Origin of the sequence: Acinetobacter sp. AOR12_HL (genome assembly GCF_027855275.1) — a bacterium.
Lineage (GTDB): Bacteria > Pseudomonadota > Gammaproteobacteria > Pseudomonadales > Moraxellaceae > Acinetobacter > Acinetobacter baumannii.
The window spans coordinates 1-57,671 of sequence record NZ_JAKTIJ010000035.1 but is presented as its reverse complement, the minus strand read 5'-3'; the positions used below and the strand labels follow the sequence as shown (position 1 = coordinate 57,671).

The following is a 57,671-nucleotide window of genomic DNA, read 5'->3' as shown; positions in this document are numbered from 1 at the left end:
AGGTGTGCTTGGTAAAGACGTGGACTGGACTAATGCTCGTCAAAAAATTGGCATGGTTTTTCAGAACTATGAGCTATTTGGGCATATGAACGTCATCGACAATATTTTGCTCGGGCCACTTAAAGTACAAAAACGTCACCGCGATGAAGCAGAACAAGTAGCAGATGAGTTGTTAAAGCGAGTCGGGCTTTTTGAGCGAAAACTCGATTATCCACGACAACTTTCTGGTGGACAAAAACAGCGTATTGCCATTGTTCGTTCACTGGTCATGCAACCTCAAGTGATTTTACTTGATGAAATTACCGCTGCGCTTGATCCGGAAATGGTTAGGGAAGTGCTCGATGTAGTACTTAAGTTAGCGAACGAAGGAATGACCATGTTGATTGTGACACATGAGATGTCTTTTGCACGCAAGGTTGCCGACCGCATTATTTTTATGGATAAGGGCAAGATTATTGAACAGGCTTCACCAGAAGAATTTTTTGAACAGCCGAAAACAGAACGAGCGAAAGCTTTCTTAAATATTTTGTCGTACTAAATTTTTATTATTTGAATCATGAGGAAGTGAATGTTTAAACGTAATTCAATAAAAATATTAAGCAGTCTTGCCGTTGCTGGGGTGTTATTAACTGCATGTAGTAAAACACCATCAACTGAACAGGCAAGTAATGCTCAAGAAGACCATTCTTTAGAACAAGTCAAAAAAAATGGGGTTCTACGCGTTGCTGTTTTTGCCGATGATCCGCCGTTTGGTTATGTAGATAGTGCGGGGAATAATCAGGGCTTTGATGTGGCTCTAGCAAAACGGGTGACTAAAGATTTGCTTGGTGATGAAAAGAAAGTTGAGTTTATTGTGACTGAAGCTTCAAATCGGGTGGAGTTTTTAAAATCAAATCGTGCCGATGTGGTGTTCGCGACATTTACAGTAACCCCTGAACGAAAAGAGGTTGTCGATTTTGCCGAGCCTTATTTAAAAGGGGCTTTTGGGATTGTCTCGCCTAAAGCCAAGCCGATTACTAACATTGCTCAATTAGAAGGTAAAACCTTAATCGTAAATAAAGGCACAAGTTCGGATACTTACTTTACCAAGCATTATCCGAAAGTGAATTTACTCAAGTTTGAAAGAAACTCGGATGCCTTTAAAGCCTTAACTGATGGTCGTGGTGACGCGATTTCCCAAGATAGTACCTATGCTTTGGCATGGGCCGCGAAAAACCCAAGTTATGTTGCAGGTATTCAGTCTATTGGTGATCAAGAGTTTATTGCACCAGCGGTTAAAAAGGGCAATACCCAATTATTGAATTGGCTCAATACTGAAATCAAGCAGCTCAGAACAAGCGGTGAAATTAAGAAAATTTATGATGAAACCTTGAAACCAATTTACGGTGACTCGGTTAATCCGAATGTGTTTTTAGACGTAGGCCAATAATTTTCGATATCGCTAGAGCAGTGCCTAAAAGTAGGCGCTGTGATTCTAAATAAGACTTTTACAAGAACGATAGGGTGAAATAATGACAACATTAACATTTCAAAACGTGAAGCATATTTTGGCTGCATCTTTACTGAGTTTGGGTTTGGTTGCATGTGATAAAGGAACTCAGTCTACTGAAAAATCGGCCGATACCACACAAACTACGTCAAGTATTGAACAGATCAAAAAGAATGGTGTGGTACGAATTGGCGTATTTAGTGATAAACCGCCGTTTGGATATTTAGATGCTCAAGGTAAAAACCAAGGCTTTGATGTAGAGATTGCCAAGCATGTCGCTAAAGATCTACTCGGTGATGAAAACAAAGTTGAGTTCGTTTTAACTGAAGCAGCTAACCGTGTCGAATATTTAAAAGCCAATAAAGTAGATATTATTTTTGCAAACTTTACTGTTACCCCAGAACGTAAAGAGGTGGTCGATTTTGCTAAGCCTTACCTAAAAGTGGCGCTCGGTGTGGTTTCTCCTAAAAGCCATCCAATTACCGATGTGGCTCAACTTAAAGATAAAACCTTGCTGGTAAACAAAGGTACAACGGCTGATTCATTCTTCACCAAGACTCATCCTGAGATTAAACTACAAAAGTATGAGCAAAACACTGAAACTTTTGATGCTTTAAAAGATGGTCGTGGTGCTGCGCTTGCACATGATAACTTGCTGGTTTTAGCTTGGGCCAAAGAAAATCCAAATTACACTGTTGGCATTACTAATTTAGGTGAGCAGGACTTAATTGCACCAGCAGTGAAAAAAGGCGATAAAGAGTTACTGGACTGGTTGAACCAAGACTTAGAGAAACTGGCAAAAGAAGGTGTGATTCATCAGGCTTATGAAAAAACGTTAAAACCAGTTTATGGCGATACGATTAATCCAAAAGATCTATTGGTTGAGTAATTCTAACAAAGAGGACTCTAGATAGGATTTGCTCGAGCTAGGAGTCGACTAGATTTTTAAAGTCGGCTCTGCTGCTAATTTATCTGCCAAATATTGAATCAATACACTCAATTTAGGTGGGACATGCCGTGTCGGTGGGTAAAGTAACCACAGCCCACCACTGTAATAGGTTTTAAAATCCCAGTCTGGTAAAACCTGAACTAAGGTGCCTTGTTGTAGAGCATGGCGTGCAACGAAGTACGGCAAGCTCGCAATACCTAAATGCTGTAATGCAGCACTCAAACGCACACCCGTATGATTTGCAGCATAACGACCACGCACGGCAACACTTATCGATTTATTTCCTTGTTGAAATTTCCACTTTGAGTCACTGGCTTGTTCACCCAAGTAAATGCATTCATGCTGCTTTAAATCATGAGGATGGTTCGGTGTGCCATGCTTGGACAAATACTCAGGTGTGGCACAAACCAAGTGATCAATATCAATCAGCTTTCGACCCATAAGGCCACCCGGTGGTTGCTCTGTAATTCGAAGCGCTAAATCGACGCCATCATCAATGAGATCTACATAGCGATCTTCTAAAAGCATTTGAATATCAATTTTTGGATAACGTCCTAAAAATTCGGGTAAATGCGGATGAATCATAAAATGTCCCACAGCTTTCGGAACACTCATACGAATAATACCTTCGGGTTCGACATGAAATTGGCCCGAACTTTCCATGACTGCTTGTGCAGCATTCACCATATCTAAGCAACGTTGATAGACCTGTTGTCCGCTTTCACTTAAGCGAAGTTTCCGCGTAGTTCGATAGAGTAAGCGGGTGCCTAAAGCACGTTCTAATCGAGCAATCGCGCGGCTCACAGCAGAAGGTGTTGTACCAAGCTGGCGTGCAGTTTCAGAAAAGCTTTCCGACTCGACAACCTTAACGAAAGTCGCCATTTCATTTAACAGAACCAGACTTTGATTTGTGCTCATGAGGCAAAAGTTATTTGGATTTTGATTGGATTATCGCGTCTAAAAAATCGCAATACAATCTTTTAAGTGATTTTCAGGAAACTAAATTGTTATGTGGCACTTGTATGGACATGAGTTTTTAACGCTAGCTCTTATTCACTTTATGGCGGTGATTTTACCGGGACCAGATTTTGTGATTACGGTAAGGCAAAGTGTACGTTATGGCTATTTAATTGGATGTCTGACTGCCATTGGTATTGGTATCGGGATTTCAGTACATGTGTTTTATACACTCGTTGGTATTGGCTTTTTGATTCAGCAAAGTGAATGGCTTATGTCACTGATCAGAACAGCGGGATCAGCTTACTTAGTGTATTTAGGATGGCAGTGTTTACGTAGCCAGCCGAATACTAATATTGAAATTAATGGCCAAGCAGGTAGTGACACGCCAAGTTTATTTAAAGCTTTTACGATGGGTTTTCTTACCAATGCGTTAAACCCCAAAGCCACCATCTTTTTTCTGGCAATTTTCACTACGATTGTAAGTACGACCACACCAATGAAAGTTCAGGTTTTTTATGGAGTGTGGATGTGTATGGTCAATGCTATTTGGTTTATGGTGGTGAGTGTACTGTTTGCACAGCCTATCGTACGTAAAAGATTTTTGGAGTTTGGGGTTTATTTTGAGAGGGTGATGGGATTGTTGTTGATTGGAATTGCATTGAGATTGATTTGGGGATTGTTTAATTAAGTTGGATATCTATTGATATTTCCTCAGGTTAAATTCATCTGCAAGTTTTTAGACTAGCACAACGGAGTCCATACTTGCGTTTGCTAGTGCTAAATTTCATCCACAGCCTGCCCATAATTTATAAAGATAATGTATTTGCAATATTTTTTGAAAAATGAAAACAGAGAACAGGTTCTGTGGATGAGAAAGTTTTTGGTTACTTTTTTAAAAAAGTAATGGAATTAGCTACTTTCTTTGGAGATAAAACGGTAAGACTTCGCCGTGATAACCACTAATAATTTTTAGCTCAACCTAAAGTCATCTGCGAACTATTGCATAGCACGACAGAGTATTATCGCTTAAAGTTTTAATTTCTTCAGTCGCCTTCGGCTGGACTTACTTTGGTTTCGCTCAAAGTAAGCAAAAGCATTGTCATCTGCAAAACCTGTCGACTTATTTCATTTAACTAGTGTTTCACAGAAACAGAATCTTTTTGATGCTACGCAGGTTGCAGACGACTTTTGCTCGAGTAAATGTGGTGCTAGGACTATTTGAGTTTTAATAGTTTCCTCATTGAAAAATTGAATTTTAATGATGGCAAATTAATTATAAAAAAAGACCGCTCAAAAGCAGTCTTTTCTACAAATAGATTTAATTGCTACGCCTATTACGCGTCAGTTGATGTAACACTGACACCAATAAATCAATTTCTTCAGTCGTATTATAAAAAGCCAAAGACGGACGCACGGTTTGTTCTACACCAAAACGACGTAAAATTGGCTGTGCACAGTGGTGTCCAGAACGTACGGCAATGCCATGTTGATTTAAAGCTTTACCGACTTGTTCGGTTGAATAGCCTTGTAAAGTAAAGGACATAACACTGGCTTTATGATGTGCCGTTCCGATCAGACGTAAACCAGACACACTACTCAGCGCATTTTGACCATATTCGAGTAGATCATGTTCATAGCGAGCAATGTTATGAATGCCTAGACTTTCGACATATTCAAGTGCAGCACCTAAACCAACAGCATCGGCAATGTTGCCAGTTCCGGCTTCAAACTTGTTTGGTGCAGGTTGGTAAACTACTTGTTCGAAGGTCACATCCTGAATCATGTTACCGCCGCCTTCCCAAACAGGCATGCTTTCTAGCAACTCTGGTTTTGCATAGACCGCACCAATACCCGTCGGCCCAAACACTTTATGTCCAGAAAACACAAAAAAGTCTGCATCGAGAGCTTGTACATCAGTAGGGATGTGCGAAACAGATTGAGCACCATCAACTAAAACACGAACACCTTTAGCATGGGCAATTTTAATGACTTCAGCAACAGGTGTGACTGTGCCTAAAGCATTCGAAACTTGAGTAATCGACAGCAGTTTAGTACGTTCATTAATCAGTTTTGGTAACTCTTCTAAAATAATCTGGCCCGTGTCATCCACAGGAATGACTCGTAATTTCGCTCCAGTTTTTTTAGTGAGTTGATACCAAGGCACAATATTGGCATGGTGTTCTAAGTGAGAAACAATAATTTCATCACCTTCACCAATATTTTGCTCACCCCATGTTTTTGCAATCAGGTTAATGCCTTCGGTTGTTCCTCGAACAAAGATAATTTCTTTAGAAGAGGGGGCACCAATAAATCGGGCAACTACATTTCTTGCATGTTCATAGGCATCAGTTGCACGAGCCGCTAACTCATGGGCAGCACGGTGAATATTTGAGTTTTCATGCTGATAAAAATAAGCAATTCTGTCAATCACTCGCTGCGGTTTTTGTGTGGTGGCAGCATTATCCAACCAGACTAAAGGTCGACCATTGACGCGTTCTTGCAAAATTGGAAAATCGCGACGGATGGCATGCACATCGAGTGGTTGCGCACTGCTTGCCACAAAGGTTGGTTGTGATGGTTGATAATGGCTATAACTTTGTCCACTTTGAGGCAAGTCTAAAAAATAAAATGAAGAAGAACTTGCAGATGTTTGTGTAGGTGCATCAGCTGCAAATCGGTCTTCAATCAATAAAGATTTGAGCTGATCACCATGTGGTAATTGAAATGACTGTGCAACCGAATAATTATCTTCAACACCTTTAACAGATGGTTCTGCTGCATTGGGGGCAGAAAAATCATTTAAAAAATAATAAGGTGATTCACCTGCACCAGTGGGTAAGCTGGGTTCAATGCGTGGCACGTTGGGTTCACTATGAGCAGCTTGTGGTAAATGTGGTTCAAATGGTGGGCGTGGCAAATTAGCTCCACCAACCACAGGCGCAGACGCTACAATTCGGCGTTCAGGGTAGTCTGGCAAATTTGGAATATGTTCAGGATATTCCGGATTGAGACTTTTCTGAAAGGCGATATTGGGCGCACGACCACTGAGTGCAGAAAATGGTTCACCTGGTTGTGGTGGGTGTGGTGGCGCTCCGACAGGTAAGTCCAAGTTAAGGCCCGATGGAGAAGTCGAACTGCTTGAGCTTGGCACTGCTGAAAAAAACTCATTAGCAAGTCGAGCAATGGTGGACTCATCGGGGAAGTTGGCTGGTGGGTTAGCACCAGTCACTTCAGGCCCCGTTGAACTACCTTGTAGATTACTTGTAGTTAACTGGGTAGTCATGATATTTGTCCACCTCCACATCATCTAACACTGCTAAAGCATCGTCTGTTAATACTGCAAGTGAGCAGTATAACGAGATCAGATATGACGCAATTGCGTTACGGTTAATGCCCATAAAGCGTACTGAAAGCCCCGGTGACTGTTCACCCGCAAGACCCGGTTGGAACAAACCAACAATCCCTTGACGCTTTTCACCAACACGAAGCAGCAAGATTTTAGTTTTGCCATCTTCTACAGGAATTTTATTTGATGGAATAAGTGGAATTCCGCGCCATGTAATGAACTGCGAACCAAACAGACTAACTGTTGGAGGCGGTACACCACGGCGTGTACATTCACGGCCAAATGCTGCAATCGCATCAGGGTGTGCTAGGAAAAATCCCGGTTCTTTCCAGACTTTACGTAGCAAATCATCAAGATCATCAGGAGTGGGTGGGCCATTTAAAGTCGAAATACGTTGGTCATCTGTCACACTTGCTAGTAAACCGTATTCAGGGTTATTGATAAGCTCGCTTTCTTGACGTTCTTTAATGGTTTCAATGGTTAAGCGAAGCTGTTCTTTAATTTGGTCGTGTGGGCTGCTGTAAAGGTCGGCAACACGTGTATGCACATCTAAAACAGTAGATACACCATTTAAAAAGTATTCGCGTGGCTCTGGGTCATAATCAACAAAAGTTTGAGGTAAAGTTGCTTCATCACGTTGTGTGCAAGCCACCTGAATATCATCGGTATTATTGACACGGTTTAGGCGATAAATACCTGCTTCAACAGGAATCCATTGAAGTAAGTGAGTCAGCCAGCGGGGAGTAATTGTAGAAAGCTGGGGAGCTGTTTTAGTTGCATTGGCCAGTTGACGGGCCGCATGGTCCCCAAGTGCAAGTTGGGCTTTGTCTGTATTTTTCGCCATGAATCATTTTTCCTTATTACATTGGCTTTTTGAAAATAAAAATTCTAGGATGCATATAAACTAGAATTAGTTCTGGTTTTAAAATTAAAATCGCGTTATAAATTTTTTAAATACTGAGCTTATTAATGAGTTATCTATTTTCTAAATAAAAATATATTTAAACTAGAAATAAGCATTTTATTAATCTGCACGTTCTTTGTTTATTTATCTCCTTATCTATTTATTTCACATCTATAGTTTTTAACCAGCAATATGATTTTTTTGATAAGACTCATTCGGTGACTGTAAAATCTGGCTACCTGCAGCAACACTATGGGTTAGCCAAACATTCCCCCCAATAATTGACCCTCGGCCAATGGTAATACGGCCTAAAATAGTGGCACCTGCATAAATCACGACATCATCTTCAACAATCGGATGGCGTATATAATCTTTTTTCAAAGCACCATCATCATTGGTTTCAAAGCGTTTTGCTCCAAGGGTCACGGCCTGATAAATACGAACGCGTTCCCCAATGACACTAGTTTCACCAATCACCACACCCGTACCGTGATCAATGAAAAATCCTTTGCCGATTTGCGCACCCGGATGAATATCAATACCCGTAGCAGAGTGGGCCAATTCCGAAATAATGCGTGACAATAAAGGCACTTGAGCATAGAGCTGATGGGCAATTCTGTGATAAATAATCGCAAATATGCCCGGATAGCAGAGTAATACTTCGTCTACACTATGTGCTGCTGGATCACCTTCATAAGCCGCCCGCACATCGCCGTCTAAAAGGCGCCGTATAGAGGGCAAAGTGTTGGCAAAATCCTGCACAATAGTTTGAGCAAGTTCTTGTGGCTGCTGCACTGGGCTTGAATGACTCAAATGTCGTTTCGCTTCATAATTCAAAGCCAGTTGTACTTGAGCATGTAAAGCTGTTAGCACCCGATTTAAGGTATAGGCAATATAAGAATCTTCAGTTTCTTGGCGTAAGTCGGCAGGGCCTAAACGCATTGGAAATAAAATCCCGCACAGGTCATCTAAAATGGCCTTTAAAGCTTCTTTAGATGGAAGTTCACGGCCTCCAAATTCTTTTGTTCTGTGCTGTTGCTGACGCCAGTCATGCCTTGCTTGTTGTAAACCTTGTACAACCGCATTAATGTTCCATTGAGTCACAAGCTTTCCTTGATTCACTGAAAATTGATTGAAGTATTAGTCTTGTTGCCAAGGAAGTTGGTGGATGCGCCAGCCATTTTTCTGATTACGCTGTTGCTGTTCATTTAGATCACCTTCAAAGCCTTCAAGAACGTTATAAATGTGTTCAAAACCTGCATTAAATGCGGCTTCGGCAGCTTGTGCTGAACGGTTGCCACTACGGCATAACAAAAGAATGGTTTTGTCTTTACCAACTTTTGATTCAAGTTCTTTTAAAAAGCGTGGATTACGATTAAATGACGTGCCTGTTGCCCATGCAATATGGATACTTTCAGGGACATAACCCACAAATTTGCGTTCTTCATTGGTACGCACATCAACTAAAACAGCTTCTCCTTGTTGTACGAGTTGCCATGCGTCAACAGGTGATAAACTGCCACTAAAATTTAGTTCGTGTTCTTGTGCATATTGCTGTGCTTTAGCAAGAATATCTTCGGCCGAAAAGGATGTATTTGAACCATTTGAGATAAAACTTTGTGGAGTTTCAGTATTTAATTTAGCGTTCATTGAATATATCCTTATCTTTGATTCAGATTGTTAAGGTTCAATTTACGCGGTTTTAAATATAAGCAAAAATAAGGAATATCTATTTATATATATTATTTTGATAAATAAGAGCGGTGAATATTTTATATAAATTAGTATTAGTTAATTTTATAAAGTTATTAAAATAAAATAGATTTAAGAAATTTTATTATTTAGTAAAAACCGTACAGATTAAAATAATCCGCACGGTTTTTAAAATTAAGCAAATCCACCATTTACACGAATGACTTGAGAGTTTACCCAGCGCCCATCTGGACCAGCCAGCATGGCTACTACGCCAGCAATTTCGTCAGGTGTCCCGATTCGTTCCAATGGAGCAAGTTTTGCAATAGCCGCTACTTGCTCGTCAGTTTTTCCATTGTAAAAAAGGTCAGTGCCTGTCGGGCCGGGTGCAACGGCGTTTACAGTGATATTGCGTCCACGTAACTCATTTGCTAACACATGTACCAAACCTTCGACACCTGCTTTTGAAGCAATATAAGGACCATATGCCGGAAAAGATTTGGCAATTACACTGGTTGAAAGCGCAATAATCCGACCGCCATCTGGTACTGTTTCGGCCGCATGCGCCAATATTAAAAACGCGCCACGTAAATTGGTATGAATCACTTTATCGAAATCTGGCAGGCTTTCAGGTGTAATTTTTGCCATAGGCATAATACCGGCACTATGAACTACCACATCTAACTGACCGTTAATCGCTTTAGCTTCTTGAAATAAACGGCTCACCTCATGTTCATTTGCAACGTCCGCTTGAATAGCTGAGGCTTGACCACCTTGCTCAATAATATGTTCTACAGTGGCTTGGGCATGCGCTTTATTGCTAGCATAATTAATAATCACATAAAACCTATCTTGAGCTAAGCGTTCTGCAATAGCACGGCCAATACCACGTGATGCGCCAGTAACCAGAGCTGTTTTTCTTGAAATATTCATTTTTAGATCGCCTGTTTGAGTAAGTATGGCTTATTTTAATAATATATAAATATGGGATAAATCATCAGAATTGGATAAGATAATTCCATATAAATTAATAATAGGTAGGGTTAAAAGCGAGCACCATGGACAAATTTGATACCTTGCAACTTTTTACCCGCATCGTAGAGCTGGGTAGTTTTAGTCAGGCAGCCGATCAGCTAAATATCCCACGCGCTACAGCAAGTAATGCCATTAAGGAGTTAGAGAATAATTTACAGTGTCGTTTGTTAGAGCGGACGACTCGGCATGTAAGACCATCACTAGATGGACAAGCATTTTATGAGCGCTGCACACAAATATTATCGGAACTTGATGATGCCGAATCATCTTTACGCAATGTAATTGCTCAGCCCCGTGGTTTATTACGTGTCGATTTATCAGGCGCACATGCAACTAAAATTGTTTTACCCAATATCGACCAATTTCACGAGTTGTATCCCGACATTGAACTGGTAATCAGTACAGGTGATCGCTTGGTTGATCTGATCAGGGAAGGCATAGACTGCGTGGTGAGGGCGGGGCGTTTAGATGATTCCACTTTAATTGCCAGACATTTGGTCGATATGCCACAAGTCATTTGTGCAAGTCCTGACTATTTAAATAAACATGGAACGCCAGAGCAACCAGAAGATTTGTTATCACATTATTGTGTCAATTTCTTTTCGACATCAGGCGGGCGGAATTATCCATTTGAATTGATGGTGAATGGCAAAAAACAAGATTATTTTTTGAAAAGCTGGATCGCGGTAAATGATGCTGAAAACTATGTATTATCTGCCTTACAAGGGGCTGGCTTAATTCAAGTACCGCACTACCATGTGGCAAATGAATTAAAAAATGGGCGTCTGGTTCAGGTTTTATCTGAGTGGGAAATCCCGAAGATGTCAGTTTCTGCATTATATCCGCAGCATCGGCAGCTCTCGCCACGCGTACGAGTTTTTGTCGCTTGGCTGAGTGAGTTATATACGAGTTATTTTGCCAACTTTGAATACCCGCAAAAATGAAATATCTTGCGGGTAAGTCAAAAACTGAATGATATTTTTAAGACTGATTCTGTAATTTATCTTGAGTCTTGGTCTCAAAATCACTCGCATCATGGCGTTCATGCAACTGGGTAGCTAAATCACCAAAGGTACGATTTACCATACGGCCACGTTGTACCGCAGGGCGCGCTAAAATCGCATCTGCCCAACGTTGAACATTTTTATATTGATCGACACCTAAAAACTCCGCGCCGTTATACACCCAGTTTTTAACAAGACCGCCATACCAAGGGAACGCTGCAATATCAGCAATGCTATATTCAGAACCAGCCAAATATTCGTTTTTTGCCAGATGCTGATCTAATACATCAAGTAAGCGTTTTGTTTCCATTGCAAAGCGGTTAATCGCATATTCAATTTTAACAGGGGCATAAGCATAAAAATGTCCAAAACCACCACCTAAGTAAGGTGCACTGCCCATTTGCCAGAATAACCAATTGAGGCATTCAGTACGTGCAGCAATATCATTCGGAATAAACGCTTTAAACTTTTCAGCCAAGTAAAGCAAAATTGAGCCAGATTCAAATACTCTTAATGGCGGGTTTTGGCTATGGTCAACCAATGCTGGAATTTTAGAGTTGGGATTAATTTCTACAAAGCCACTGCCAAATTGCTGTCCTTCTCCGATTTTAATCAGCCAAGCATCATATTCAGCATCTTTATGTCCTAACGCTAAAAGCTCTTCAAGCAAAATAGTAACTTTTTGACCATTAGGCGTTGCTAAAGAGTAGAGTTGGAGCGGATGTTTTCCTACTGGAAGTGTATGCTCGTAACGCGCACCTGAGGTAGGTTGGTTTAAATCGGTTTTTTCTCCAGTCCATTGCCAAACTTGTGGAGGAATATAGTTTGAATTACTCATTTTTTATCTCATGTTTGGTGTAAATATAAGGATTTATTTATGTCGCAAGGCAAGCCATTTTTGTACGGTCGGACGTTGCCATTGCTGTAATGCATAATTTTTTAGGCGCTCTGGTACAGCATCACCATTTTGAATAAGACGTTGCAACATTAATGCAAGTTCAGCATCCACAATGCTCCATGAACCAAAAAGAAATTCGGCATCAGAAGCAAGAAGTTTTTCTGCAACAAAGAAAAGTTTTTCTGCTGCTCTTTGGCCTTGTTCGGAAAGTGGAGTGGACTTGGGCTGAATAAAAATAACATCGGTTGGACGCTCAGTTCTTAGTGCCACTAAGTCCGATCTGAGCCATGCCTGAATTTGTCGTGCTCTTGCCCGTGCTTGAATATCTTTTGGAAAAATAGCTGTGTCTGGATAAAGTTCTTCTAAATATTCCAAAATGGCAGAAGATTCTGATAAGGCAAAATCGTTATGCTCAAGTACAGGCACTTTAGCTGTTAATGACTTTTCTACAAAAGATGTTTCAAACTGGCCTTGCTGACCTAAGTCGATGGTTGCTATTTCAAATGGAATTTGTTTTTCGTGTAGTCCTACAAAAACTGTAAATGCATAGGGACTTAGAAATTGTGAATCTGTATACAGCTTAAAATGCTCGTTATTCATTGTTATTGTCCGTGTGATAAACAGATGGGTCTAGTCTAAGTGAGCTAAGCCAAGATTGGGTAGCTTTTTTGTGGAAAAGCTTTATCGGTTTTTGAACTAAGCTATTTCGGTGGTCAACGTTAGGGTTTAATGTGCTGAAAATGTTGACGAACAATGCTAAGCCAAGCTTGTACTGCTGGTGAAACAGGAAGATTCTTTTTCCAAGCCATGACTAAGTGCCACTGAATATTTGGTTTTTCGAGTGGCACTGCTGCAAATAAAGTCGGGTCAAGCATGTCGGTATAATATTGAGGGAGAAGCGCAATTCCCATACGTTGTAAAACCATGTCTGCCAAGAGGTGCCATTGGCTGGTACGGCAAGCAATGGTTGGGTAAAAACCATGCTGCTTACAAGCATCGAGAATAATACTGTTTAAAGAGAAATTTTCAGGAAACATTAAAAATGATTGGTGTTGTAGCTCTTCTAGATTTATTTTTTTGCGGGTTGCCCAAGTTGCATCACGACGTAAAAGTACCATTAAAGGGTAGTTACATAATTCGATGCTATTAAAAGTTTGTTCATCAAAAGGCTGCAATAAAACACCAACGTCTAGCTCATTATTGAGTAAAGCCTGTTCAATACCGCGTGAACCCACTTCCATAAAAGCTAATTCAATATCTGGCCATTGACGATGAAAGTCAAACAGTGCTGTTGTTAGGAGCTGTGAACCTAAAGGTGGAACGCCAAGTTTTAAAGTACCTGTTTTTAATTGTTGATAGTTTTCTATCTCAAGAAAGATGTTTTGCTCTGCCTGAAGAAGTTCGACCGCATGTTGATAAATACGCTCTCCAATTTCGGTTAACTCAATTTGTCTTTTTCGTCCATGATCGGGTTTAACCAAAAGCTGTACCTGAAGCTGCTCTTCGAGTTGTTGTAATATTTTACTAATGGTGGGCTGAGTCAGATATAACTCTTCAGCAGTACGGGTAAAACTTTTAGTTTTAACCAGAGTAACAAAGCACTGTAATGATTTTAGAGAAAGCATAATAAAGAATAGATTATTCCATTTTGGAATAATATTAACATGAATAATTCATATTTAGCAGGTTTAACCAAGCTAGCATAATAGTGTAGTTAACCATTTAATTTCGAAAAATGAGTACTGAATCTGCTTCTGGAACACCCTCACAACCATCACTGTTCGCGTTAGTTAAACAAATTCTCATTTTGGCTGGATTTTGGTGGATCGGATATCTCTTACACCAAAAACTGGGTGTGCCTGTCTCGGCAGGTATTTTAGGTATGTTTTTATTGCTTTTATGCCTGTTCTTTAAAATTATCAAAATGGATCAGGTGGCAATGGGAGCAACTGTGGTTTTAGGTGAGCTATTACTGTTTTTTGTGCCTGTAGTCGTTGCCGTTGTCCAGTATAAAAACCTGTTTATGACCGAAGGATGGCAAATCGTCTTAAGCATTGCGGTTGGAACCATTTTAGTCATGTTAAGCACTTCACTGACTATTCATTATTACAATCGTTTGAAGGCTTACTTACAGGCTAGAAAACGTCTTCAACATAAGCATATCTAAAGAGCATAATGACATGAATATCTGGTCAATTCTTTGTCTCATCTGGACTTTGGTCGCTTATGTTGTGGCAAAGCGAATCTATCAAAAACATCCAAAACTTTGGTTATCACCCGCAATTAGTGTGCCTGTACTTACCATCATTTTGATGACGATTTTTGGAATTTCATACCAAACTTATTCAGAAGATACCCAGTGGATTGTTAATTTATTAGGTCCTGCAACGGTAGCTTTCGCTATACCGATTTATCGTTATCGGGAAACGATTCGTAAAAACCTCGGAGTTCTTACGATTGCGATTATTGTGGGCATGAGTGTAGGCGTGATGACTGCCTATAAAATGGCGCAGTGGTTCCACTTTAGCCCTGAAGTCACCAACAGTTTGATGGCACGTTCTATTTCAACACCTTTTGCCATGATTTTAGCTGAAGATATTCATGGTTCGGCGGCATTGGTTTCCCTATTTACTGTTATTACCGGTTTGGTCGGTATGATTTGTGGCGATGCAATTTTGGCAATTACTAAAATCCGTTCTAATGTGGCAAATGGTGCCGCCTTGGGTAACGCAGCGCATGGTTTTGGTACAGTTAGAGCACAGCAGCGCAATAGTGAAGAAGGGGTGATTGCCAGTTTAACCATGGTTATTGCTGGTATTTTAATGGTACTCATTGGACCATTTGCGATTCATCTATGGTTGCTGTTGTAAGGTTTACCTACATTGACTTGGCGTGCTGTTGAATAATCTTTGATAATTTTTTGATAGCTTGTTGCATTAGTTCGGGTTCAAAATCGCCTAAGCCGACAATTAAACCCGAACGTCGCCGCTCTTTTGAAAATGTCGGTGAAATTGCTTTGATGGCAATACCTGCATCGACTGCCGAGCTTGCAACGTCAATATCATTAATATGTTGAGCAAGCCATAACACCATATGCATGCCTTGATCGCCCGGTTGTAACCAAGCAAGTTCTTGAGGTATGTATTTTTCAATCAAGCCAATAATGTATTCTCGAACTTCTGCATAGACATTTCGAGTACGTCGAATATGCCGTTCTAAATAACCCTCTTGAATAAAAGCAGCCAAAACGTGTTGGTCGGCAGCAGGCGGGTGTCGATCAATTAAGACTCTAAGCCCACAAAAAGGAGCTACCAGTTCTTTAGGCAACACTGCATAGCCAAGCCTAAGCGATGGAAATAAGACTTTGCTGAAAGTGCCAAGATAAATGACTTGGTCAGGTGCCATGCCTTGTAAAGATGGGAAGGGCTGCCCGTTATAGCGAAGTTCACTGTCGTAGTCATCTTCAATGATCCATGCTTTTTGCTGTTTTGCCCAAGCTAATAAAGCTGTACGTCTTGCTAGACTCATTGGCATACCAAGTGGATATTGGTGAGACGGTGTCACAAAAGCAGCACGTGCATGTTTAGAAAGCTTAATTCCGGTTTCAACTTGAATACCTTCTTCATCGACAGGAACACGCACCATCCGAATGTTTTGTACAGCATGTTCAAAAATGGCTGTTGTACCGCGATAAGCCGGATCTTCTATCCAGACTTCATCTTTTGCTTCAAATAAAATTTGGCTGCAAATATAAAGTGATTGTTGAATGCCGGGCGTAATCACAATTTGTTCAGGTTCGCAGTGGACAGAACGTGACCGTCGTATATAGTCTGCTATAGCAATTCTTAGTGATAATACACCTTGAGGTTCACCATATCCTGAAGGAACACCTGCTCCCCGTGATCTATATTTATTACCAAATTTACGCCAGATATCACTTGGTTGAGTACGACCGACGGGGACAGATACTGCAAAAGGAACATGGGGAAGTGGCTTAAATTCATCAAGCACTTTGGCATAAGAACGTGCCGATTTGGTCAAAGAGATCGAGTTAGGTTTATTTTCTTTTGATGAGTGTTGTATTACAGATGTTTTAACCAAAGCATGAGACACATAAGTGCCAGTTCGTGGTTGAGAGTCAAACACACCTTCAGCTAAAAGCTGATCATAAGCTTCGATAATCGTTCCGCGAGCGACCCCAAGTGTTTGAGCCAGTTCACGAGAAGAAGGCAACGGATCACCGGGTTGTAAATCACCACTTTGTACAGCTTCACGTAAAGCTTGAGTCAGTTGAGCACTAATCTTTCCTTGGCTTTTGTCAATCTTTGCAATAGACGGAAGTTCCACAACTTTTGCCATTCTTGCCATAATTCTGGTCTACTTAAAAAAATACAAAGTGGTTCTTTTTAATAAACCACATAAACCAGAAAATTTACAACACAAAATATAAATAACCCTGATATTTACAGCGAGGTTTTTAGCCATGTATATCCCTGATGATTTTGCAGAAAACCGTTTGGATGTATTGCATTCTCTTATTGCAGACTATCCATTTGGAGTGCTTTTTACGCATGGAAGTAAGGGCTTAGATGCAAATCATCTTCCATTCGAGTTGCAGGCAAATGAAGGGGAATTTGGCATGCTACATGCCCATGTGTCACGAAATAATTCTGTTTGGCAGGACATTAAAAATGGAGATGAGGTGTTGGTCATTTTTCAAGCAGGCGATGCGTATATTTCACCAAACTGGTATCCATCTAAACATGAACAGCACAGACAAGTACCCACATGGAACTATAGGGTTGTGCATGCTTATGGCAAAGTGACGATTCGAGATGATGAGCGTTATGTTCGTGGTGTAGTGGCTCGTTTAACCCGTACTCATGAAGCATCTCAACCTGAACCATGGAAAATGTCCGATGCACCAAAGGATTATCTTGAACTGATGTTAAAAGCCATTGTAGGTATTGAGATTGAAATTACCAAGCTGCAAGGAAAATCAAAACTTGGGCAAAACAAAGAACGCCGAGACATTTTAGGCGCGGCAGATGGCCTATCGAAATCTGGTCATCAAACTATAGCGAATGCCATGTACAGTGTGGCTGATTTAAATAAATAATTTTGAATATATAAAAGCTTAATATCAATTGAGGAGATAAAGATGTCTTTGACTACACCTGTTGAATTAGTGGGTGAGCACGTTATTTTAAAGCCGCTAGATGTAACTCAAGCTGAAGCGCTCAAAGAGGCCGTTTGCGATGGGGAGCTCTATAATCTTTGGTATACCCGTGTGCCAAGACCTGAACAGATGACTGCTGAAATTGAAAGACGTCTTGATTTGCAAAAATCCGGCTCTATGTTGCCTTTTTATATTGAAGACCGAAAAACGGGACGAGCGCTGGGCATGACAACACTCATGCATATTGAAGAAGCGCATCGCCGTGTAGAAATTGGTTCGACATGGTACCGAAAGTCTGCACAGCGTACGCCTGTAAATACTGAATGTAAAAAACTATTGCTAGCTCATGCATTTGAGACTTTAAACTGTATTGCGGTTGAGTTACGCACATCTTCATTAAATGTTCAAAGCCAAGCCGCGATTGTACGCTTGGGTGCAAAGCTCGATGGTGTGCTAAGAAGTCATCAAATTGTGAAAGATGATATTTTGCGGGACACTCATGTTTACAGTATTTTAAAACATGAGTGGCCTGCGGTTCGCCAAAATTTGGAATGGTTATTGAATAAACCGCGTTAAAAGGAATTTTAAGCAAGCTGTTTTTCTCTTTTTTGGCTTAGCCAAAAGAGAGAAGCTGCGGCAATCACCAACCATGGTATTAAAGCCATATTCATTGCTTTCCAGCCAAATAAATCCAGTAAAGCACCTGCACTAAACGAACAAATCAAACCGACAACAAAAACAGTCATATCGTTAATAGCTTGGGCCTTGGCTTTTTCAGCCACAGAATAAGTTCCTGTGAGTAAAGAAGTACTGCCAATAAATAAAAAGTTCCATCCCACACCTAATAAAATTAAAGAAATAGCAAAAGATGTGAACTGAATACCTGAGAGAGCAAATCCGATATAGCAGACAAATAATAAAAGACCTGCAAACATGATTTTAAGCACACCAAAGCGAGTAATTAAGTTTCCAGTAAAGAATGAAGGCAGAAACATACCAAGCACATGTAGCTGAATGACTGTCGTAATTGACCCAAGTTCATGGTGTGAATGTCGCATGGCAATGGGTGTGGCAGTCATACCTAAAATCATGATGCCATAACCTGTTATTGCGCCAAATAAAGCAACTAAATAGGTGGGTTGAAAGACAATCTGTTGCCATGGACGACCAGCAGTAAAGTCAGACTTTTGCTCAACTGTATCAGCTATATGTAAGCTAGATAAAATGCCCATTGCCACAAGTGAGATGATACTAATAATTAAAAATGAACCGATATATTCTAAATGCTGGAATAAGGGTCCACCAAAACGGGCTAAAGTCGGACCAATCAGTGCTGCAACAATTCCACCTGCCATCACCCAAGAAATAGCGCGTGAGCGGAACGCATCATTTGCCACTTCACTGGCAGCAAAACGGTAAAACTGAGCAAAGGATTGATAGGCCCCGACACATAGCGTACCCAGAGCCAGAAGCATGAGTGAACTATAAAAAATACCAATTGATGCGATAATGCCGCCGAGCACACCTAAAAAAGCACCGAATAGAAAACCGTTACGCCGTCCAATATGTGCCATTAATATTGAGGCAGGGAACATCATTAAAGCCGTACCCAAAAACATAGATGCGATGGGCAGCGTTGCAAGTGTTGGGGTATTTGCAATATTTGCCCCAGCCAAGCCACCAATGGTCATGACCATGACAGAAACGGTTTGGAAAAGGGATTGGGAACTCGCCAAAATTAATACTTGGCGGTGCATAGTATTTTGAAGCATAAAGAGCCTTTAATTATATTCCGCAATGGCTGAGGCTAGGTGTCCAGTTTTTACATAAAGAGAAGCGCCAGACAAACCAGCTTGAAAATAGGCAAGTGTTTTTGGAGGTAGGCGTATCCATGTTCCAGCGTCAAAAACCATTTCTTTATCAACCAACTGACCTTGGGTAATCAAAATTTCGATTCCACCCTCAGCTTCTTCAATAAAAAGTTGCTGCGGCTTGAGTTTTTCTAAATAAGTGTGTTCATAACTTGCATCAATTAATGTGCAAATTAAACGCGAATCTATTTTTTGCCATTGTGCTGGGTCGTTGGTATTGATTCGTAAAGCTTGAGTTTCTGACATAGGAATTTGCATAAGTTTGACAAAAATCAATGTACCTTCTTCACTCGATGGTTGGTGTACTGACTGATGGGGACTCCGTAAATACCATCCAGCGGAGTAGTGCAGATTTTGATTTTCAGTAAATACGCCTGAAAGTACGAGGATTTCTTCACCATGATGATGCCGATGTTCAGGGAAGGTTGTATGGGGCGCATATTTCACCAAACTAGTTGCACGAGCTATTTCATCGCCAATACGATCGAGCATGACACGATCAACTTCCCCACGGGGAGATTTCACCCAGTGATAGTCTTCAGGTTTGACAATCACAGCCTGTGAAAAATCAGCATGGATCAACATGAATACTCTCCTCCTAAAGGCAATTCTCTTTATTCAATAACAAAATAAATAAAGTGAGTGAGCAAGCCTACTCAAGATGTAAAAATTTAATCATTATGAATAGATTACAGAGCATTTTAGAAATAAAGATTTATATGTACAAATGAGATAATCTACTTAGCCAATAAAGAAAATCTTTAGCGTTATGAATTCACCAGTTTATCTCAATGCACTTCGTGCTTTTGAAGCCAGTGCACGACACAAAAGTTTTTCTGCTGCGGCAAAAGAGTTGAATGTGACTCCCGCCGCAGTGGGGCAATTGGTACGTACACTTGAAGATTGGTTAGGTTTTCCTTTATTTCATCGGCAAACGAATGGCAAAAATCGGCTGGTTGCTACCGAACTGGCTGAGTCGGTTTTACCGGATATTCGGGCGGGTTTTGATAAGCTCACTTTGGCTTTGGAGAAATTAAAACAAGATTCTCTATCAGGTGTGCTTAATATTGCGGTCAGTCCAGCATTTGCCGAAAAATGGCTATTACCAAGAATTGATCATTTTCAAAAACAATATCCAGATATTGATATTCGTTTAGACATTAACTTGAAAACCGTAGATTTTTTAGAACAAAAAGTCGATGTGGGTGTCAGATATGGTCAAGGACAATGGCAAGGTTTAGAAGCCGTTAAACTTATGGATGAAGAGGTTTATCCGGTATGCTCGCCCGCATTTTTAAATGAACACTCATCGCTCTTAACGCCGAACGATCTAAAAAATATCACTTTAATTCATGACCTTTCGATGGAAAAACATCAACAGTTTCCAGGGTGGCAATCTTGGCTAAAAAGTGTGGGTGTGGATAACATCAATATTCGTCGTGGTATGCAAATTAACAGTTCATCAGCCGTTTTACAGGCTGCAATGGAAGGACATGGTGTTGCGTTAGCGCGTAGTGTTATGGTGCAAAAAGATATACAAACTGGGCGTTTGATACGATTATTTCCTCAAATTAACTTCTCATCGCCCTTTTCTTATTATTTGGTGTACCGACCACAATACGCAAATTTACCTAAAGTCAAAATCTGCCTAGATTGGTTTTTTGAAGAAATTCATCGAATATAAAATTAATCATTAACCTGAAGTTAATAACTAACGATATAGGTTGATTGATCGAAATTCCATAAAGCGTTTTTATAGATTCAGAATAAAACTGCGATCTATAGGTAAGTACATGGAAGGATCAGTTCAGAATAAAGAACGGTTATGGACAAAGCGGCGTCATGCCAAACAACTAAAACTAGAGATGGCAAACCAATATACCGATGGTGTGGTAATCCCAACTCAGGACATTATTAAAGTTTTAGAAACCCTGATTACACCGGGTGACAAAGTTGTACTCGAAGGGAATAACCAAAAGCAGGCAGATTTCCTTTCGCGCTCTTTAGCACAAACCAATCCAGATATTTTGCATGATTTGCATATGATCATGCCGAGCGTTGGGCGCTCGGAACATCTTGATCTGTTTGAAAAAGGCATTGCGCGTAAACTCGATTTTTCTTTTGCTGGCCCACAAAGTTTGCGTATTAGTCAGTTAATTGAAGATGGTTTACTAGAGATTGGTGCGATTCATACCTATATCGAACTATATTCACGTTTGGTAGTCGACCTCATTCCAAATGTGGTGCTCTCAGCGGGCTTTATGGCAGACCGCCAAGGCAATATCTATACAGGTCCAAGTACCGAAGATTCTCCAGCACTTATTGAACCTGCTGCTTTTAGTGACGGTATCGTGATTGTTCAGGTCAATGAACTGGTCGATGACGTCTCAGAGTTACCCCGTGTCGATATTCCTGCTTCTTGGGTTGATTATGTGGTGGTGGCGGATCAGCCATTTTATATCGAACCGTTATTTACTCGTGACCCGAAACACATTAAGCCAGTGCATGTGCTTATGGCGATGATGGCAATTCGCGGAATTTATGAAAAGCATAATGTGCAATCATTAAACCATGGTATTGGTTTTAACACTGCGGCAATTGAACTGATTTTACCGACCTATGGTGAATCTTTAGGTTTAAAAGGAAAAATCTGCCGAAACTGGACACTAAATCCGCATCCGACCTTAATTCCAGCGATTGAAACAGGTTGGGTTGAAAGCGTGCATTGTTTTGGTACCGAACTCGGTATGGAAAAATATGTTGCTGCTCGTCCCGATGTTTTCTTTACAGGTCGTGATGGCGCTTTACGTTCCAACCGCATGATGTGTCAGCTCGCAGGTCAGTACGCCGTTGATCTATTTATTGGCGCAACTTTGCAAGTTGATGGTATGGGCCATTCTTCAACTGTCACCAAAGGTCGTTTGGCTGGTTTCGGTGGTGCACCAAACATGGGGCATGATCCACGCGGACGTCGTCATGATACACCTGCATGGTTAGATATGCGTTTGCAAGGTGCCAATGAAACCGAAACTTATTTGGCACGTGGTAAAAAGTTAGTTGTACAAATGGTGGAAACCTTCCAAGAGGGTGGCAAGCCAACTTTTGTAGATCGTCTCGATGCGATTGATGTTGCTAAAACCGCAGGTTTGCCTTTAGCCCCGATCATGATTTATGGCGATGATGTGACCCATTTACTGACTGAAGAAGGCATTGCTTATCTATATAAAGCAAGCAGCCAAGAAGAGCGCCAAGCCATGATTGCTGCGGTGGCAGGTGTGACCAGTATTGGTTTAACTCAAGACCCAAAAACAACAGCACGTTTAAGAAGTGAAGGCTTGGTGGTATTCCCTGAAGATTTAGGTATTCGTCGCACCGATGCAACACGTGAACTTTTAGCTGCAAAAAATATTGCCGACTTGGTGACATGGTCAGATGGCTTATATCAACCACCTGCAAAATTCAGGAGTTGGTAATGATGGCACAAGTTCAATATCAAACGCTCAGCGATAATCAGCTTTTGGCAGATATGGCAGTCGAAGCGTTAATTGATGAAGTTAATCTGACACCGAAACCAGCTTTGGTAGATCGCCGTGGCAGTGGTGCACATGATGATCTGACTTTGGAGTTAATGGAGCGCTCTGCGAAAAGTTTAGGGCCTATGTTTGAGGAAATGGCTCAAGTTGCAAAACATCATGGAAAAGTCTGTTTAGCTTTGCGTGAAGACATTGGAGAAATCGGTCGCCAAGGTGAAAAGACCATGATGTTGGCAACAGATGGTGTAAATACACACCGCGGTGCAATTTGGGCCTTGGGTTTAATGGTTACCGCATCAGCATTAGCGCACACGAATCAACAGTACTTTTCTGCTGTTGAGCTATGCCAGTTAGCAGGCCAGATTGCTCAGCTTGAAGATCGCTTTATTCCAAAGCAGGCTTTGAGTCATGGTCAGCAAGTACAAAAGAAATTAGGCATCTTAGGTGCTAAAGAACAGGCTCAACAAGGTTTTCCAACCATCGTAAATTTTGGCTTAAAACAGCTTTACCAAAGTCGTAGTAAACCCATGAAAGAAGAGTTCGCTCGTTTAGATGCTTTACTTGCCATGATGACCGATCTGACCGATACCTGTGTGCTTTATCGCTCGGGAACATCTGGCTTAAAGCGTATGCAACAAGGTGCACAGCAAGTACTTGATTTGGGCGGCAGCTCAAGCTTGGAAGGCCGACGTGCTTTGCATCTTTTAGAGATTGATCTGCTTCGGATGAAAGCTTCTGCAGGTGGTGCCGCAGATTTGTTGGCAGCAACACTATTTGTAGATCGTGCTGAGCAGTTATCCGGAAAAAATAAAAAGGGATTTTGATTATGGAAACACTTCATTTTGAATTTGTGGCCACAGAGCCACCTGTAAAAAAAGCACTAGTAGGATGTGTAGGCTCTGGCGATTTAGAAATTTTGATGGAACCCGGTGAAAAGGGAAAGACCTCTATTCAGGTAGTGACTTCGGTAGATGGCAGTGCAGCACGTTGGCACAATCTTTTTGAACGGATTTTTACTGCGCAAATACCGCCAGCGGTCAATATTGATATTCATGATTTTGGTGCAACTCCCGGTGTTGTTCGCTTACGTCTGGAACAAGCATTGGAGGAGATTGCTCATGACTGATATTCAAAGCTTGTTAAATAAACAAGATTTTATTGAGCTGAGTGCGAGAGAGCGTGCTAAAGCATTATTAGATGAAGGGACTTTTCGAGAGTTACTCGACCCATTTGCCCGTGTTATGTCGCCTTGGCTCGTTAAACAGAATATTGTGCCGCAAGCCGATGATGGCGTGGTGATTGCAAAAGGATCTATTCAAGAACGCCCAGTGGTTTTAATTTCTATTGAAGGCTTATTTCAAGGTGGCAGTTTAGGTGAGGTGGGCGGTGCCAAAATTGCGGGTGCCTTAGAACTTGCGGTTGAAGACAATCTAAAAGGCATTCCAACAGCTGCAATTTTATTGTTGGAAACGGGTGGCGTTCGTTTACAAGAAGCAAATCTGGGCTTGGCTGCAATTGCTGAGATTCAAGCTGCAATTGTGAATTTACGTCAGTATCAACCCGTGATTGCCGTGGTTGCTGGTAGTGTAGGGTGTTTTGGCGGTATGTCAATTGCAGCTGGACTATGTAGCTATATTGTAATGACACAAGAAGGACGTTTAGGTCTAAATGGCCCACAAGTGATAGAACAAGAAGCTGGTGTACAAGAATATAACGCCAAAGATCGTCCATTTATATGGAGTATTACTGGCGGGAACCAACGGTTTGCTAGTGGTTTGGCAGATGCTTATGTAGACGATGATCGCCAGAAAATTCGTCAGCGAGTCATCGATTATTTAACTCAAGGCGTACCTCATCAGCATCGTAGTTCAAATTACTCATTCTATTTAGAAAAGCTACAACAAGTTGATACTGCTGAGCAGATTACCCCAGCACAAGTTCAAGCTTTGTATCAAGGAGAGCAAGCATGAATATCGCCGTTGATACATTAAAAGCATCTACTCGTGGTGCACATTGGTTTAAAGCACTTACGCAGGGTTTTAAGACAGTTGAAGGTTTTCCAGCTTCGATTTGGGTGGCTGATGGTCAGATTGATCAGCAAGTGGTGCGCGTGATTACCGTTGTGCAAGATACCAATAATCTGTTCCCACGGGCAAAACAAGGAGAAGTTGGACTCTTGGAAGGCTGGGGCTTGGCAAAAGCAGTCGATGAGGTGATTCAAGCCGATGCACAGGCTGAAACTAAACGCGGGATTTTATGTCTGGTTGATGTTCCAAGTCAGGCCTATGGGCGCCGCGAAGAATTATTAGGTATTCATCAAGCTTTAGCGGGTGCAGTAGATAGCTATGCTAGAGCTAGATTGGCAGGTCATCCAATTGTGAGTTTATTGGTTGGTAAGTCGATGTCTGGTGCTTTCTTGGCGCATGGATACCAAGCCAATCGTATTATTGCCTTAAAAGATTCAGGTGTTATGGTGCATGCGATGGGTAAGGAATCTGCTGCACGCGTTACCTTGCGGTCGGTTGATGAGTTAGAGCAATTGGCATCAAGCATTCCGCCAATGGCTTATGACATTGAAAGTTATGCCACGCTTGGTTTGTTATCTGAACTGTTATCTGTTGAAAACCCTGAACAACCGACAAACGATGATCTTTCGTTAGCGAAGCAGGTAGTTGCTCGAGCATTTAAAGAAATTAATGCTGATCAATCTAGCGGATTGGAACAAAGACTTCACGGCCAAAACCGTCAAATGTCTAAAAAAGTCCGTGAATTATTGCGTGAGCAATGGTCATGAAACTTAGGCTCGAAGCCCATGATTTACTGTGGGGCATGACGGTTGATTGCTTAGCCGATGATGCTCCGCTTTGGGTGAGAGAGGCGTTACTACGAGGCGATCCTGTTGTGGTTCGACGGGAAATTACTCCTGAAGATCAGGTGGCTGTGGGTATAAGAGGACAATTTCGCTATCAACGATATGCAGCGCAAATGCCAAGATCTGTAATTAGCAGACAGCTTAAACCCGAAGCACTAGCTGAAGTAAATCCAAGGCACTTTAAACACTTGGCAGAACGTTTACAGAGCATTTCTAGCATTATGAAAAACTTTTCAGGATGTTGGGGATATACAGGAAGTTTCGGGTTTGAGCTAGCAACGGGCATTAAAACAGTAACCCAGCAAAGTGACATAGATTTGTTGATTCGAGCTGAACAACCTTTTGCTAAAAAGCAGGCGATTGAGCTACTCGAAAATTTTCACCAAGCCGGGCTCAATGTGGATATACAGCTTCAACTTCCACAAGGTGGTTTGGCGTTAAAAGAATGGACTAGGGATAGCGGAAAAGTTCTATTGAAACGTCCTGAGGGTGCTGTTTTAGTAGAAAACCCATGGAATTAGGGAATAGATATCATGGCTTCAATTTGGGTATATCCGGGACAAGGTGTGCAAAGAAGCAATATGTTGCACGATTTACCTCAAACCGCACTGGTTAAAGAATACCTTGAGCGTGCATCGGATGCACTCAAAGAAGATGTCTTGATGCTAGATAGTCCGGCTGCATTGCAGTCGACACGTGCAGTACAGCTTTGTTTACTGATTTCAGGTGTGGTGAGTTCAGCTTTATTAACAGCGGAAAACTTAACACCTGATTATGTAGCGGGTCTATCAATTGGCGCATGGTCGGCTGCGGTTATAGCAGGAGTTTTAGCCTTTGAGGATGCCGTTCGTTTGGTTGCCTATCGAGGTGAACTCATGCAAAACGCCTATCCAACTGGCTATGGTATGACGGCCCTGATTGGTACAGACCGTGCAGCTGTTGAAACATGGGTCAAACAAATTTATGAAATAACGCCAGAGGTGTTTGTCGCAAATATTAATGCACATAATCAGATTGTTATTTCAGGAAGCTTTGAAGCCATGACTCAAGTTGCTGTTTTGGCAAAGCAACAAGGCGTGGTGGCAAAAAAATTAGATGTATCGGTGCCATCGCACTGTGAATTATTAAGTCAGCAAGCAAAGCAACTTGCAGCGTCTATGGAGGGAGTGACTTTAAAGCAGCCTAAAATACGTTATTTAAGTGGTACAACGGCTCGTACGCTTAGCAGGCCAGAACAGATTGGTGATGACTTGGCTTTTAATATGAGTCGAACTGTAGATTGGGAAAGTACCATCCAAGCTGCATGGGAGCGAGGTGTGAGGTTACAGATCGAAGCTTTGCCGGGAACGGTGCTTACTACACTTGCACGTCGAACATTTAAAGAAGGAACTGTATTGTCATTTCAGGGAACACGTTTAGACAGCATTCAGATGGCAATGCAAAAAGAACAGGCAAATAGTTTTTCTTTTTGAGTCAGATTTTACAAAAGCATAAATGATCCAAGGATATGAGGGATTGTCATGATTATATATGGAGTTGGTTTACTCGCACTTTGCACCTTGGTTGGTGTAATTGCTGGTGATCTATTAGGCGTTTTATTGGGTGTAAAGTCCAATGTTGGTGGCGTGGGTATCGCCATGATTTTACTCATTTGTATACGGTTATGGATGGAAAAACGTGGAATGATGACAGTTGAAACTGAAAAAGGAGTTTCATTCTGGGGCACCATGTATATCCCGGTTGTTGTTGCTATGGCAGCCCAACAAAATGTAGTGGCAGCATTATCGAGTGGCCATATGGCACTCTTTGCGGCTGTAGTCTCAGTTGCAGTTTGTACGCTCACTATTGCTGGTCTAAGTCGATATAACAAAGCCAGCCCTTTACCTAAAGAAGAAGAGGACACAGCCTTAAACCGAATCGGAGGTAAAGTTCATGGTTGAATTATTATTAAAAGACTTAACACATTTAGGTTTAATTACAGCTTTTGCTTTAATTGCCTTAATTATGTGGCTGTCGACCAAGCTCTCTAAATATTTAACCAATGGACGTGTGCATGCTTCAGCAATTGCGATTGTAATTGGTTTGATTTTGGCATGGTTTGGCGGAAAAATGACAGGTGGTGAAAAAGGCTTGACCGACCTTGCACTTTTTACAGGTGTAGGACTCATGGGCGGTGCAATGCTTCGTGACTTTACTATTGTAGCCACAGCATTTGAAGTACAAGCGACTGAGGCCAAAAAAGCTGGATTTATTGGTGCCTTCTCTTTATTTCTCGGGACCATTTTGCCATTTATTGTCGGTTGTATGTTTGCGTGGATTTTTGGCTATCGCGATGCGGTAAGTATTACCACAATTGGCGCAGGTGCAGTGACTTACATTGTTGGGCCAGTGACTGGAGCTGCAATTGGCGCAAGTTCTGAGGTCATGGCGTTATCAATTGCAACGGGCTTAGTGAAAGCAATCTGTGTAATGGTTTCAACACCACTCACTGCGAAATTTATGGGATTAGACAATCCACGTTCTGCGATGATTTTTGGCGGTTTGGCAGGAACGGTAAGTGGCGTGTCAGCTGGTTTAGCTGCTACAGACCGCCGTTTAGTGCCTTACGGTGCACTTACAGCAACTTTTCATACGGGCCTTGGTTGCTTAATGGGTCCAACTATTCTGTTCTTTGCGGTTAAAGCTTTGGTGGGTTAATACGTATTTTATAATCAGGCAAAAGAGCTGTTGTTATTCGCAGCAGCTTCTATCTTTTAAAGTTAGATGCAAACATACGACATTCAGCAATCAGAGCAAGTAAGTTTGGGTCGCGTTCTTTACTTTTTAAGAAGACCAGACCGATTTCTTGTTGCATGTGGTATTGCTGTTTTAGCGGAATAAGTTTTACCGAACTTTCATAAACCGCAGAAATACGACCAGGTAATAGTGCGAAACCTACACCTGAGCTAACCATACTAATTAAGGTAAAAATATCATTGACCTGCAAAGCAACTTTAGGTGAAAAACCGGCTTTTTTAAAAATGATGTCGCTGTCGTTATGAGTTGCAAAACCCTTGGTTAAAGTTAAAAAAGTTTCTTCTTTTAAAAGGCTTAAATCAATATCTTTAAACTCAGCATATTTTGAATCTTTATTGACTGCCAGAAAGATATCGTCTGAAAACATCGGCAAAATTTCAAAGTCATCATCTTGAGTGGTTTCATTTAAAGCTACAATCATTGCATCCAGCTCAGTTGCTTTGAGCTTTTTCACCAAATCCTGATTTGAACTCAGCAACAGTTGAATATCAAGCTCACTACGTCTGAGTTTGAGACCGCTAATCACATTTGGAATCGTATTTACCGTCAAAGAATAAAGAGACCCTAAATGTAAAACCTTGGCTGCAAAGCCAGCGGCTTCTCTGGTTTTATTTACGGTGATAAAAATGTCTTGTACGATTTTTTGCGCCCGTTCTTCAAATACATAAGCACTTTTTAAAGGAATGAGGTTACGGCCTTCATTTTTAAAAAGAGGACAACGTAAAGCGCTTTCTAAAGAGTGTAGTGCTTTATGAACACTGACATTACTCAGTTGCATTTCTGCCGCGGTTTTAGACAAATTGCCACAGCGCATAAAGGCCAAAAAAATCTGTATTTTTTTAAGAGTCAGTTCTTCATCTATTTCCATATTAACATCCAGATATTCTTACCCTTAAAATCGCGCTTTAAGATGAAACTATCATAAATTAAATACTTTAAAATTGTGCTTAGGTCGAAGCATCACTTTACAGGCTTGCTTCGACCCTTTGTTGAATGGTTTTGATGACTTGATCTAAAGCAGTTTGAATTTTTTCGTTCCACTCAAAAGAACAATTGATTCTTAAATAATGCTGCTGTGCGGGTAAAACACTAAAGAGTGGGCTTGGCGCAACACCAATATCTTGTTGGATGAGTTCTTCATAAATTTGCATGCTATCGAGTTTATGAGGCAATTTAACCCATAGAAAATAACCGCTTGGGTAATAATAAATCTCACAGATCGCGGGCAGATGTTGCTTCAAATAGTGGTAAAACTGCTTTTTATAACGTTCAAGTGAAAGTCTAAGTGTGCGCAAATGCTTTTCATAATGATGATGAGACAAGAACTCAACCAAGGCATTTTGGATGAGTGCATTCACTGAAATAGTACTCATGAGCTGCAAGTGTTGGATATGATCTGAAAACTTACCCGCATAGACCCAACCTACCCGAAAACCTGCCCCTAAAGTTTTAGAAAATGAAGAGCAGTGCAGTACCAGATTTTGTTGGTCAAAGTACTTCATCGAAAGTGGTTTTTGCCCGCCATAATAAAGCTCTTCATAGACATCATCTTCAATTAAGTAAATTTGGTGTTCATGAAGCAGTTTGGCAATTTTATATTTAATCTCATCACTGACCGTAAACCCGATCGGGTTGTGGCTATTTAACATGAGCCAACATACTTTAATTGGATATGTATGAATAACCTGTTCAAAAGCCTCTAGGTCAAAACCATGTTGTGGATGTTCGGGAATGGTAATGACCTTAAGTCCTAAACGTTCAGCAGCCTGCCAAGCACCGTAAAACACGGTTTGTTGCAATAGAATATAGTCACCCGGTTTGGCTACTGCTTGTAAAGAAAGATTGAGTGCATCTAATCCTCCGGATGTAATGACAATGTCATCTGGATCGGTCTGTATGCCTTGCATACAGTAGCGCTGAGCAATCAGTTTTCTTAACGCTAAATTACCGGGAGGTAGGCTTGCTGTTTGGTCATAGCTTTGCTTTTGCCGTGCAAGTTGCCCCATAATTTGAATAAGTTTGGGAGCAGCTAAAAGTTGACTATCAGGAAAAGCTGAACCAAAAGGTATAACAGACTCATGTTGAATCGATTTAAGATATTTAAAAACTAAAGAATTAATTTCAATTTTAGAATTGAGTGAAACGACCGAATATTGTTCCAGTGGTTTAAGTGCAATTTGCTCGGCAACAAAATAGCCAGACTTTTCCTTTGAATAGATCAGACCTTGTGATTCAAGCTCCTGATAAGCATTCATCACAGTCATTAAACTAAAACCAGAACGATGGACCTGATCTCTTAATGACGGTAATTTCTCATGTGCATTTAAAGTGCCGCTTTCAATAAGTTGGCGAATGCTATGGGCGAGTTGTTCTGATTTATACATGTATGGGCTGCACGAAATAACAAAATAAAAGATGCAATGAACCAATAATAAATGCCGCTTGCAGAATCTACAAACGGCATTTGTTTATAAGGATGGGTTTACTTTAAGTAAGGGGCAGCATAAATCAATATCACTTTAAACAAACCTGCAATCACAGCTAAGGCTAAAAAACCACCAAGCCATAACAGAATAAACCATTGGGTTTGACTGAGTTTAACTGACGACTTTTTCATAACACCCCCGTACCTTAATGATAACCTTCATCACCTACACGAACTTTGTCACGGAATACCCAGTAAGACACAATGGTGTAAGTAATAATGATTGGAATCAAAATAAGCGCACCCACTAAAGCAAACATTTGGCTGGAATGAGGCGCTGCCGCTTGCCAAATCGTAACTGATGGTGGAATGATATTTGGCCACAAACTAATCACAAAACCAGTAAAGGCAAGGAAGACCAATGCCAAGGTATATATAAATGGTTTGTGGTCTTGCTGTTTTTTACATGCCGATAAAATCAGGCCAACAAATAGTAAGACCAAAATAGGCACTGGACTAAAATAAAACAGATTTGGTAAAGAGAACCAGCGATCTGCAATTTCGGGGTGTGTTAACGGCGTATATAAACTGACGGCACCAAAGATAATGAGCAGCGCAATAATTAACTTTGGCATCAGCTCATACATACGTTGCTGCAAGCCTTTTTCAGTTTTTAAAATGAGCCAACCACAGCCTAAAGTGGCATACATGGCAACTACACCAATACCTGTGAAAATGGAGAATGCAGTAAGCCAGTCAAAAGGGCCACCGGCAAAAATACCGTTTTCGGTTTTAATCCCTTGAATATAGGCCCCTAAAATAATCCCTTGGAGGAAGCTCGTTAAAACCGAACCCCAAATAAAAGCTAAGTCCCAAAGGTGTTTGGTCCGATGAGCTTTAAAACGGAATTCAAAAGCAACCCCACGGAAAATCAAGGCAATGACCATGAAAATAATAGGCAGGTAGAGCGCAGATAAAACCGTTGAATAGACCAGCGGGAAGGCTGCATACAGGCCAGCACCCCCAAGTACCATCCAGGTTTCATTACCATCCCAGACAGGAGCGACGGTATTCATCATCACGTCACGTTCTTGGCTATTCTTAATGAAGGGGAACATAATCCCGATTCCTAAGTCAAAGCCATCCATGACCACGTAAATTAAAACACCTAAACCGATAATACCGACCCATATTAAAGAAAGATCAATCATGACGGTTCTCCCCAGAGTTTTGTTTGCTGTCAATATTTTCATCAACTGCACTAAGTGGACGCATCGGTGTTTTAAAGTGTCCTACGCCGCCTGCTTCCATATTTGGCGTGTCGATAAATACAGGGCCTTTATTAATGAGTTTTAAGGTGTAGTAAATTCCACTACCAAAAACGATGGTATACACCACCACAAAAATAAAGAGACTTAGACCCACCTGATCTGCCGAAACAGTATGCGATAAACCATCTTTGGTTCGCATAATGCCATATACTACCCAAGGTTGACGGCCTACTTCGGTAGTGATCCAACCAGCCAGCATTGCCACATAACCTGCAGGCCCCATCACTACAGCAAATTTATGAAACCATGATGTTTCATAGAGTTTTCCTCTTTTACGTAACCAAAGAGCAATGAGTGATAAGGTGACCATAAGGACGCCAAGACCCACCATGACACGGAAACTCCAGAAAATAATGGTCGAGTTCGGACGGTCTTCAGGTGCGAATTCTTTTAAGCCAGTCACTTGTCCATCTAAACTGTGAGTCAAAATTAAGCTACCCAAATATGGAACGCCCACTTCAAAGTGATTTCGTTCTTCTTTCATATCCGGAATGGCAAATAACAGTAGTGGCATAGGCTCGTTATGATTAGTTTCCCAGTGGCCTTCCATAGCAGCAAGTTTGGCAGGCTGATGCTCACGAGTATTTAAACCGTGGTTATCGCCGATCACCACTTGTAAACAAGAAGTCACAAGTACCATCCATAAACCCATCGAGAATGATTTTTTCACCAATTCATCACGACGGCCTTTTACCAAGTGCCAAGCAGATGTTCCCACTACCAATAAAGATGAAACCAAGAAGGCAGCAGCACCCATATGTGCAAAGCGGTAAGGGAAGGACGGGTTGAAGACAATAGCTAGCCAGTCTTTTGGCACAATAATGCCATTTTCGATGGCAAAACCTTGCGGTGTTTGCATCCAGCTATTGGACGATAAAATCCAGAACATCGAAATACATGTTCCGATGGCAACCATAAGCGTTGCAAAGAAATGGGCTCTAGGACCAACACGGCCCCAACCAAACAGCATGATTCCTAAGAAACCTGCTTCTAAGAAGAAGGCACTCAAGACTTCATAGGTAAGTAAAGGACCAGTAATGCTTCCTGCTACTCGTGAAAATTCACTCCAGTTGGTACCAAACTGATAGCTCATCACGACACCGGAAACAACTCCCATACCAAACGCAACGGCAAAGATCTTAATCCAGTATTTAAATAGATCTTTATAGATAGGGTTTTGCGTTCTTAACCATTTCCATTCCAAAACTGCCAAAAAACAGGCAAGTCCAATAGAAGTGGCCGGAAAAATAATATGGAAGGATACTGTAAAAGCAAATTGTATTCGTGCTAATTCTAAAGCGGTTAGACCGAGGCTCATAAACTTTCCCCCTGTGAACTAGCTGATGATGATTAAATGATTTAACTACTTAATTTCAGGCAAAAAAGTACTTTGGCAATTAGGCTTACTTCTGTGATAAATGTTCTTAGCAAGTAAAGTGCCAACAGGGTAAAGCAACATAATTGCTTGATATTTCAAGAGAATAGAACGATTGATTGTTCTCAATCTGTTAACAAAGTTTAGGCTTGATGTTGCATTTGTAAAAATACATGTTGCATTGAAACATTGATGAAATATCTGGCGATATGCAATAGATCGTCTCATGAAAACTACCTACCTTAAGAAGTTTTCTTAATCATGCACTCACTGTATTTGTATATGTAGATACAGAAATTTTTTATAAAACTATAACAGTTAAACCGTGTTTTGATAGCGTGCTATAGTTTTTTTTCAATCATCTGTAGCTATATATCCAGTCCTCTAAAGTTCAAAATAAAAATGAACAGGATTTACCGCCAACCTAAATCAACTTTCAAGACATAATGTGAACGCTGTTTTAGATTTTATATAAGTACATGATAGTGTTCTTCTTTTCTATTCCATTGTTGTTTTGTGTAGGGTCTGGTTGTTGCGTGTTTCTTAAAGACCTAAGTGTAAGTGTAACGCTTCTAAAATAGCTTGGATGTTAAAAAATGTTTATCACTTCTCAACTGAACATTATTCATAAAATTATTAAAAATCAGACTATTTCCACCTTGGTAATAGATCAGTTGGAACAGACTTATGTGAACCTTGAAGCAACCTTACTTAGAGCGAAAGTACTCAGGGATTTTTCTAAAACTCAAACCGTGTATTTAATTCAGTCTCACATTGAGCCACAGCAAAGCAGTTTGGCTTATCTATTCTCGCCATTTATTTTTGCGAACTTAAACAAAGCAGCCATTTATACAACACCGGCGACTCCACCTGTGCTAACTATCCTTAATAAATACTATCAAGCTGACAAGAAGGTCGTATTTAAGGTAGACGAAGTTTTAGAAAGCCTAAAAATATATCTAGATTTAGAATTAATAGAGATGGGAGAAGCTGAATTTATTTATTTAAATTTAATTAAAGCATTATGTCGAAGTGATATCTCTACAGTTTTTTTAATTACCCATTTAGAGCTTGATTTAGAAGCGTTAAAGCAACTTGAACAGTTCTTAAAAATAAAAATTCATTGGGTAAAAGTCGTAAAAGATGAGGGTCTAAAAGACTTAGATCAGTTGGATATGCGTAAATTATTATTTAAAAATAAAGATGAAGTGTATGTTCAATTATGCGCTCTGTTTGCTCAAATGAATGCAGCACTGGTCGGCCTATGCGATACCTTTACTGTCAATCAAATGACACACTTAATTGATGACATGTTTTACTCAGAGCATATTTTCGAAAAACTTTCTGTCTATTCAGAATATATGCAAACCTTATTGCAAAGTCAGCATAGTCTTCACAAAAAACAAATTGCTTAGCAATGCCATGCTTTTGATTGGTGTTATATCAAGATTGAATACTGTTATAAAAAAATAATCGTTTTCATGTGAAATAAATATTTTATGGTAAAAGCAAAGCAATATTGGTTTTACTTACATGACAAATTTAAATTTTGAGCATCATCTCGGTTCATTAACTCACGCTGCACTAAGTCAGGCTTCAATCATTTCGCGGGTATGGGGTGAAGGACCTTCTGAACGGTATGATGAATTGGCAAGTAACTTCAGACCGACTTTTGCCCGTATTAAAGAAGGGGCTTTAATCCGTGAGCAGCAGCATATTTTGCCCTATGAACAACTTCAATGGCTTAAGGATATTGGTTTTACACGGTTAAGACTTCCAAAAACTCATGGGGGCTTTGATGCAACCATTCCTGAACTATTTGCATTGCTCATTGAACTTGCAGAGGCCGACTCAAACTTACCGCAAGCTTTGCGTGTGCATTTTGGTTTTACAGAAGATGTCTTGGTAAGTAAAGATAAGGCGTTTCAACAGCGTTGGCTTAACCGAATTGCCAATGGCGAAACAGTGGGTAGTGCATGGTCTGAAGGCGGGAAAGAGTCAATCGATCAGTTTGAAACTCACTTATATCGAGATAGTGATGGAAAAATTCGCGTTAAAGGCAAAAAATACTACACCACAGGGAGCCTATATGCAGACTGGGTGGATGTTGGGGTAACAGATTTAAAAGGAGAGTCTGGCTCAGTTGTTGTTCGCCGTGAAGATGAAGGTGTAGAAATTGTTGATGACTGGAATGGTTTTGGACAGCAGCTTACTGCAAGTGGTACGGCATATTTCCACGATGTATTGGTCGATGAAGCTGAAATTTTACCTGACGATGACCGTTTTAAATATTCGGCTGCTTACTATCAACTGGTCCAACTGGCAATCATTACAGGTCTAGGGCGTGCTGCAACCTATGATGTTTCTCAAGCTGTTGCTAAACGTACCCGAAACTACACGCATGCGAATTCCCAGTTTGTAAAACAGGATCCGCAAATTTTACAAGTAGTAGGACAAATTCGTGGCGCGGCTTATAGTGCAGGAGCGATTGTTGAAAAAGTGGCACAAAGCTTACAGCGTGCTTACTTGGCTGCATTTCAAAATAATGAGCAGCTTGAAGAAGAGCAAAATGCGCTTGCCGAACTTGAAAGTGCGCAGTCTCAAACGGTCATTACCGATCTAATTTTAAATGCTTCCACGATTTTATTTGATGCTTTAGGTGCTTCTGCAACAGACAAAGATTTAAGCCTAGATCGATACTGGCGTAATGTAAGAACTTTATCTTCACATAATCCGAGAGTATTTAAAAATCGAATTGTCGGTGATTTTAGTGTAAACGGCACATTACCACCTTATCAATGGCGTATTGGTGAAGTTGCTAAACAATAAATTATAGTTTTAGATATTAAGCTGCTATTTTGAGTGGCTTAACATTATTTTTATTTCTTAAAATAAATTATAAAAAACTATTAGAATAAAATCATATTTTGTTTGGGGTATATATTATAAAGAAAATATAAAAATTGCTTTAGTATAAAATTAAATAGAATGCTGGTTGATATTTTATGACTAAGAGAATTAGTTTTAACGCTTTTGAAATGAATTGTATAGCCCATCAATCTCCTGGATTATGGCGACATCCTCAAGACCGATCTGTTGAATATAAAGATTTAGAATATTGGACAGATTTAGCACAAATTCTTGAGCGTGGTTTTTTTGATGGTATTTTTATTGCGGATGTGCTTGGTATTTATGATGTTTATCATCAAAGTGCTGAACATGCCTTAACAGGTGCAGTACAAGTTCCAGTCAATGATCCGCTACAGATTGTGCCAGCGATGGCAGCCGTCACCAAGCACTTGGGTTTTGGCGTCACGACCTCTATTTCCTTTGAACATCCGTATCCTTTTGCTAGACGTATTAGCACGCTAGACCATTTAACCAAAGGGCGAATTGGATGGAATATCGTGACGTCTTATTTAGAAAGTGGTTCGAAAAACTTGGGCCTAAAAACTCAGGTTAATCACGACAATCGTTATGATATTGCTGATGAATACTTAGAAGTTCTTTACAAACTTTGGGAAGGTTCTTGGGAAGAAGGTTCGGTACTCCGTGACCGTGAAAGCGGTATCTTTGCTGACCATAAAAAAGTGCATCCAATTCAGCACGAAGGTAAATACTTTACTGTACCGGGCATCCATATTTGTGAACCATCACCGCAAAGAACACCAGTACTTTACCAAGCAGGTGCATCTTCACGCGGGCAGAAGTTTGCCAGTCAAAATGCCGAGTGCGTATTCATAGCGGCGCCGTCTAAAATTGCCACTAAAAAAGTGGTACAGGGCATTCGCCAAAAATTGGCTCAAGAAGGCCGCGACCCGTACTCAGTTAAAATTTATGCACTTTTGTCGATTGTCACTGATGAAACCGATGCAAAAGCACAGGCTAAGTTTAAGGAATATCAAACCTATGGAAGCTACGATGGCGCTTTAACATTGCTATCTGGCTGGTCGGGTGTTGATTTTTCACAATATCAACCCACTGACAAAGTTGAATATATTCAAACCAATGCCATTCAATCTTTATTAGATTCTTATGTAAATGCAGATCCAGAACGTGTTTGGACCATTGAAGAAATTGCAAACTGGAACAGCTTAGGTGGGAATGGACCTGTGTTAGTGGGTTCGGCAGAAACAGTTTCAGATGCTCTACAGCAATGGGTTGAAGATACAGATGTCGATGGCTTTAACCTTGCCTATATTTTGGCGCATCAAACCTTTGCCGATGTGGTTGAATTTATTGTGCCAGAGTTGCAAAAACGAGGGGTATATCAAACCTCATATGCACAAGGAACATTAAGAGAAAAATTATTTGGTGCTGGGCCATATTTACCTGAAAATCACCGCGGTGCAAAATATCGTAATCTAAAAGAGTTAAAACTTGCTGAGGCGAGTTAATATTTTAGAAAACCTTTAAATAAATAGCTAGTTAAATACCAGCTTTTATTTTGTCTTTTTATATCGGTTTTACTGCTGAGTAAATAATGAAAAGATAATTCTATAATTAAGATTAAAACATCAGATTAATTTGTTTTTATATGATGTGAATAATCATTATTTTGTTCCTGTGATTAAAATTCAGGAATTATTAAGTGAGCACACAAGAACTCGATCATAACCATCGTTATGAAATTAAATCTCCCGATGATGTTTCACAATTAATTTCAAAATTTGCAGGGAAGGGTAAATCGAATAAAGTTATTTGGTTAGCACTAATTGGGGTGTTTATTGATGCTTATGATTTAACAACGCTGTCCTTTGGTATTGAGCAAGTTATCTCAGAGTTTTCTTTAAGCCCTGTGATGACTGGTGTGGTGGCTTCAGCAATTGTCTGCGGAACCATTGTGGGTAACCTGATTGGTGGTTGGCTGACAGATAAAATCGGCCGTTATCGGGTCTTTATGGCGGACATGGTGCTCTTTGTGATTGCTGCAATTGTTGCTGGTTTTGCACCGAATGTCTGGGTTTTGATTTTAGCCAGATTTATTATGGGAATTAGTGTTGGTATTGATTTGCCGGTGGCAATGTCATACTTATCTGAGTTTTCCAAATTTAACGGGAGTAGCAACAAGGCAGCGCGTTTAGCTGCATGGTGCCCAATGTGGTATGCCGCTTCTTCGGTCTGTTTTGGTCTAGTTCTGGCGCTTTATTTTCTTTTACCCCCTGAGCATAGCAACTGGCTATGGCGAGCATCTTTAATTTTTGGAGCAGTGCCAGCGTTACTCATTATTTTTATTCGTGGTAAATATTTAACTGAATCACCAATCTGGCTTGCAAACCAAGGCGATTTAAAAGGGGCGGCTCAAGTTCTACAAGAATCCTATGCAATTAATGCAGTCGCTACAGTTGAAAAAGTAGAAAGAACTGCTGAAAAGAAAAAGCGCGAGGGGTTTGCGGTTTTATTTAATAAAACCTATTTGCCAAGAACTATTGTGGCAATTGTGATTCACATTTCGGTGGCATTTCAGTACACGACCATTGCCTTCTTTTTACCTTCTATTTTAACGCGTTTTTTTCATACCGATGTCTTGACGACCATTACCACCACACTTGGACTCAACTTACTGTTTGCATTTACGGGCGGGCTGTTAGGCGTATTTGTTGCTAGCAGATTTAAATCTCGTCATGTGTTGCTCACAGGCTTTTTACTCCAGTTTATAGCCCTCATTGCTTTGGCATTCATTGGTGAACCCGGTAATAGCTTTTTACTCTACACCGCAATTGGCATGCTAGGTTTGTGGCTTTTTGCCGAAGGCTTTGGACCTGGGGCACAAATGATGGTGTATCCGACTATGGCTTATCCAGCTTCGATTCGTGGCGTTGGTGTTGGCTTTAACCGTGCGGTAACGGGTGTTGCTCAAGCAATTGCTTTGTTTGTTTTACCGATCTGGATGGCGGGATATAAAACTGATGTTTACCTGATTATTTCTATTTTTGCGTTTATTCCTTTAATTGTGATTGGACTACTGATTAAGTTTGAGCCTACCGCCCAAGATGTCGATGTTATCGATGAAGATAAAACAGAACTTCCTCTCAATAATTCACCAGTAATCGATTAGAGTAAAAATAAATATCTAGATAAAAACAAAGGCCAACATCTGTTGGCCTTTGTTTTTCGAGTTAGAAGTAATAAGCAAAAATTACAAATGCTTTTTTATTCCATTTATCATTAGTTCCACCAGCCGCAAGGCCTTCACTGTCTCCTAGATATGGATCATGTTTACCCATTAGTAACTCAGCTTGTACTGTCAATTTTTGATAGTTAAAGGCAATGCCGGGAATAAAACGGGTTGAATCTTTAAAGCCATCTTGCTCTTTTCGATAAGAACTATAGTTTAAATACGGGCGAACAGAAGTAATTGGTCCAAACTGCTGAGGAAATAGATAGCTCAGTTCGGCTGAATAAATCTGACCTTTGGTTGCCGAATTAAATGAATAATCGAAACCGCCCAAAGTCAGATGATCTTTAAATTCATTGTCGGCATTATCAATGTCTTGATAACCAGCCAAAAGCTGTAAATTCCATTGGTTATAATTGGTATTGCTAAAAACTGAATAGACTTGGCGATCGCCATCTTGCCCTGAACGTTTATTTTCAATGGTGGAATACCATGCAGAGGCGCCCAGTTGGGTAGAGAAATTTTCTCGGCCTAAGATATTCTTAAAGGTATGAGCACCGCGAACAACAATTGAGTTCTTTTCTTTGGTATTGGTGCCTTCTGGTACTGAGTCATCTGCATTGACAGGGTTGATACTAAATCGACTCGAGTCTTTGCTTTTACCTCTATAGGTGCCACCATCGGTAGGATAAAAGGCGAGTTGTGCTTCATTGATTCCATCATTGAAATCATATTTCACCCCAAGGTTGTGTACATCTTCCCAACCAGCACTATTGGCAATGCCTAAATAATAAGTATTTCCCCAAAAGCGTCCCAAGCCAAAAGGAACGGGGTTTAAGCCAGCAATAATTTTACTGTTGTCATTAATTTTATAACCCATCCATGCATCGGTGAGCCAATTGGCATCGCCTAAATGCCCGTAATATTCATAAATCCGATAATCTAAGCGGCCAATCCATTTCGAAGAGTTGTAATCTAGCCATAATACGGCGTCATTAAAAGAAAATTTACTGGTAGAGGGTTCAGAGTCAAAATCATAAACATATTTAGCCCGAACAGTACCACTTACTTTAAGTTCACCTTCTTCAGAATTGCCAAAGGTAAGCGCTGCATGACTTGAGAGGCTGAATGTAATTAAAGACGTTGTAATTAATGTTTTTTTCAAAATTTGAGAATGTTTAAACAAAAGAATTTTTCTCCTCTTAAAAATAAAAATTAAATTTGCGTCATGTATAAACCAGAAAAAGATTTGCCCAAATCTCAATATTTGCAGAAGATTTAAGATAAAAAGATAATAAAATCTGAACTTTATATAAAAGAATAAAAATTAATTAGATGCAAAACTCTGGATGCAATATGCAAAAATAAAAATGATCAAATATGAGAGGATAAAATACTTAGAGGGCATCTGTCAGGTTTTCCTAATCATATGATTTGTGAATATCGTTTTTAGTTATTGATATATAAGTATTTTAATTTTTATTTTAATCTGTAAGTTTAATTAGAATTTGCTTTTTACCAAAAGATAAAAACTTATAAGGAAAAGTTATTTATAAAAATTAGATAAGCAACTCATATTTTTTTATTTTTCATTATAAAGCCGGCTGCATACCATGGGCTTATATTATTGAAAGATCATGAAATTATGAGCACAAAGACCAAACCGTTGATTATCACGGCAATTGTGGTTGTAGCAATTGTTGCATTTATCGTATGGCAAAATAAGAAAGATAATAATACGGGTGCTTCAGTTCGTGACAACAAACCTGTCGTGATTGCTTATCAAACTGGGGTTGACCCAAGCAAAGTTGCACAGGCCAACGGAGATTATGAAAAACATAGTCAACGGACCATTCAATGGAAAAAATTTGATGCGGGTTCAGATGTAGTTAATGCACTTGCTTCAGGTGATGTTGTACTTGGCAATATTGGTTCAAGCCCACTTGCTGCTGCGGCAAGCCGTGATTTACCGATTGAAGTATTCTTAATTACTTCAAAACTTGGTGGGTCTGAAGCATTAGTGGTGAGTAATAAATCAGGCATTAAAACCCCTCAAGATTTAATTGGCAAAACCATTGCTGTACCTTTTGTTTCAACAACCCATTACAGCCTTTTGTCTGCACTTAAACATTGGAACATTCCAGAAGACAAAGTAAAAATTATTAACTTGCGTCCACCTGAAATTTCAGCGGCGTGGGAACGTGGTGATATTGATGCTGCCTATGTTTGGGAACCTGCATTAAGTAAAGCTAAAGCATCTGGTACGGTTTTAACTGACTCGAAACAAGTCGGTGAATGGGGTGCTCCAACTTATGACTTATGGGTTGTACGTAAAGATTTTGCAGAGAAAAATCCTGATTTCTTAAAAGCTTTTGTCCAAACCACGCTTGAGCAGCTTGAAAAATATAATCAAGACCCAGCTGCTTACGTTAAAGATGCCGATAACGTGCAAAAAATTGCGCAGCTTACAGGTTCTAATCCAAAAGATATCCCACTTTTATTAAGTGGAAACATCTACCTTGACCACGCTCAGCAAAAACAAACGTTAGATGGTGAATTTGCACAAAATATTTTTGATACAGCGAAGTTCTTAAAAGGTCAGGGTAAGGTCGATCAACTGAAAGCCGATTATAAAGGCAATGTGAATTCTTCATTTTTGCAGCCTTAAGGAGTTGTCATGAGTGTACTTGAAGCCAAACATATTCATCTGACTTTTCCTAAACAGCAAAAGCCAGTTTTACAAGACATTAACCTAACCATTGAAGAAGGTTCTTTAACCGTGATTTTAGGCGAGTCAGGTTGCGGCAAAACAACTTTGCTTAATATCTTGGCAGGGTTTCAAAAGCCGAGTTCTGGTGATGTGCTTGTAAATCATGAGGTCGTAACTGGTCCAGATGTAACCCGCGCTGTGGTGTTTCAGGATCATGCCTTACTTCCTTGGTTGAATGTTGCAGATAATGTTGGCTTCGCTTTGCAGTTAAAAGGTTTAAAGCGTGCAGAGATTGAGAAACAAGTGAGTGCAATTTTAAAAATTGTGGGTTTAAGTCACGTTGAAAAAGCCAATATCTGGGAACTTTCCGGTGGTATGAAACAACGTGTTGGTATTGCCAGAGCTTTGATCAGTCACGCGCCGTTTATTTTATTAGATGAACCTTTTGCCGCATTAGATGCTTTTACGCGTGAAAACATGCAGCAGTTAGTGCTCGATTTATGGATTCAACAAAATAAAAGCTTCTTTTTGATTACTCATGACATTGAAGAAGCATTATTACTCAGCAATCAGCTGGTACTAATGACAGCGCATCCAGGCAAGATTGTAGAAACTCTACACCTCGATTTTGCCCAACGGTACCGTCAGGGTGAGTCTATTCGCTCAATTAAATCGGATTCTCAATTTATTCAGCTCAGAGAACAGCTATTTGAAAGTTTAAGGGCACAAAAACAAAGCGGTCAGGAGGCGTTACCTACATGAACACTAAAGATAACGTCTATGAATATGACAAAGCAGAGCTTAAACCTGAGTTAAATGTGCAAACAGAAAATGCTTCATTTCTATCGTTATTTTTTGAGAAGCATCGTACTTTGGCGGTCAGCATAATCAGTGTGGGAAGTGTAGTTGCACTCTGGTTCCTCATTACTGCTTTGCATGTTGTACCTGAACTGTTTTTACCGAGTCCACAGGCCGTCTGGCAAAAATTTATATCGGTCAGCCAAGAAGGCTTTATGAAGGCTACTTTATGGCAACACTTGGCAGCCAGTATCTCACGTGTATTTTTGGCTTTGATTGCTGCCGTGGTGATTGGTGTTCCGCTGGGTTTGTGGATGGGGCTGAACAAATGGGTTCGTGCTGTTCTAGATCCTTTGGTTGAATTATTACGTCCAATTCCACCGTTAGCTTATTTGCCGTTACTTGTTATTTGGTTCGGTATTGGTGAAACCACAAAAGTACTTTTGATTTTCTTCTCGATTTTGGCGCCTGTCATTATTAGTAGTGCGCATGGTGTGTTAAGCCATCAGCTTAATCGTGAACGTGCGGCATTGTCATTAGGGGCAAGCCAGTCACAAGTCTTTTGGCATGTCATTTTACCAACGGCTTTGCCTCATATTATTACCGGTATTCGTATTGGTCTTGGGGTGGGCTGGTCAACATTAGTTGCAGCTGAGTTGGTTGCAGCGGACCGTGGTATTGGTTTTATGGTGCAATCGGCAGCACAGTTCTTAATTACCGATACGGTGATTCTGGGCATTATTGTGATTGCGATTGTCGCAGTTAGTTTTGAGCTGTTTTTACGTTGGTTACAAAAACAGTTTTCTCCTTGGTATGGTCAGCAGTTGTAGTAAAGAAGATGAATACAGTAGTAGCAAACTTAAATATAGAAGTGATCAAGCCTACCATTGGCGCAATTATTCACGATATTGATTTGAATGCGTTAAATGAACAGACAACGCAACAAATCCAGCAGGCTTTGCTTGATCATCAGGTCATTTTTTTTCGAAAGCAACAATTAGCACCACAAGTACAAGCAGACTTGGCACGTAGTTTTGGCACGTTGCATGTGCACCCGATTTATCCTTCAATTGAAGATGTACCTGAGGTGATGGTGCTCGATAGCTGGAAACAAGACTTACGTGACAATGAACTTTGGCACACAGATGTGACTTTTAGTAAAACTCCACCTTTAGGTTGTGTGTTGCAAGCCATTAAAATTCCACCTGTAGGCGGCGATACATTATGGTCGAGTAATACAGCAGCTTTTAAAGGGCTTCCGCTTGAGTTGCAGCAAAAATTGCGTGGCTTAACTGCAACGCACGATATTCGTAAGTCTTTTCCGCTTGAACGATTTGCTCATAACGAAGAAGAGCGTGAAAAGCTTTTGCAAACCTTTAAGCGTAACCCGCCAGTGGTTCATCCAGTGGTGCGTACTCATCCGGTTACAGGTGAGCCTCTGTTGTTCGTAAGTGAAGGCTTTACCACACACATTAATGAGTTACCCGAACAAGAAAGTGAGCAGTTGCTTAATTTCCTATTTGGACATGCGACCCAAGAGCAGTTTCATTTGCGTTGGAAGTGGCAAGATGGTGATGTCGCGATTTGGGATAACCGTTGCACACAACATAAAGCATTATTTGATTACGGAGATGCTCATCGCATCATGCACCGTGCAACTATTAACGGTGATGTGCCATTTTATAAAGAAGAACAACAGCCAGAGTTAGCAGAGGCTTAATTCCTTTAATTATTCTTTGTTTCAATTCCAACTCTGAGTTTTGAGCTGGAATTGAAACAGTAACTCTTTAGCGCATTCCAAAACCTGACAATATGCCTGTGTAGTTCTTTAGAGGAGGTGAAGCCCAATCACCAACTTTGCTGGTTTTTAAATTTAACTGAACTAACATTTCAGCCTGTTTAACTGCTGCTGTAACGCCGTCAATAACAATCACTCCCAATTCATTTTGTAGTTTTAGGCATAAATCACTCATACCTGCACAGCCCAAAACAATTGCATCGCTTTTATCTTCTGCGAGTGCTTTTTTGCACTCATCTCGTATTGTTCGATAAGCATCTGAGTCAGGAAGCTCCAAATCTTCAACTGCAATATCACAAGCTCGAACATTTTTGCAAAATGGCGTAGCCCCATAGCGATGAGCCAGATGCCAACTCATATTCACTGTGCGTTGTAAGGTCGTGACCACACTAAAACCAGTACTTACATAACTTGCAGTTCGCATAGCTGCTTCGGCAATCCCAATCACAGGTGCCGAACTGATTTCACGGGCGGCATAAAGCGCAGGATCACCAAAACAGGCAATAACATAAGCATCTACATCTAGAAGTTCACCTTGGCGAATTTCCTCTAGCACACCTACGGCACTTAGGGCTTCATCATAATAACTTTCAATTGTTGCAGGGCCCATTTGAGGACTCACAGTAATAATTTGAGTATCAGAATTTGCGACTATCTTTGCTGATGCAGCAATTTTGTCAGTCATGCTTTGAGTAGTATTAGGATTAATAATTTTAATTTTCATTGTATTTTTACCTTAGTCATTGCCGATTTAGCATGGGCAAGTGGTTGGTTAAGAAATCGGTAAATGACAAAACCGAATCCCATCCCAATAAACCATGTGAAATTAGCCAGCCCAGACAGTTGTGGTAAAAGTACGCAGAGAATAGGAATTAATGAAGCTGGAATTAACGCATAAAAGGCAGAGTGGTTATAACCATTTTTGTACCAATACAAACCCTTGGTATCTAAGATATATAAATCATCTACCACAATTTTTTGTTTTTTAACAAGATAAAAATCTGCTAGCAGTACACCAAAAAGTGGACCGATAAATGCACCTAAAATATCAATGGTGTAATGGATCACTTGAGGGTTATTAAACAAATTCCATGGGGTAATGAAAATTGAACCTACTGCTGCAATCATTCCACCCATACGCCAGCTAATTTTGCTCGGTGAAACGTTGGAAAAATCAAATGCAGGTGAAACAAAGTTAGCAACAATATTAATTCCGATAGTGGCAATCATTAAGGTCAAACTACCTAAAATGACTACAGATGTGTTATCCAGTTTTCCAACCATCTCGATAGGGTCTGTTATAAGTTTTCCATATACTGGAAGCGTTGCCGCAATACACACTACAGTAAGTAAAGAAAAGCCTAAGAAGTTAATTGGTAAGCCAAGAAAATTCCCCATTTTAATCGCGTTAAAGCTTTTACCATAACGAGAGAAGTCGCCAAAATTCAGCATCGGCCCTGAGAAATATGAGACAACGAGCGCAATAGCACCAATCATGACTGGTACAACTGCAAAACCGTCGTATTGAACCCCACTTAAATTTAAATCAATATTCTGCCAGCCAGCTTTCCAGATCAGCCAGACTGCCATGGCAAACATTACAACGTAGACAGCCGGACCCGCCCAGTCAATGAACTTACGAATGCTGTCCATGCCAGACCAGAAAACAATCGCTTGTAGTAACCACAGCAGCATGAAGCCAACCCATCCTAAATAGGAAAGCCCAAGAAAGCCGTAAGTTGAAACATCAGCATAGGCTGACCAGTCTGGAAAGAACTTTAAAATGACCAATAAGAATGCACTTGAGGCCAAATATGTTTGAATGCCATACCATGCGACAGCAATAAGACCACGGATAACGGCAGGAATATTTGCACCAAGCACACCGAAGGTTGCGCGGCAAATCACAGGATAGGGCGTGCCTGTTTGTTGGCTAGACTTGGCAATGAGATTTGTAAAAAACTGAACAATTGCAATGCCGATCAGTAAAGATAAAAGTACCTGCCAGCTGTTGAGCCCTAGTGCAAAAAGGCTTCCAGCCATGACATAACCACCGACGCTATGAACATCCGACATCCAGAAAGCAAAAATATTATAAGCACCCCAAGTTTGCTTTTTTAAAGGAGCTAAGTCTTGATTTGTTAGTTTTGCATCATAAGAAGGTTTAATTATTGCTTCACTATTATTCATCTTGAACACTCACTTCCCTATGTTGGGCGGGCACGTTCTTCAGCAGCTTGAAATACTGACTAAAAGAATGAAATTAAAATTGTGCACAATGTGATATTTAAATTGTGCACAATTTTATTGAGCAAAAGTTATGCCAAAATTGAGATGGAGTATTGATGAGTGATTTCGCTTGATACAATTTTGGAATATGAAGAGAGATATTTATAAACGGAGACGTGCTTAATTTTTTATAAAAAGCAAATAAATTTAGGTATATAAGTGGATATTTAGAGATTTAATATTGAATTATTCAGCTCAGCATAGATAGTGTAAAAATGAGAGAAATATTTCCAAACGCTTAAGTTAAACTTACACTATTCAAAATAGATGAAGTTCTAAAAAGAGGAGACATTAATAAAAATGGAGAAATCAATGTCATCGAATGCACCAAAAAAAACCGTAGAAATGAGCAATGATGAGATTGATGACCATATATATAACGCTATTGTAGATGCTATTTTAAATCGACAACTCGCTCCGGACGCACGTTTAGTTGAAGCACCTTTATGTGAAGCATTTGGTGTAACGCGAGGAGTGTTAAGACGTGTTTTCGTCAAACTTGCACATGATAAGGTCATCGAAATTCAGCCCAATCGTGGGGCACTCATCGCAAAACATAGCACAAATGAAACAAAAGAAGTCTTTGAAGCACGCAGCATGCTGGAAATCGCCACTGTAAAAAAACTAGCACAAAAATCTCATCGCCTAGATTTTAGTGAGCTTCGGACTTTAGTAGAACAAGAGTCGGATGAGCGTTTAGCTGGAAATTGGGCCGAATGGATTAAGCTATCAGGTCAATTTCACCTAAAACTTGTCGAAGCTAATCAAAATTCGATCATGACCAGTTATTTGCAGACACTTATTGCGAGGACTTCGTTATTAATTGGATTGTATGAAATTCCAAAACATAATAATTGTTCGGCAGATGAACACCGTGCAATTTTAGATGCCATTGAACAAGGTGATGAAAAACGAGCAACTCAATTGATGGAAGATCATTTAGAACACTACGCAACCACATTTATTGAAGAAAACAGTACAGTATCTGCCGAGCAAAATTTATTAAATTTATTTAAAAATAAGAAAATTGAAACAACTCAAACGAATTAAAAATCTGGGCCAATTCCTGTGGAAAAGGCCCAGATTGGTTATTTTATGGGAATGATTTGATGTGTTAAAAAATCAATAAATAGTTTTACTTTTTTCGATAAAATCTTACGGTTTGGCCATGTGACATATAAGTGAAGTGGCTGACTGGTATAATCTTCCAAACATTTCTGTAACTTACCTTCTTTGTAATAAGGCTCTGCAATAAACTCTGGAAGAAAAACAATACCGTGATCTTTTAAACACATATCCAATAATAGTTCACCATTATTACACGTCATCACAGGGAAACAATTAAAAGACACTTCTTTCTGATCTTTTTGAAAAATCAATTTTTTATGTCGGCTATCTTGATAGTAAATTAGAAACTTATGTTCTTTAAGTTCTTCTAAAGAAGTAGGTAATCCATGTTGATTGAAATATTCAGGTGTTGCATATAAATAACGTTGATAGGTATTTAAAATTTTACTATTTGCCAAACTTGGCGCAGATCCATCTAAGCGTATGGTCAGATCAAATTTATGTTGATTCACATCTAATAGCTGATCTGTCATAAACAAATCAATTTTAATACTGGGATATTTCTCAATAAAGTCTGAAATGATATGTTGAAGGAAAATGTTGCTAAAAGACATGGGCGTATTGAGCTTGAGTTCGCCTTCAGGATATTGCTGGTTATAGCTAATCTCGTAAGTTGCCCATTCAAATTCACTCAATATAACCTTGCAATGTTGGTAAAATTTTTCCCCACAACTGGTCAGATTCATTTGTCTGGTTGTTCGATTTAATAGCGTTGTTTTTAAATCATTTTCGAGGTAGCAAACACGTTTGGCTACCAAATCACGAGAAATATCGAGTGCTCTAGCTGCGCTACTAAAATTCCCATGTTCTACGACACTTACAAAAGTGGAAATACAGTCTAATCGATCCATGGATAACTAAAAATTAAAAAATATATATCCATGATTAAACTATAAAAATTAAAAAGCAATCATTGATTTGATTGTATCCATACAGGATACAGATTCGAGCTGTTTTGCTGTCTATGTTTTTACATTTTTATCTGTTTTGATAATAACCAGTAGGCAATTTTAAAAGTCTTATATAATGAATAATGGAGTTTAGACGTGAATAAATCTCTTTTAGAACAACTATCACCAACCAATTGTCAGGTTATTTTTATTGATCATCAGCCGCAAATGGCTTTTGGGGTACAGTCAATAGATCGCCAAGTATTAAAGAATAATACTGTAGGGTTAGCAAAAGCAGCTAAAACATTCAATATTCCTGTCACGATTACGACAGTTGAAACTGAAAGCTTCTCTGGTCATACCTACCCAGAACTTTTAAATGTATTTCCAGATGCTCCTTTACTAGAACGTACTTCAATGAACTCATGGGATGATCAAAAAGTACGGGATTCGCTTGCAAGAAATAATCGTAAAAAAGTGATTGTTTCAGGTTTGTGGACTGAAGTGTGCAATAACACCTTTGCTTTTGGCGCCATGCTTGAAGGCGATTATGAGATTTATATGGTCGCAGATGCTTCAGGCGGTACATCGAAAGAAGCACATGACTACGCCATGCAGCGCATGATTCAGGCAGGTGTGGTTCCAGTAACTTGGCAACAAGTATTACTCGAATGGCAGCGTGATTGGGCACACCGTGATACATACGATGCAGTTATGGCGATTGTACGTGAGCATTCTGGTGCTTACGGTATGGGTGTGGACTATACCTATACAATGGTACATAAAGCACCTGAGCGTACAACATCAAAACATGAAGTACTTGCACCAGTTCCCGCAAAATAAGAAATAGTTGAGTTAAGGGTATTCCGTATTTAAGTTGATTGATTCGATTTTTGACTCTATTTGATAAGTGGAAAAGCCATCTGCAACTGTTCGAGGCAGGACAAAATCTGAAAAGATTGTAAGTGAACGAGTTTTGCAGATGGCAATGGTTTTGGTTACTTTTCCCGAAAGAAAAGTAACAGAATTAACCACTCTTATTGGATGTAAAACGGTCAGACTCCGTCGTGTAAAATCAAAAAGAATAATGAAATATATATGTTGCTATACCTTTATTTTTTAGAACGATAATTCACAAGAATGGAGTTCAAAATGACCGAAATAAACCTCATACTCAAAAACGGTAAAATCACAACTTTAGATCCAAAAAGTCCAGAAGTACAAGCAATTGCCATAGCAGACGGTAAAGTCGTATGCACAGGCACGAATGATGATGTCATGAAGCTCGCAACAGCGACCAGCAAAGTTGTAGACTTAAATGGCCGTCGCGTTATACCGGGTCTAAATGACAGTCATCTGCATATTATTCGTGGTGGCCTCAATTATAATATGGAGCTGCGCTGGGAAGGTGTGCCATCCGTTGCAGATGCATTACGCTTACTCAAAGAACAAGCAGATAATACGCCAGCTCCGCAATGGGTTCGTGTAGTAGGCGGTTGGACTGAATTCCAGTTTGCTGAAAAGCGTTTACCGACTTTAGAAGAAATTAATAAAGCTGCGCCAGATACTCCAGTATTCATTTTACATCTATATGCCAGTGCCATGCTCAACCGAGCTGCCCTTGATGTATTAGGTTTTAATAAAGACACACCGGACCCGCCAGGTGGCAAGATTGTAAGAGATGAAAAAGGTGAGCCAACAGGACTGTTGCTCGCAACGCCATCCGCTATGATTTTATATTCGACCTTAGGTAAAGCACCGAAATTGCCAGTTGAAGACCAAGTTAATTCAACTCGTCATTTCATGCGTGAATTAAACCGATTAGGTATTACTTCAGCAATTGATGCAGGTGGTGGCGGTCAAAACTATCCTGAAGATTATGATGTGATTAAGCAATTGCACGATCAAAATCAAATGACAGTGCGAATTGCTTACAACTTATTTGCTCAAAAGGCAGGTCAAGAGCTTGATGATTATCGCCGTTGGACAGAAATGACATTTCCGGGCGATGGTGATGAGCTATTTAGAATGAATGGAGCAGGTGAGAACCTGACGTGGTCAGCGGGTGACTTTGAAGATTTCTATGAGCCACGTCCAGATTTACCAGAAAAAATGGAAGGCGAACTCGAAGCCATTGTAGAACACTTGGCTGAAAAGAAATGGCCATTCCGTATTCATGCAACTTATGATGAAAGTATTAGTCGGTTACTCAATGTATTTGAGCGCGTCAATTCAAAACAGCCATTCGCAACTCGATTTATTATTGACCATGCCGAAACTGTATCTGAGCGTAATATCGAACGTATTGGTGCATTGGGTGGCGGTATAGCCATTCAACACCGTATGGCATATCAAGGTGAGATTTTCGTAAAACGCTATGGTGCCGAAGCTGCCCAAGCAACGCCACCAGTCAAGAAAATGTTAGAACTCGGTGTACCTGTGGGTGCGGGAACGGATGCGACTCGTGTTGCATCTTATAACCCTTGGGCGTGTTTGTATTGGCTGACTACAGGTAAAACAGTCGGCGGTTTGCCGCTGTATGATGAAAAAAATTTATTAGATCGTCAAACCGCCCTCAAACTCTGGACTAAAGGTTCGGCTTGGTTCTCAGGTGAAAAAGATATTAAAGGATCACTCACAGCAGGTGAGCTTGCTGATCTGGTCGTATTGTCAGATGACTACTTCAAAGTGGAAGCAGAAGATATCCAGTGGATTGAGTCTGTACTCACTGTTTTAGGCGGAAAAGTGGTATATGCAGGTGCAGAGTTTAAGCAAGATGATCCGCCGCTACCACCAGCATCTCCAACATGGTCGCCAGTAAAACGCTTTGGCGGTCAGTGGCGTTTATCCGAAAATCGTAATGCACCCTCGAATCAGTCATTACAGTCACAAAGTGCATTGTGTGAATGTGCTAGCAGCTGTGGCATGCATGGGCATAGTCACTCTTGGATGCTTGATGTTCCTGTAAATGATAAGGATAAAAAATCTTTCTGGGGTGCACTCGGGTGTTCTTGTTTTGCATTTTAAATAAAACAGTTTAGGAACCTGCCTGGTTAAATGGCTTGCTTCCCTAAGGTATGTACGATGAAAATGTACTTGTTATCTTTGGCTGTAGGGTTGCTTGTTGGTGTCTTATATTATGTTTTAAATGTTAAGTCACCAGCTCCACCTCTTGTTGCGTTAGTCGGATTATTAGGGATGGTAATAGGAGAGCAACTTCTTCCTTTTATTAAGTCCTATTTTTAAGCTGTTTCATTCAAAAAAAAGCTAAATGGTGTCATGCCATTTAGCTTTTTATATTAATAAGTATCTTCAATTACTTTAAACGGCGGCCTTGTTCATCAATGATCACTTCACCATCTTCTTTTGCAAAATAGCCTAAGTTTTGTGAATCTAAAATGTCCAGTACCATCTCAGAAGGGCGGCAAAGTCGCATGCCTTTTGGTGTAACCACAAATGGGCGATTAATTAAAATTGGATATTGCACCATAAAATCAATTAACTGTTCATCGGTCCAATGGTCTTGTTCTAACTCTAAATCTTTATAGGGATCAACATTTTTACGGATTGCTTCACGTACAGTTAGGTTTGAATCCTTAATGAGTTGAATCAATTCATCTTTACTTGGCGGTGTTTGCAAATATTCAATAACGATAGGTTCAATTCCTGCATGACGAATAAGCGCCAATGTATTGCGCGAGGTCCCGCAAGCAGGGTTATGGTAAATCTTCACTAGCTCAGTCATGACAAATTTATCGATGAATTAAGATATTGCATTTATATATGGATATCCGTATATTTGCAATAACGAATATATTTTGTTGAAGATATGATCAACCAAATCGATTTCTTTAAATGTCTATCTGACCAAACTCGGTTAAATATTCTTAAATTAGTTCTAAATAAACAAAATATTTGTGTCTGTGAGCTAACCGAACAGCTTGAGTTGAGCCAACCCAAAATTTCTAGACACTTAGCTTTGTTACGAACTCATGGCGTATTACTGGATGAAAGAAAAGGACAGTGGGTTTATTACAGCTTAAATCCTGATTTACCTGTTTGGGCTTTAGATATTTTAAAGGTGATAGAAAATGACGAGAGTGGGACAAAAGTAAAACAACAAGATCAGTCTTTCATCACGACAACGTGTTGTGATTAATCTTCCTAGATTTCCGTCTTTAAAATTTAGATTTTCTTAGCATAAGTGCATAAGTCATTTGTGTGTATTGAGCAAAATTAATCAATTCTTTCTTCGAGTAGAACATGACTAAACAAGGGCTTTCCTTTTTAGATCGAAACCTGACGCTATGGATTTTTATAGCAATGGCTTTAGGTTTAGCGATTGGAGTTTTCTTTCCTCAGGCATCTGTGTCTTTAAATGAATTAAGTGTAGATAACGTTAATATTCCAATCGCAATCGGTTTGGTTTTAATGATGTATCCGCCATTGGCAAAAGTGGAATATGCGGCTTTACCAGAAGTATTTAAGGATAAGAAAACCTTAACTTTATCTTTGATACAAAACTGGATTATTGCTCCAGTTTTAATGTTTATCCTTGCGATTGTTTTTTTGCATAACTATCCGGAGTATATGACGGGCCTTATTTTGATAGGCTTGGCACGTTGTATTGCAATGGTATTGGTCTGGAATGGCTTAGCTTGTGGTGATAACCAATATGTTGCAGCTTTAGTCGCCTTTAACAGTATTTTTCAGATTTTATTTTTTAGTACCTATGCATGGTTGTTCTTAACTTTCTTGCCGCCATATTTTGGTGTGGCAGGACAAGTGATTGATGTCAATTTCTGGACCATCACACATGCTGTTTTGGTGTACTTAGGTATTCCATTCTTAATGGGGTTCTTGACGCGTTTGATTTTAGTCAAGTCGAAAGAGTTGGAATGGTATCAAACTAAATTTTTACCAAAGATCAGCCCGATTAGTTTAATTGCTTTACTTTTTACCATTGTGGCGATGTTTAGTTTAAAAGGTGGCGATGTGGTGAGCTTACCTTTAGATGTATTACGTATTGCGATTCCACTCACGATTTACTTTGTAGTGATGTTCTTTATTAGTTTCTTTATGAGTAAACGGATGGGGAATAACTACCCACGTACCACTGCTATTTCATTTACCGCGGCAGGTAATAACTTTGAGTTGGCTTTAGCTGTAGCTATTGCAACTTTTGGTTTAGCATCACCTGTAGCATTTACCACAGTGATTGGACCATTGGTTGAAGTACCAGTGTTGATCTCACTGGTTTCGGTTTCGCTTTGGTTAAAGAAAAAGTATTACTCTTAAAATCGTAAAATTTATTTGAACTATTTTTTGCTAAAAATAACTTTAAAAAGTGCCTTTATATAGGCATTTTTTATTGCGTAGCTTTTATACTTAGGTCATTGTAGGTAATAGTTTTTGCATGAGTTCAATGAAGTTTGACACTTTAGCTGAGTTTTCATTTTCTCGTGTAATTAAGTAAATAGGCGCATTTAGTTTTATTGAATCATCAAACTCGCGATAGACGATTTCATGGTCCCAAAAGTTATGCATTGAAGCGGGCACAATACTAATTCCAATACCGGCAGCCACTAAATTGAGGGTCGCAGTAGGGCGTGGTGCTTCTTGAATAATACGCGGACTAAAACCTGCCTGATAGCAGCTATATAAAATATTGTCATATAAGCCTTGCCCTGAAGAGCGACGGTATAAAACAAAATTTTCCTCTGACAAGTTACTTAAACTAATTTTTTTCTTCTGTGTAAGCGGATGGCCGATAGGTAAGGCCACCACCATTGGCTCGTTTAATATATGAAGATGCTTCAAACCAATATCTCGGCTAATCGGCGCTCTTAAAAAGGCAATATCAAGTTTTTCTGAAATTAACCAGTCCAGTTGCTTTTGACTGCCTGCTTCTTCAAGTTTGGTTTGCACAGCAGGGTACATTTCCCGATATGAACGTAATACGAGTGAAATGAGCGGATGCAAACCTGCGGAACTTGTAAAGCCAATATTGAGTTGTCCAGTTTTACCTTGGCTAACATCTTGGACCAATTGGGGAATATGGCGGGCATGTTCTAATAAAAGTTGTGCTTCTTTAAATAATGCTAAACCCGCTTCCGTCGGTTCAATCCCGCGCGGTTGACGAATAAGTAACTGTGTACCGAGTTCTTGTTCAAGTTTTTTAAGTAAACGCGTTAAAGGTGGCTGTTGAATAAACAAACGGTTTGCTGCATGAGTAATATTTCTTTCTTCAACCACCACTACAAAGGCATGAAGCTTATATAAATCGAGCATAGGAATACCTTTAGGGTATGGTTAATGAAAATAAAAGCATTTGTAGATATATCATAAAAGTATCATTCTATCTTGGTCGGATAAAGTGAAAAGTAACGAAAATGAACCATGTTGAGATTGCCGTGCAGAAGGATACCGTTCCTACTTGCACAGAGTTATTTTTAGGTTTTTTAACATTAGGTTTAATTGGATTTGGTGGTGTGCTGCCTTTAGCCCGTAAAGTTATTGTAGAGCAAAGGCATTGGTTAAGCCCTGAAAAATTCACTGAGTTACTTGGTCTGTGTCAATTTTTACCGGGCGGCAATATTATTAATTTATCGGTTGCGATTGGCATGGAGTTTCGCGGTGTCCGTGGAGCAGTGAGCTCACTCATTGGTTTAATCTTCGCACCTACCGTAATTGTTGTACTTTTACATTATGTCTATGAGCAGTTCCAAGACAACTTAATGGTTAAGCACCTTTTTGAAGGTTTAGGAGCAGCAGCAGCAGGGCTTCTGGTTGCAACAGGTTTGAAAATGTTTAAGCCCTTATTACGTAATCCATTAGCAATCTGTGTTGTGGTAGCGGCAATTGTCAGCATTGCTTTTCTAAAAATTCCTTTACTTTTGACTATGCTGATTTTACTTGCGTTTTATTCAGCCATCATTTGGAGACGTGTGTAATGGGTGCCGTACTACTTACTTTAGCAATCATTTTTACTCAGTTGTCTCTTATTGCATTTGGTGGTGGGAATACAATTTTGCCCGAAATGCAACGCCAAGTAGTCGATATCCATCACTGGATGACGGCGCAAGAATTTAGTGCTCTGTTTGCCATGGCACAAGCTGCACCTGGTCCAAATATGATGATTGTACCTTTGGTAGGGTGGCATGTAGCAGGGTTGTCTGGTTTATTGGTGACGTCTACTGCTAAATTTTTACCGTCATCTCTTATTACTGTATTTGTGATGAGAGGCTGGTCAAAATTCAAAGATAAGAAATGGCGCCGTGTTTTACAGCTTGCTTTACAACCTGTCACTGTGGGAACGGTACTTGCCAGTGCTTGGATTATCTCTGAGGCAGCGGCAATAAATACTTTACTTATCATTATGGTAGTCATTGCAACTTTATTATCTTTAATTAAAAAAGTTCATCCTTTGCATGTTTTGATTGCTGGGGCTGTATTTGGTGTGGTCTTACTCTAGTTTAACCAGTTTGCCGACCTGCGCTGGGATGAGTTCAGGTTGGCTTTTTTTGATTGAAGAAATGATAAAATCTAAAAAACCGATCAAATATATAAAAACATACTGTTTTACCTATTCACTGTTTTAACGTACTATGCATCTATTGAAAGAATTTGGATGCATTGGAGTAAAAACAGATGTTAGATCAAAACATTAAAACTCAATTAAAAGCTTACCTAGAACGTTTAGAAAGTCCAATCGAATTAGTTGCTGCTTTAGATGAATCAGATAAAGCTGCTCAAATTAAAGAATTAGTAACTGAAATCGCTGAGCTTTCTGACAAGGTAACAGCCCGTTTTGATGGTAACAATACACGTCGTCCAAGCTTTGGTGTGGCTAAAGCAGGTGAACAGCCTCGTGTATTCTTTGCAGGCTTACCAATGGGCCATGAGTTTACCTCTTTGATCTTGGCTTTGTTACAAGTGTCTGGCTATGCACCTAAAGTGTCGGATGAAGTTTTAAATCAGATTAAAGGCTTAAACCTCAAAGCCAACTTTGATGTATTCGTATCATTAAGCTGTCATAACTGTCCGGATGTGGTACAGGCGCTTAACCTGATTGCCATTTATAACCCGAACACCACGGCAACCATGATTGATGGTGCATTCTTCCAAGACGAAGTGGAACAACGCAAAATCATGGCTGTACCGATGGTATTCCAGGACAATGAGCACATTGGTCAAGGTCGTATGACCCTTGAAGAGATTGTGGCAAAACTTGATACCAACTCGGCTGAAAAAGACGCAGCAGCACTCAATGCCAAAGATG

Annotated in this window: 59 protein-coding genes (1 of these 59 running past the window's edge); 36 read left to right on the top strand and 23 right to left on the bottom strand. The window is 40.0% G+C overall.

Annotated features, from left to right (window positions below; all coding sequences use genetic code 11):
* The 3 genes from MKL36_RS16280 to MKL36_RS16270 form a co-directional block, all read left to right on the top strand.
* A protein-coding gene (locus tag MKL36_RS16280; protein ID WP_001130356.1) for an amino acid ABC transporter ATP-binding protein crosses the window boundary here: on the top strand, positions 1–538 show its 3' portion. Its footprint begins 194 nt before the window's first position; the window shows 538 of its 732 coding nt (coding positions 195–732); its start codon lies off the left edge, out of view; it ends in the stop codon at positions 536–538.
* Positions 539–568: 30 nt separating this feature from the next.
* The gene (locus tag MKL36_RS16275) at positions 569–1,429 is read left to right on the top strand and encodes a transporter substrate-binding domain-containing protein (RefSeq protein WP_021510695.1); all 861 of its coding nucleotides are present in this window, start codon (positions 569–571) and stop codon (positions 1,427–1,429) included.
* Between the two features lie 82 nt (positions 1,430–1,511).
* Positions 1,512–2,378 carry a cysteine ABC transporter substrate-binding protein gene (locus MKL36_RS16270; protein ID WP_000209980.1) on the top strand — a complete coding sequence of 289 codons (867 nt, stop codon included), beginning with the start codon at positions 1,512–1,514 and terminating at the stop codon, positions 2,376–2,378.
* Between the two features lie 48 nt (positions 2,379–2,426).
* Here MKL36_RS16270 and MKL36_RS16265 read toward each other — a convergent pair whose 3' ends face one another.
* Positions 2,427–3,356, bottom strand: coding sequence for a LysR family transcriptional regulator (locus MKL36_RS16265; protein WP_021510696.1), 930 nt, complete (start codon positions 3,354–3,356; stop codon positions 2,427–2,429).
* A gap of 91 nt (positions 3,357–3,447) precedes the next feature.
* Here MKL36_RS16265 and MKL36_RS16260 point away from each other — a divergent pair, with 91 nt between their 5' ends.
* Positions 3,448–4,086 carry a LysE family translocator gene (locus tag MKL36_RS16260; RefSeq protein ID WP_021510697.1) on the top strand — a complete coding sequence of 213 codons (639 nt, stop codon included), beginning with the start codon at positions 3,448–3,450 and terminating at the stop codon, positions 4,084–4,086.
* A gap of 630 nt (positions 4,087–4,716) precedes the next feature.
* Here MKL36_RS16260 and MKL36_RS16255 read toward each other — a convergent pair.
* From MKL36_RS16255 to MKL36_RS16235, 5 genes are all read right to left on the bottom strand, one after another.
* Positions 4,717–6,681: a family 2A encapsulin nanocompartment cargo protein cysteine desulfurase gene (locus MKL36_RS16255; protein WP_021510698.1), complete on the bottom strand. Its 1,965-nt coding sequence runs from the start codon at positions 6,679–6,681 to the stop codon at positions 4,717–4,719.
* Positions 6,656–7,588 carry a family 2A encapsulin nanocompartment shell protein gene (locus tag MKL36_RS16250; protein ID WP_001107594.1) on the bottom strand — a complete coding sequence of 311 codons (933 nt, stop codon included), beginning with the start codon at positions 7,586–7,588 and terminating at the stop codon, positions 6,656–6,658. The genes MKL36_RS16255 and MKL36_RS16250 overlap by 26 nt, the downstream gene beginning before the upstream one ends.
* A 240-nt stretch (positions 7,589–7,828) precedes the next feature.
* The gene (gene epsC, locus MKL36_RS16245) at positions 7,829–8,770 is read right to left on the bottom strand and encodes a serine O-acetyltransferase EpsC (protein ID WP_086263283.1); all 942 of its coding nucleotides are present in this window, start codon (positions 8,768–8,770) and stop codon (positions 7,829–7,831) included.
* Between the two features lie 18 nt (positions 8,771–8,788).
* On the bottom strand, positions 8,789–9,298 hold the full coding sequence (locus tag MKL36_RS16240) for a rhodanese-like domain-containing protein (protein WP_021510700.1): 510 nt from the start codon (positions 9,296–9,298) through the stop codon (positions 8,789–8,791).
* Between the two features lie 237 nt (positions 9,299–9,535).
* Positions 9,536–10,273, bottom strand: coding sequence for an SDR family oxidoreductase (locus MKL36_RS16235; RefSeq protein WP_021510701.1), 738 nt, complete (start codon positions 10,271–10,273; stop codon positions 9,536–9,538).
* A gap of 125 nt (positions 10,274–10,398) precedes the next feature.
* Between MKL36_RS16235 and MKL36_RS16230 the strand changes: the two genes are divergently transcribed.
* Positions 10,399–11,319 (top strand): LysR family transcriptional regulator, encoded by a 921-nt coding sequence (locus tag MKL36_RS16230; protein ID WP_000357065.1) that lies wholly within the window; start codon positions 10,399–10,401, stop codon positions 11,317–11,319.
* Positions 11,320–11,356: 37 nt separating this feature from the next.
* Here MKL36_RS16230 and yghU read toward each other — a convergent pair whose 3' ends face one another.
* The 3 genes from yghU to MKL36_RS16215 all read right to left on the bottom strand — a co-directional run bounded on the left by yghU (position 11,357) and on the right by MKL36_RS16215 (position 13,902).
* Complete coding sequence (yghU, locus tag MKL36_RS16225) at positions 11,357–12,217, bottom strand: glutathione-dependent disulfide-bond oxidoreductase (protein ID WP_021510702.1); 861 nt, start codon at positions 12,215–12,217, stop codon at positions 11,357–11,359.
* Between the two features lie 33 nt (positions 12,218–12,250).
* The gene (gene yfcF / locus MKL36_RS16220; RefSeq protein WP_021510703.1) at positions 12,251–12,877 is read right to left on the bottom strand and encodes a glutathione transferase; all 627 of its coding nucleotides are present in this window, start codon (positions 12,875–12,877) and stop codon (positions 12,251–12,253) included.
* Between the two features lie 119 nt (positions 12,878–12,996).
* Positions 12,997–13,902: a LysR family transcriptional regulator gene (locus tag MKL36_RS16215; RefSeq protein ID WP_000949917.1), complete on the bottom strand. Its 906-nt coding sequence runs from the start codon at positions 13,900–13,902 to the stop codon at positions 12,997–12,999.
* Positions 13,903–14,012: 110 nt separating this feature from the next.
* Between MKL36_RS16215 and MKL36_RS16210 the strand changes: the two genes are divergently transcribed.
* Entirely contained in the window at positions 14,013–14,444 is a 432-nt protein-coding gene (locus MKL36_RS16210) for a CidA/LrgA family protein (protein ID WP_017816217.1), read from the top strand.
* 13 nt (positions 14,445–14,457) lie between these two features.
* Positions 14,458–15,147, top strand: coding sequence for an LrgB family protein (locus MKL36_RS16205; RefSeq protein WP_001028714.1), 690 nt, complete (start codon positions 14,458–14,460; stop codon positions 15,145–15,147).
* A gap of 7 nt (positions 15,148–15,154) precedes the next feature.
* Here MKL36_RS16205 and pdxR read toward each other — a convergent pair whose 3' ends face one another.
* Positions 15,155–16,645 carry a MocR-like pyridoxine biosynthesis transcription factor PdxR gene (gene pdxR, locus MKL36_RS16200; RefSeq protein WP_086374090.1) on the bottom strand — a complete coding sequence of 497 codons (1,491 nt, stop codon included), beginning with the start codon at positions 16,643–16,645 and terminating at the stop codon, positions 15,155–15,157.
* A 115-nt stretch (positions 16,646–16,760) separates the two neighbouring features.
* On the opposite strand from pdxR, the gene MKL36_RS16195 reads away from it, so the two are divergent.
* On the top strand, positions 16,761–17,396 hold the full coding sequence (locus MKL36_RS16195; RefSeq protein ID WP_021510705.1) for an FMN-binding negative transcriptional regulator: 636 nt from the start codon (positions 16,761–16,763) through the stop codon (positions 17,394–17,396).
* Between the two features lie 42 nt (positions 17,397–17,438).
* The gene (locus MKL36_RS16190) at positions 17,439–18,032 is read left to right on the top strand and encodes a GNAT family N-acetyltransferase (RefSeq protein WP_000060343.1); all 594 of its coding nucleotides are present in this window, start codon (positions 17,439–17,441) and stop codon (positions 18,030–18,032) included.
* A gap of 8 nt (positions 18,033–18,040) precedes the next feature.
* Here MKL36_RS16190 and MKL36_RS16185 read toward each other — a convergent pair whose 3' ends face one another.
* Together MKL36_RS16185 and MKL36_RS16180 are read right to left on the bottom strand one after the other, a co-directional pair.
* A complete protein-coding gene (locus MKL36_RS16185; protein WP_000941175.1) occupies positions 18,041–19,228 on the bottom strand; it encodes an MFS transporter in 1,188 nt (395 codons plus the stop codon).
* A 9-nt stretch (positions 19,229–19,237) separates the two neighbouring features.
* Positions 19,238–19,912, bottom strand: a complete 675-nt coding sequence (locus tag MKL36_RS16180; protein ID WP_000905137.1) for a cupin domain-containing protein — start codon at positions 19,910–19,912, stop codon at positions 19,238–19,240.
* Between the two features lie 184 nt (positions 19,913–20,096).
* Here MKL36_RS16180 and gcvA point away from each other — a divergent pair, with 184 nt between their 5' ends.
* The 10 genes from gcvA (at position 20,097) to madM (ending at position 28,429) form a co-directional block, all read left to right on the top strand.
* Positions 20,097–21,011, top strand: coding sequence for a transcriptional regulator GcvA (gene gcvA, locus MKL36_RS16175; protein WP_002133129.1), 915 nt, complete (start codon positions 20,097–20,099; stop codon positions 21,009–21,011).
* A gap of 109 nt (positions 21,012–21,120) precedes the next feature.
* Complete coding sequence (gene mdcA, locus MKL36_RS16170; protein WP_021510706.1) at positions 21,121–22,800, top strand: malonate decarboxylase subunit alpha; 1,680 nt, start codon at positions 21,121–21,123, stop codon at positions 22,798–22,800.
* On the top strand, positions 22,800–23,684 hold the full coding sequence (locus tag MKL36_RS16165) for a triphosphoribosyl-dephospho-CoA synthase (protein WP_000968293.1): 885 nt from the start codon (positions 22,800–22,802) through the stop codon (positions 23,682–23,684). The genes mdcA and MKL36_RS16165 overlap by 1 nt, the downstream gene beginning before the upstream one ends.
* Positions 23,685–23,686: 2 nt before the next feature.
* Entirely contained in the window at positions 23,687–23,986 is a 300-nt protein-coding gene (locus tag MKL36_RS16160; RefSeq protein WP_000448953.1) for a malonate decarboxylase subunit delta, read from the top strand.
* Positions 23,979–24,830: a biotin-independent malonate decarboxylase subunit beta gene (locus MKL36_RS16155; protein WP_000129847.1), complete on the top strand. Its 852-nt coding sequence runs from the start codon at positions 23,979–23,981 to the stop codon at positions 24,828–24,830. The genes MKL36_RS16160 and MKL36_RS16155 overlap by 8 nt, the downstream gene beginning before the upstream one ends.
* Positions 24,827–25,654 carry a biotin-independent malonate decarboxylase subunit gamma gene (gene mdcE / locus MKL36_RS16150; protein ID WP_021510707.1) on the top strand — a complete coding sequence of 276 codons (828 nt, stop codon included), beginning with the start codon at positions 24,827–24,829 and terminating at the stop codon, positions 25,652–25,654. The genes MKL36_RS16155 and mdcE overlap by 4 nt, the downstream gene beginning before the upstream one ends.
* A complete protein-coding gene (locus MKL36_RS16145; protein WP_021510708.1) occupies positions 25,645–26,253 on the top strand; it encodes a malonate decarboxylase holo-ACP synthase in 609 nt (202 codons plus the stop codon). Before mdcE ends, MKL36_RS16145 begins: the two co-directional genes overlap by 10 nt.
* Positions 26,254–26,265: 12 nt before the next feature.
* Complete coding sequence (gene mdcH, locus MKL36_RS16140) at positions 26,266–27,204, top strand: malonate decarboxylase subunit epsilon (protein WP_021510709.1); 939 nt, start codon at positions 26,266–26,268, stop codon at positions 27,202–27,204.
* A 48-nt stretch (positions 27,205–27,252) separates the two neighbouring features.
* The gene (madL, locus tag MKL36_RS16135; protein ID WP_000587906.1) at positions 27,253–27,672 is read left to right on the top strand and encodes a malonate transporter subunit MadL; all 420 of its coding nucleotides are present in this window, start codon (positions 27,253–27,255) and stop codon (positions 27,670–27,672) included.
* The gene (madM, locus tag MKL36_RS16130) at positions 27,665–28,429 is read left to right on the top strand and encodes a malonate transporter subunit MadM (RefSeq protein ID WP_000229914.1); all 765 of its coding nucleotides are present in this window, start codon (positions 27,665–27,667) and stop codon (positions 28,427–28,429) included. Before madL ends, madM begins: the two co-directional genes overlap by 8 nt.
* Positions 28,430–28,478: 49 nt before the next feature.
* Here madM and MKL36_RS16125 read toward each other — a convergent pair whose 3' ends face one another.
* From MKL36_RS16125 to MKL36_RS16105, 5 genes are all read right to left on the bottom strand, one after another.
* Positions 28,479–29,396, bottom strand: a complete 918-nt coding sequence (locus MKL36_RS16125) for a LysR family transcriptional regulator (RefSeq protein ID WP_021510710.1) — start codon at positions 29,394–29,396, stop codon at positions 28,479–28,481.
* Between the two features lie 97 nt (positions 29,397–29,493).
* Positions 29,494–30,912 carry an aminotransferase-like domain-containing protein gene (locus tag MKL36_RS16120; protein WP_021510711.1) on the bottom strand — a complete coding sequence of 473 codons (1,419 nt, stop codon included), beginning with the start codon at positions 30,910–30,912 and terminating at the stop codon, positions 29,494–29,496.
* A gap of 98 nt (positions 30,913–31,010) precedes the next feature.
* A complete protein-coding gene (locus tag MKL36_RS16115) occupies positions 31,011–31,145 on the bottom strand; it encodes a hypothetical protein (protein ID WP_000749814.1) in 135 nt (44 codons plus the stop codon).
* A 14-nt stretch (positions 31,146–31,159) separates the two neighbouring features.
* Positions 31,160–32,164, bottom strand: coding sequence for a cytochrome d ubiquinol oxidase subunit II (gene cydB / locus MKL36_RS16110; protein WP_000566431.1), 1,005 nt, complete (start codon positions 32,162–32,164; stop codon positions 31,160–31,162).
* The gene (locus MKL36_RS16105; RefSeq protein WP_000052002.1) at positions 32,157–33,602 is read right to left on the bottom strand and encodes a cytochrome ubiquinol oxidase subunit I; all 1,446 of its coding nucleotides are present in this window, start codon (positions 33,600–33,602) and stop codon (positions 32,157–32,159) included. Before MKL36_RS16105 ends, cydB begins: the two co-directional genes overlap by 8 nt.
* Before the next feature lie 653 nt (positions 33,603–34,255).
* On the opposite strand from MKL36_RS16105, the gene MKL36_RS16100 reads away from it, so the two are divergent.
* The 4 genes from MKL36_RS16100 (at position 34,256) to MKL36_RS16085 (ending at position 39,717) form a co-directional block, all read left to right on the top strand.
* Entirely contained in the window at positions 34,256–35,074 is an 819-nt protein-coding gene (locus MKL36_RS16100) for a hypothetical protein (RefSeq protein ID WP_021510712.1), read from the top strand.
* A gap of 118 nt (positions 35,075–35,192) precedes the next feature.
* Positions 35,193–36,488: an acyl-CoA dehydrogenase family protein gene (locus MKL36_RS16095; protein ID WP_021510713.1), complete on the top strand. Its 1,296-nt coding sequence runs from the start codon at positions 35,193–35,195 to the stop codon at positions 36,486–36,488.
* A gap of 176 nt (positions 36,489–36,664) precedes the next feature.
* Positions 36,665–38,056, top strand: coding sequence for an LLM class flavin-dependent oxidoreductase (locus MKL36_RS16090; protein ID WP_021510714.1), 1,392 nt, complete (start codon positions 36,665–36,667; stop codon positions 38,054–38,056).
* Positions 38,057–38,250: 194 nt separating this feature from the next.
* Entirely contained in the window at positions 38,251–39,717 is a 1,467-nt protein-coding gene (locus tag MKL36_RS16085; RefSeq protein WP_021510715.1) for an MFS transporter, read from the top strand.
* Between the two features lie 61 nt (positions 39,718–39,778).
* Here the strand turns inward: MKL36_RS16085 and MKL36_RS16080 are convergent, their stop codons facing one another.
* Positions 39,779–40,963 carry a hypothetical protein gene (locus tag MKL36_RS16080; RefSeq protein WP_021510716.1) on the bottom strand — a complete coding sequence of 395 codons (1,185 nt, stop codon included), beginning with the start codon at positions 40,961–40,963 and terminating at the stop codon, positions 39,779–39,781.
* Positions 40,964–41,404: 441 nt separating this feature from the next.
* Between MKL36_RS16080 and tauA the strand changes: the two genes are divergently transcribed.
* From tauA to tauD, 4 genes are read left to right on the top strand one after another with little or no spacing between them, the layout of a single operon-like run.
* The gene (tauA, locus tag MKL36_RS16075) at positions 41,405–42,445 is read left to right on the top strand and encodes a taurine ABC transporter substrate-binding protein (protein ID WP_086374089.1); all 1,041 of its coding nucleotides are present in this window, start codon (positions 41,405–41,407) and stop codon (positions 42,443–42,445) included.
* Positions 42,446–42,454: 9 nt separating this feature from the next.
* On the top strand, positions 42,455–43,249 hold the full coding sequence (locus tag MKL36_RS16070; protein ID WP_021510718.1) for a taurine ABC transporter ATP-binding protein: 795 nt from the start codon (positions 42,455–42,457) through the stop codon (positions 43,247–43,249).
* Entirely contained in the window at positions 43,246–44,115 is an 870-nt protein-coding gene (tauC, locus tag MKL36_RS16065; RefSeq protein ID WP_001092652.1) for a taurine ABC transporter permease TauC, read from the top strand. The genes MKL36_RS16070 and tauC overlap by 4 nt, the downstream gene beginning before the upstream one ends.
* 8 nt (positions 44,116–44,123) lie before the next feature.
* The gene (gene tauD, locus MKL36_RS16060; protein ID WP_021510719.1) at positions 44,124–45,005 is read left to right on the top strand and encodes a taurine dioxygenase; all 882 of its coding nucleotides are present in this window, start codon (positions 44,124–44,126) and stop codon (positions 45,003–45,005) included.
* Between the two features lie 67 nt (positions 45,006–45,072).
* On the opposite strand, the gene MKL36_RS16055 is transcribed toward tauD, so the two are convergent.
* Together MKL36_RS16055 and MKL36_RS16050 are read right to left on the bottom strand one after the other, a co-directional pair.
* The gene (locus tag MKL36_RS16055) at positions 45,073–45,807 is read right to left on the bottom strand and encodes an aspartate/glutamate racemase family protein (RefSeq protein WP_021510720.1); all 735 of its coding nucleotides are present in this window, start codon (positions 45,805–45,807) and stop codon (positions 45,073–45,075) included.
* Positions 45,804–47,273 carry an NCS1 family nucleobase:cation symporter-1 gene (locus MKL36_RS16050; RefSeq protein ID WP_021510721.1) on the bottom strand — a complete coding sequence of 490 codons (1,470 nt, stop codon included), beginning with the start codon at positions 47,271–47,273 and terminating at the stop codon, positions 45,804–45,806. Before MKL36_RS16050 ends, MKL36_RS16055 begins: the two co-directional genes overlap by 4 nt.
* A gap of 399 nt (positions 47,274–47,672) precedes the next feature.
* Between MKL36_RS16050 and MKL36_RS16045 the strand changes: the two genes are divergently transcribed.
* The gene (locus tag MKL36_RS16045; protein WP_171251835.1) at positions 47,673–48,422 is read left to right on the top strand and encodes a GntR family transcriptional regulator; all 750 of its coding nucleotides are present in this window, start codon (positions 47,673–47,675) and stop codon (positions 48,420–48,422) included.
* A gap of 38 nt (positions 48,423–48,460) precedes the next feature.
* Here the strand turns inward: MKL36_RS16045 and MKL36_RS16040 are convergent, their stop codons facing one another.
* Positions 48,461–49,351, bottom strand: a complete 891-nt coding sequence (locus MKL36_RS16040; protein ID WP_000375416.1) for a LysR family transcriptional regulator — start codon at positions 49,349–49,351, stop codon at positions 48,461–48,463.
* A gap of 195 nt (positions 49,352–49,546) precedes the next feature.
* Between MKL36_RS16040 and MKL36_RS16035 the strand changes: the two genes are divergently transcribed.
* The 3 genes from MKL36_RS16035 (at position 49,547) to MKL36_RS16025 (ending at position 52,636) form a co-directional block, all read left to right on the top strand.
* Positions 49,547–50,233: a hydrolase gene (locus MKL36_RS16035; RefSeq protein ID WP_021510723.1), complete on the top strand. Its 687-nt coding sequence runs from the start codon at positions 49,547–49,549 to the stop codon at positions 50,231–50,233.
* 309 nt (positions 50,234–50,542) lie between these two features.
* Positions 50,543–52,417 (top strand): amidohydrolase, encoded by a 1,875-nt coding sequence (locus tag MKL36_RS16030; RefSeq protein WP_021510724.1) that lies wholly within the window; start codon positions 50,543–50,545, stop codon positions 52,415–52,417.
* A 57-nt stretch (positions 52,418–52,474) separates the two neighbouring features.
* Complete coding sequence (locus MKL36_RS16025; protein ID WP_000784879.1) at positions 52,475–52,636, top strand: DUF1427 family protein; 162 nt, start codon at positions 52,475–52,477, stop codon at positions 52,634–52,636.
* A 70-nt stretch (positions 52,637–52,706) separates the two neighbouring features.
* On the opposite strand, the gene arsC is transcribed toward MKL36_RS16025, so the two are convergent.
* Positions 52,707–53,135 (bottom strand): arsenate reductase (glutaredoxin), encoded by a 429-nt coding sequence (gene arsC, locus MKL36_RS16020; RefSeq protein ID WP_021510725.1) that lies wholly within the window; start codon positions 53,133–53,135, stop codon positions 52,707–52,709.
* A gap of 84 nt (positions 53,136–53,219) precedes the next feature.
* On the opposite strand from arsC, the gene MKL36_RS16015 reads away from it, so the two are divergent.
* Positions 53,220–53,549, top strand: a complete 330-nt coding sequence (locus tag MKL36_RS16015; RefSeq protein WP_021510726.1) for an ArsR/SmtB family transcription factor — start codon at positions 53,220–53,222, stop codon at positions 53,547–53,549.
* A gap of 104 nt (positions 53,550–53,653) precedes the next feature.
* Positions 53,654–54,688, top strand: a complete 1,035-nt coding sequence (arsB, locus tag MKL36_RS16010; protein WP_021510727.1) for an ACR3 family arsenite efflux transporter — start codon at positions 53,654–53,656, stop codon at positions 54,686–54,688.
* A gap of 90 nt (positions 54,689–54,778) precedes the next feature.
* Here the strand turns inward: arsB and MKL36_RS16005 are convergent, their stop codons facing one another.
* Positions 54,779–55,681: a LysR family transcriptional regulator gene (locus MKL36_RS16005; protein ID WP_000886385.1), complete on the bottom strand. Its 903-nt coding sequence runs from the start codon at positions 55,679–55,681 to the stop codon at positions 54,779–54,781.
* Positions 55,682–55,782: 101 nt separating this feature from the next.
* On the opposite strand from MKL36_RS16005, the gene MKL36_RS16000 reads away from it, so the two are divergent.
* The 3 genes from MKL36_RS16000 to MKL36_RS15990 form a co-directional block, all read left to right on the top strand.
* Positions 55,783–56,343 carry a chromate transporter gene (locus MKL36_RS16000; protein WP_021510729.1) on the top strand — a complete coding sequence of 187 codons (561 nt, stop codon included), beginning with the start codon at positions 55,783–55,785 and terminating at the stop codon, positions 56,341–56,343.
* Positions 56,343–56,864: a chromate transporter gene (locus MKL36_RS15995; protein WP_000501457.1), complete on the top strand. Its 522-nt coding sequence runs from the start codon at positions 56,343–56,345 to the stop codon at positions 56,862–56,864. Before MKL36_RS16000 ends, MKL36_RS15995 begins: the two co-directional genes overlap by 1 nt.
* Before the next feature lie 176 nt (positions 56,865–57,040).
* Positions 57,041–57,671 (top strand): thioredoxin family protein (locus MKL36_RS15990; protein WP_032016289.1); only part of this gene is annotated, 631 nt, incomplete at its 3' end.

Bases quoted from the DNA above. Each gene is read 5' to 3' on its own strand.
- MKL36_RS16125 (WP_021510710.1), bottom strand. From the start codon at position 29,396: ATGGAAATAGATGAAGAACTGACTCTTAAAAAAATACAGATTTTTTTG.
- MKL36_RS16195 (WP_021510705.1), top strand. From the start codon at position 16,761: ATGTATATCCCTGATGATTTTGCAGAAAACCGTTTGGATGTATTGCAT.
- MKL36_RS16250 (WP_001107594.1), bottom strand. From the start codon at position 7,588: ATGGCGAAAAATACAGACAAAGCCCAACTTGCACTTGGGGACCATGCG.
- MKL36_RS16115 (WP_000749814.1), bottom strand. From the start codon at position 31,145: ATGAAAAAGTCGTCAGTTAAACTCAGTCAAACCCAATGGTTTATTCTG.
- MKL36_RS16240 (WP_021510700.1), bottom strand. From the start codon at position 9,298: ATGAACGCTAAATTAAATACTGAAACTCCACAAAGTTTTATCTCAAAT.
- MKL36_RS16105 (WP_000052002.1), bottom strand. From the start codon at position 33,602: ATGAGCCTCGGTCTAACCGCTTTAGAATTAGCACGAATACAATTTGCT.
- MKL36_RS15995 (WP_000501457.1), top strand. From the start codon at position 56,343: ATGGGTGCCGTACTACTTACTTTAGCAATCATTTTTACTCAGTTGTCT.
- MKL36_RS16090 (WP_021510714.1), top strand. From the start codon at position 36,665: ATGACTAAGAGAATTAGTTTTAACGCTTTTGAAATGAATTGTATAGCC.
- cydB (WP_000566431.1), bottom strand. From the start codon at position 32,164: ATGATTGATCTTTCTTTAATATGGGTCGGTATTATCGGTTTAGGTGTT.
- MKL36_RS16045 (WP_171251835.1), top strand. From the start codon at position 47,673: ATGGAGAAATCAATGTCATCGAATGCACCAAAAAAAACCGTAGAAATG.
- MKL36_RS16100 (WP_021510712.1), top strand. From the start codon at position 34,256: ATGTTTATCACTTCTCAACTGAACATTATTCATAAAATTATTAAAAAT.
- MKL36_RS16055 (WP_021510720.1), bottom strand. From the start codon at position 45,807: ATGAAAATTAAAATTATTAATCCTAATACTACTCAAAGCATGACTGAC.
- MKL36_RS16095 (WP_021510713.1), top strand. From the start codon at position 35,193: ATGACAAATTTAAATTTTGAGCATCATCTCGGTTCATTAACTCACGCT.
- arsB (WP_021510727.1), top strand. From the start codon at position 53,654: ATGACTAAACAAGGGCTTTCCTTTTTAGATCGAAACCTGACGCTATGG.
- MKL36_RS16155 (WP_000129847.1), top strand. From the start codon at position 23,979: ATGACTGATATTCAAAGCTTGTTAAATAAACAAGATTTTATTGAGCTG.
- MKL36_RS16260 (WP_021510697.1), top strand. From the start codon at position 3,448: ATGTGGCACTTGTATGGACATGAGTTTTTAACGCTAGCTCTTATTCAC.
- MKL36_RS16050 (WP_021510721.1), bottom strand. From the start codon at position 47,273: ATGAATAATAGTGAAGCAATAATTAAACCTTCTTATGATGCAAAACTA.
- tauC (WP_001092652.1), top strand. From the start codon at position 43,246: ATGAACACTAAAGATAACGTCTATGAATATGACAAAGCAGAGCTTAAA.
- MKL36_RS16030 (WP_021510724.1), top strand. From the start codon at position 50,543: ATGACCGAAATAAACCTCATACTCAAAAACGGTAAAATCACAACTTTA.
- MKL36_RS16215 (WP_000949917.1), bottom strand. From the start codon at position 13,902: ATGCTTTCTCTAAAATCATTACAGTGCTTTGTTACTCTGGTTAAAACT.
- MKL36_RS16025 (WP_000784879.1), top strand. From the start codon at position 52,475: ATGAAAATGTACTTGTTATCTTTGGCTGTAGGGTTGCTTGTTGGTGTC.
- MKL36_RS16040 (WP_000375416.1), bottom strand. From the start codon at position 49,351: ATGGATCGATTAGACTGTATTTCCACTTTTGTAAGTGTCGTAGAACAT.
- MKL36_RS16160 (WP_000448953.1), top strand. From the start codon at position 23,687: ATGGAAACACTTCATTTTGAATTTGTGGCCACAGAGCCACCTGTAAAA.
- yghU (WP_021510702.1), bottom strand. From the start codon at position 12,217: ATGAGTAATTCAAACTATATTCCTCCACAAGTTTGGCAATGGACTGGA.
- MKL36_RS16165 (WP_000968293.1), top strand. From the start codon at position 22,800: ATGATGGCACAAGTTCAATATCAAACGCTCAGCGATAATCAGCTTTTG.
- MKL36_RS16180 (WP_000905137.1), bottom strand. From the start codon at position 19,912: ATGTTGATCCATGCTGATTTTTCACAGGCTGTGATTGTCAAACCTGAA.
- MKL36_RS16000 (WP_021510729.1), top strand. From the start codon at position 55,783: ATGAACCATGTTGAGATTGCCGTGCAGAAGGATACCGTTCCTACTTGC.
- MKL36_RS16205 (WP_001028714.1), top strand. From the start codon at position 14,458: ATGAATATCTGGTCAATTCTTTGTCTCATCTGGACTTTGGTCGCTTAT.
- tauD (WP_021510719.1), top strand. From the start codon at position 44,124: ATGAATACAGTAGTAGCAAACTTAAATATAGAAGTGATCAAGCCTACC.
- MKL36_RS16145 (WP_021510708.1), top strand. From the start codon at position 25,645: ATGGTCATGAAACTTAGGCTCGAAGCCCATGATTTACTGTGGGGCATG.
- gcvA (WP_002133129.1), top strand. From the start codon at position 20,097: ATGAATTCACCAGTTTATCTCAATGCACTTCGTGCTTTTGAAGCCAGT.
- madL (WP_000587906.1), top strand. From the start codon at position 27,253: ATGATTATATATGGAGTTGGTTTACTCGCACTTTGCACCTTGGTTGGT.
- MKL36_RS16190 (WP_000060343.1), top strand. From the start codon at position 17,439: ATGTCTTTGACTACACCTGTTGAATTAGTGGGTGAGCACGTTATTTTA.
- mdcA (WP_021510706.1), top strand. From the start codon at position 21,121: ATGGAAGGATCAGTTCAGAATAAAGAACGGTTATGGACAAAGCGGCGT.
- pdxR (WP_086374090.1), bottom strand. From the start codon at position 16,645: ATGGCAAGAATGGCAAAAGTTGTGGAACTTCCGTCTATTGCAAAGATT.
- MKL36_RS16235 (WP_021510701.1), bottom strand. From the start codon at position 10,273: ATGAATATTTCAAGAAAAACAGCTCTGGTTACTGGCGCATCACGTGGT.
- MKL36_RS16005 (WP_000886385.1), bottom strand. From the start codon at position 55,681: ATGCTCGATTTATATAAGCTTCATGCCTTTGTAGTGGTGGTTGAAGAA.
- MKL36_RS16230 (WP_000357065.1), top strand. From the start codon at position 10,399: ATGGACAAATTTGATACCTTGCAACTTTTTACCCGCATCGTAGAGCTG.
- MKL36_RS16270 (WP_000209980.1), top strand. From the start codon at position 1,512: ATGACAACATTAACATTTCAAAACGTGAAGCATATTTTGGCTGCATCT.
- MKL36_RS16185 (WP_000941175.1), bottom strand. From the start codon at position 19,228: ATGCTTCAAAATACTATGCACCGCCAAGTATTAATTTTGGCGAGTTCC.
- arsC (WP_021510725.1), bottom strand. From the start codon at position 53,135: ATGACTGAGCTAGTGAAGATTTACCATAACCCTGCTTGCGGGACCTCG.
- mdcH (WP_021510709.1), top strand. From the start codon at position 26,266: ATGGCTTCAATTTGGGTATATCCGGGACAAGGTGTGCAAAGAAGCAAT.
- yfcF (WP_021510703.1), bottom strand. From the start codon at position 12,877: ATGAATAACGAGCATTTTAAGCTGTATACAGATTCACAATTTCTAAGT.
- MKL36_RS16265 (WP_021510696.1), bottom strand. From the start codon at position 3,356: ATGAGCACAAATCAAAGTCTGGTTCTGTTAAATGAAATGGCGACTTTC.
- mdcE (WP_021510707.1), top strand. From the start codon at position 24,827: ATGAATATCGCCGTTGATACATTAAAAGCATCTACTCGTGGTGCACAT.
- MKL36_RS16275 (WP_021510695.1), top strand. From the start codon at position 569: ATGTTTAAACGTAATTCAATAAAAATATTAAGCAGTCTTGCCGTTGCT.
- MKL36_RS16070 (WP_021510718.1), top strand. From the start codon at position 42,455: ATGAGTGTACTTGAAGCCAAACATATTCATCTGACTTTTCCTAAACAG.
- MKL36_RS16255 (WP_021510698.1), bottom strand. From the start codon at position 6,681: ATGACTACCCAGTTAACTACAAGTAATCTACAAGGTAGTTCAACGGGG.
- MKL36_RS16210 (WP_017816217.1), top strand. From the start codon at position 14,013: ATGAGTACTGAATCTGCTTCTGGAACACCCTCACAACCATCACTGTTC.
- madM (WP_000229914.1), top strand. From the start codon at position 27,665: ATGGTTGAATTATTATTAAAAGACTTAACACATTTAGGTTTAATTACA.
- MKL36_RS16015 (WP_021510726.1), top strand. From the start codon at position 53,220: ATGATCAACCAAATCGATTTCTTTAAATGTCTATCTGACCAAACTCGG.
- MKL36_RS16120 (WP_021510711.1), bottom strand. From the start codon at position 30,912: ATGTATAAATCAGAACAACTCGCCCATAGCATTCGCCAACTTATTGAA.